The following is a 55,269-nucleotide window of genomic DNA, read 5'->3' as shown; positions in this document are numbered from 1 at the left end:
GAATCGTCGCTGGCGAAGCGTCCTTATGATCTTCGCCACGCGGCCGTGTCCACATGGCTCAGCTCAGGCGTGGAACCTCAGCTCGTTGCCAAGCGCGCCGGCCACAGTGTCGGTGTCCTCTTCCGGGTGTACGCCAAGTTCCTCAGCGACGGAGACGAGGCCGCGAACGCCAAGATCTCTGCCCGCTTGGGACGGCACGGCTGACAGGCAGGAACCCCGTCCACGCCCCGTCCACACACTTCGAGACGGGGCGTTCGAATGCGAGACAGAGCGAGACAGTACGGCCGTCGCGAGAGCGCATGACAAAGTGCCCCTGGCCTGCGGAAACCGCAGGCCAGGGGCACTTTGTTTTCGTGTGGCGGCGCCAGGATTCGAACCTGGGAAGGCTGAGCCGGCAGATTTACAGCGGGCTCAGTTCACCAACGTTGGTCTGCAACTTTCCGTAGTTCGCCCACTGTCGGGGGACACCTGGGGGATGTCGAGCACGGCGAGCTAGCGAGAACCGCTTCAGAAGTAGCGTCTGACAAGCGCTTAGAAGATGCGGGCAAGCCTTGGTGGGGCGGTCCAATCGTCTTCCGTTGGCCTCGCGACGGTTCGCTGAGTGCCGCTGCCGTCCAGCGTCGTTGCCGTCAGCGCTGCCGTCACTGCCGTCGGCGGCGCTGCCGTGTGACCACCGCATTAGGAGTTCGATCCGAGTCCGCTCCGGCTGCGGCTGTCGACTGGTGCGACGGCCGGACAGAGGTGCTGGTGTACGTCCCCGTCCGGAGTCGTTGATGTCAGCCGTAGATGTCAGGAGCCTTCAGACCATAGCTGCGCAGAGATCGGCTGCTAAGGGCCATACCGGCCGCCGGGGGCGGTGAGGCTGCTGTACTTCACTGCTGTACGCGCCTACTCGAGTTGACTGACAAGCACCCTCCGGGCGCCCTCCTGGAACAAGAAGCCAGTTTCGACGAATTCGTCCCAAGATTCATCGATTCGGTCTTGGTGGTCCTGCGTGAAGTCGGCAGCATCGCCCCCCTCACTGAGTGTTGCGCGAAGACGCAACAGTTTGTGGAAAACCCGCCCCGACAGTTCGATCATGCTCGCTGGTCCAAGTACGGCAACCTGGCTGGACACGTTGTTCAGTTCGTCGATTGCTTGACCAAGAGACGCCAGCTCGCTTCTCCAATGCGGACCAGGTGTTTTCCGTATCGCTGTGTCAGCGGCTCGCTCAACGGCTTGGTTGGCAGCGATGAACGCGCTGTACGCTGCTTGACGCTGCTCCCTGAGCCAATGGCCATGCTCTGCCAACGCCTGATCCTTGACTTGTTGACGTGTGGCCTCAGCTGTCTTCTCCGCTCCCACCTTGGCACCGCGAACAGCACCGACTGCCCCTGCCACTGCTCCGCCAAGCGCGCCGGCCATGCCTGCAAGACCGGCGATCAGAGCTGCTACCCCTTGGTCCATGCGGTAAAGGATCTAGCACCTGACCCGTACCGTGTGCACCGAAGTCGGCGACCTCACATCGGACGAGCAAGGAACGCCTTCTAGCCCTGGAGCTTGCCGGGGATTCACCCGGGCTGAGGTGAGATCCAAGGGACAGTGCGGGAGACCATGCTGACCAGCTCTGGTCTATGCCTCATCCCTCGAAGTTGGTTGCGAGCCCCATATACGCCGCCTCCAACTCCCCCTCGGTATCAAGCACAAGGCAACAGACGGGGCATGCGAACGCCTGTGCGTGTGCGGTGATGGGCTCCCACTCGTCGTGTTCCCCGCAGTAGACGCCGGCGTTGCATTCCTCGACAGCGCAGACGTCGTGCTCCAGGTACCCGTACATGTCTCCCCACGCCGGGCAGGCCGGGCAGGGTTCCCACCGCCACAGGTAGGTGCCGAATCCAGCAGCCTCGTACGGTCGCGGACGCCACACCACGTCACTCGACGGCTCCGACAGCGTGAACTCCAGCTCTGGCGAGAGAGCACCCCGGAAGGACCCCTCCACACTACGGGCCACCAGAGTCTTCACCGCCACGGCATCGGTCGGTGAGACCTCGCTGTCCCGGTCCTTGAGCAGGTAACCGTACGACTTGAGCAGGTCCGTGGCGGCGCGCTGAGCCCGCATGCTGGTGGTGTGCAAGGCCGCCGAGACGACGGCACGGTGCGCGACGCTCAAGGCGTGTCGTGCAGCCTTGTCGCTGTCGAGGGCGTCACCCCACAGGGGAATCCTGGCGATCGCGCGGGCCGCTGTGACCGCAGTGCTCTTGGCGGCGTCCATGGCGGCGCGTGCAGCCTCCTTGGCCTCGGCTTGTGCCAAGTCTTCGGCAGCTTGCTCTATGCCGATCTTCGGGATGGCCGGCATGGCTGCGACCTTGCTGAGATCATGGAAGGCGCGGGCGTAACCCCTCCAGAAGTCAGGAGCGGGCGTATCGAGTTCCTTGCGAACGGCCTCAGCTACCTGGAGGGCCGTTGACACTACATGCTCAGCGGTGGCCGGGTTGTGGTGGGCCAGGTGAGCGATGCCGTTGCGGGCTTCCATCACCGGCGTGAACGCATCGAGCGCGACGGGCATGCGGCCCTGCATCACGACCTCCGCATCCTTGAATGCCTCGGCCATGCCGATCGTTCGGGCTTGTTCCAGCGGCTTAACTCCCTTCTCTCCCGCGAAGCCAAGTGTGTGGAAGCGCAGCGCCCGGTCCCCATGAGCTGAGATCAACAGGGGGTCGTGGTGGCACAGAACCGCCTTCAGGCAGAATTCGGAGCCCATGCCAGCATGCAGGACTGCGAAGAGACGGTTGCCGCCGCGCCAGGAGTCGAGGGCGGATCGCATCATCTGCGCAGCCAGGTCTGTGAATCGCTCGGCGTTCAACTGTTGGCGGCCCCCTCCGATTTGGTGCCCATCATTACCTGTCCGCTGATGACTCGGAAGACACGGCTTGGTCCTCAAAACGCCTGGCAGAGCGACTGCCTGACGGAAAGAAACACCCCATCTTGCCTGAGGTCCACCCTTGGGTGGTAACCCGTTTGGTCGGGGGGCTGTGACCTGGGGGTTCGTCGTCGGCTACTGAAGATCGACTGTCACTGTCGGTTGTCGTCGAGTGGCCTCGGGGGCCGTCGGACGGCCCAGGGACGGCCCAGACAGTTTGGCTCACGAGAAGCCATCACTGGACGGCGAGGCGTGGGCAGTCACACGTGATCGCCTGACGTGATCTCTGGTGCCGCTCCAAAATGTGCCAAGCCGAGCGCACAGAGCTTGGAGCCCCTGACCTGCTGCTGAGCTGTCGGCGGTGGTCATCGTCGAGCGTGCTTCCACGGCCTGGAGGACGGCTCGTGGGGTGCTCTTGCGTCGGTTGCGCCTGGGATGTCAGTGGCTGCCCGTACGCTAAGGAGGAGTAGCTGGCTTACTCGTTCAGAGTGGCGAGAAAGCGCCAGCAGCATGCGCGTAAGGGGATAGGGAATGGCCAGCGACCTGAATCTCGATGAGCTGCTCGCCGATCTGAGCGCCAAGACGAAGGAAGAGATCTCCAGCACCCCTGAGGTAGTCACTCAGGATTCGGTAGATGTAGCTTCACTGCCGATTAAAGCTAGAAAATGGATCAAGCTGCCGAGCATCGTTGCGGTGATGGTCGACCTTAAGAGTTCGACGAAGCTTGGCACCGGAAAGTGGGCTGCGTCTACGGCCAGTATCTATGAGGCCTCGACCGGTGGAGTAGTGAAGACCCTAAACAACTTCGATGCGGACTTTATTCAGATTCAAGGTGATGGCGCCTTCGGGTTGTTCTGGGGGGACCGACGGTTCGAAAGAGCCTTGTGCGCTGGTATCACGGTAAAGACTTTTAGCGTCGACTTGGGCGATCAACTCGAAGCTCGGTGGCCAAACATGCCCACCACTGGATTTAAGGTGGGTGTCGCTTGCAGCCCCATCCTCGTAAAGCGAATTGGGACGCCTAGGAACCCCGCTCAGCAGGAACCTGTTTGGGCTGGGAAGGCGGTTAACTACGCAGCCAAGTGTGCACAGTCCGCAGACCGGCACGAAATGATTGTGACCGGATCCGTCTGGGATCGCGTCGAGAAGAACGATTACCTTTCTATTAGTTGCCCATGTAATGACGGTCCGAGTTCCGGGATTTGGGAGACTGTTGACGTCGATAGGCTTCCTGATGGTGACCCGGAAGCATCGGGACGCAAGCTCAAGGTTGGCTGGTGCAAGGCGCACGGCCAGGCTTATTGCGAAGCTGTGCTAGCAGGCCGCAAGAGGCGGCAGGATGTCGACGGCGTGCGCTCGGAACTGCAAAGGAGTCTGATGCGCGATGCCATTTTCTCCAAGGCTCAGACTGAGCGCGCGATGCGCGACGCGCGAAGAAGAGGATTGAAGTGAGACTGAGGAGAAACGGTGGCAGTGCGCGAGGGCAGCAACCGTTGACGTCACAGATCAACGATGAAGATGTCAGTCGATATGCGGCTTCACTGCTTGCTACTGCACGCGAAGAAATTGTTCGAGCTGACGGGAAAGCTTCCCTGCTGCTAGCTACGGCTGGAATCGCACTTGGTGCAATTGTCTCAGCCATTCTGTCTGGAGACTGGACGCCGTTCGAGCTGGCCAATTGTGTCGAGTGGATTTGGTGGGTGAGTGTAGCGCTGGCTGTTTCGGGTGTCGTACTGCTTGGTTGCGCCGTTCACCCCCGAGTCGGCCGGGGTCACGACGCGCCAGACTACCTGGTCGCTTATTTTGGAGACATCGCCGGTAAGTCCAGGAATACACTGGAGCAACGCATTCGAGAGACGTTGAGTGCACCCAAAGAAGCGCCACTCGACCAGCTGTATAGACTCTCCAACCTTGTCGCGAGTAAGTACCGGCTCATTCGGACCGCCCTATGGGCGCTAGCAAGTGCTATGTTGCTTTGCCCTTCGTCGCTGCTGCTGAACCTCGCGTTCTAGCGTTTGATGAGAACATAGGTCGGCGGAGCGGCTTTGGGCTGGAGCCGCTTTGGGGCGAGTGATCATGGCCCCGTAAGCTTCCGGCGAGTCGGGCAGTCTGTGGACCTGCCCGTTAAAGCACGACGTTGGGGCCATGATCTTAGAGGCTCGCCCCAAAGTGGCTGCCTAAAGCCGTGGAGCCGACCGCCCCAGCCACAGAGGGTGTCTCCCGCTTCTTGCCCGCAGCCGCCGAGCGCGCCGCCGGGCGCGGCCAGCCGGGGCGCAGACAGGAGGCAGGCCGCGCCGCAGAGGCGGCGCGCGCCCGCGCCGTGCGCGGGCCTTGATGAAACTAGAGAAAGTTGTGCCGCGCTGGCAGCACAGCGGTCCAAACGTCCTCGCTCAAGAGATCGCAGAGGGCCTGCTCCGACCAGTGACCGGCGGCGCCGGGGCATGCTGCTACGTATGAGCCCACCGCCTCTACGTCCCACGTGCCGGCGGTCAGTAGTCCCGAAGCCAAGAAGCGTACGTAGGCGGCGGAGGGCGGGACCCGTTCGACATCCTGCACGCCCCATGGGGCAGTGAAGGTTAGGACCGGCAACCCATCGACCTGACCAGCACACACGAGTGTTTCGTAGCGACCCTCACCTAGCACCGCACGGCGCTGTGTGAGCACGTCCACCAGATCAAGGTCCGCGCCGGGTTCCCTGTACATCTCTTGGGCGGCGATGTCAGAGAACTGATCTGTGGTCACCAGGTGGGCCCTGGCCAGCACTCGCCCACTCACCTGAGGATCGTAGAAGGCCCCCCACACACGGGTGACTCGGTCGCGAAGTACAGAGCGCCGGTCAGTTCAACAGGGATGGACCGGGCGGGCATTGTTGGGTTTCGGCACCCTGGGTATTCCCTCGCCGCGCCGGGTGGGCAACCGCCTAAGACGTAGGCAGCCAGCCGCTCCAGGTGCATGTTGGAGTCGTAGGACGTGTACCAGACCCGCTCCGGCTGCCGATTGTGCGGCAGCGTCGAGTCAATACTTCGCAGGGCCTTCACACTCGCTGATCGCGCTGGCTTGCCGATCACCATTGGCAAAAGGCCACGGTTGCGTCATCCCCGGACTTGTAGCGCGGCCACCGCCGCCCGGTCGGGTCAGTCGCTTCGATCTTGCGAACCGCCTCGATCAGCCCATGCGGACCTTCCTCACGTAGGACCCTAAAGACTCCGGCCCAGTCAGCCATGCGGTACTCGGTCACGAGCCGGGAGACGCCATCCGACATGACTGCAGCGGCCTGCCCCTCGCCGATCGGTGTCGCTCCCGTCAGTGCGTGATGTGCCGCCTCGGGGGTGCTGGCGGCCACCCAGTACCCCTCTGGTGTGTTCCGCACCTCCCTCTGAGCACGCACGAGACGTTGCAGGGCCTCCCGGTGCCCCGGGGTGTGCGTTTCATGGCTGGCGACCTCCGCTTGCAGCTCAGGAAGTACGTCGTCCACACGAAGGTCAGTGATCACCTCATAGTCTCCGGCGTGATCCAGAACGATCGGCGAGTCAGCCAACACGAGGTGATCAAGGTGGGTGGTTCCCTGCCGAAGGATCGCCACTGTCGCCGACGGCGTTCCTGGGTTACTCAGGTCGCACTCGGGATGGTGCGCGGCCACTCGTTCGATCGCTTCGGACAAGCCGTCCGAGAGTGACCGGTCAGGGTCCGCCAGCGCGGCCGTGAGGTAGCCGCCGAGGTGAGCGACGTACCACGGGACACCGTGGCTACAGCCCGTGGACAGCCCCGCCGTGCTGAGTCCATCGAGCACCACGGCGAGACTGGGGGTGCCGGCAACCCAGTCTTCGTTGAGGCTGGCTCCCCCGGGCTGTGTGTTCAGGCAGACGCGCATGATCAGCTTTCGTGTCGGTACAGCGGGGTGACCCTGCGACTCTCCAGAACTTCGAGGGTCTCGGGGTTGTAGCGGCAGGCGATCAGCGTTGAGAAGCGCTTCGTCCGCACCTCCCGGTAGAGCTCAGCCAAGTTGTTCTCCAGGTAGTGCACCACTCCGTTCGCTCCTATGGCGTGGATGCCGGCGATGTAGAGGAACGTGCCCCGGCCATCCAAGCGCGGCAGTCGCCCCAGGTAGCCGAAGTCGCCGGCCGTGCCGTCTTCATCCATAGGGGACCGGTAGGTCTGGCCCGCATTGCGGTCTACCAGGTGCCAGGCGTGGTCCTTCGCAAACTCAAGGTTGTAGTCCCCTTCCAGCACCTGGGCCACGATGGGCGACAGCCGGGGACCGCAGATCACCACGTGGTTCTCGCGGTTCAGGTTGACGATGCCGTTCGGCGGAATGACCTCGTACTGCGCTTCGAGCTTCATGCCGCCGAGCAGCTTGCGCAGGTGCTCGAAGTTGTCGAGGTCTTCCCGGACAACGACAGCGCTGGAGTTCTGGCCTGGCTCCTTGCCCGCCTCTGGCTTACCACCGAGGGACACGGTGACCAGGTCGGTCCCGAAGAACGCCCGCTCCGGGGGCGGACCCGCTGACGCCAGTTGCCCGACCCGCCCACGGCTCACGCCCAACTTCGCGGCGATCTCGGCTTGGGTCATGCCCGACGCCTGCGCTTCCTCGATCGCTTCGCGCCGGATGCGGGACAGCTCCGTCACTCGCCCCTGATAGGTCGCCATCAGGTCGATTGCGGCCTTGGCGCGGTCGACCGGGACCGCGATTCCAGAGATCCGCTTCATGTCGTCTTCCACTGTTCTCCCATCGTCGCCTAGGGGGGCTATCAGACTCTATCGCCAGAGGGGGTTGCATGCACGCGCCGGTTTGCCTACGGTACCTATCAGGTGAGGCGGTAACCCCCCTAAGCAGCACGGGGGCGCTTATTGCGGCTGCTTTGACCTGCAAGAACGCCCGGAGGAAAGCCCGCAAGGGTCAGTACGAAGGAAGCGACAGCAGCTTGAGAACTGAACAGCGTGCCTGGGAGGCCGTCCCTCCCCTGCCAGCAAGAGGACGGATGCGTGCGGGTTCGCTCCGTAACGCGACTGCACGACCAGCCTCCGCAGCGTTTCGCTGCGGCCGGTTGCCTCCGCTGCTCGTCTCGCACGAGCAGCGCTGAGGGGAGCCGGATGTTCCGACTTCAACGGCGCGCGGCCCCGGTGCTGGAACACCGGGGCCGCTGTTCGGGCCGTTCCTCTGTGAAGGGAACCACGACCCATGAAGCACATCGGTGCTGATCAGGCGGTTGTTACCGCCGGCGAGTTCGACCGTGAGCCGACGTTCGCGGAGCTGGACGTGATCGAGCAGGAGATGCCGCTGATCGAGGCCGACGTTGAGTTGCTCGACGTGCAGATCAGCCTGCTGGACCGGCCGGTCACGGCCTTCGACGCGCGTCGGCTGCGGCGGGCCCGGCGCAAGGTGCTCGCCGCCCGCCGCGACCTGACCAACAAGATTGTGGCGGAGGCGGCATGAGCACGTCCGCCTACGTCGACACCGGCTCGACGGGCGTCGAGACCCGGTCGACGCCCGTCAATGCCGAGCACGGGATCACGGTCATCGCGGCCGTGCTCACGGTGGTGCTCACGGCGGTGGCGTTCTGGCTGTCCTACGAGCACTTGCAGGAAGTCGCCGCCGAACACGGCATGGCCGACGCCGTCGCCCGCTCGTGGGCGTGGCCGGCCACCGTGGATCTGTTCATTGTGATCGGTGAGCTGCTGATCCTGCGTGCCTCGCTTGCCCACAGGGTCGACTGGTGGGCAATCGGCCTGGTCACCGCAGGTGACGGGGCCTCGATCGCGCTGAACGTGGCCGGGGTCGGCAAGGACGCCAATGCCCTGGACTACGTCGTCGCCGCCGTTCCGCCGGTGGCGGCGCTGCTGGCGTTCGGCGCGCTGATGCGGCAGGTGCACGCCTACCTCGCCCGCAAGGCGTTGACGGGCGTCACCAGCCCGCCGCCGGGCGTCAACGCACCCTCGACGCCCGTCAACGCCACCGCCGACCGGCCGCCTGTCGCCCCCACCGCGCCGCCCCTGCCGGGGCCGGAAGCGGCGGTGGAGCCGCCCGTTCCGCCGGTGGGCGTCGAGGGGGTGTCGACACCCGTCGATGCCGAGCCGGTTGCCGTCGAAGCGCGGTCGACGGCCGTCGATCTGTGCATGCCGGTGATCTACCCCAACCGGGTCGATCAGGTGGTACGCGCGCTGTACGGGACCGACTTCACCCAGCCGAACACCGCCCGCATGACCGTGGCCATGGCCGGGCTCGGTCTCGGGGCCTCGGAGTCAACGGCCCGCACGGCGCGCGGCCGGGTCAAGGCGCGTGAGCCGTACCTGGCCGACTTCCCCACCGCGATCGCCGGTTGAGCAGGGGGAGACGAACATGTCGTACGCGTACGGCAAGTGCTTCGACCCCACCGGGGCCCGCTACGGCGTGCCCACCTACCCCTGGCGCTACGCCCCGGACGGCTACGCCACCCGCCGGCAGCTCCGTGCCCGGGGCTTACGGCCCGGCGGGCAGCCGATCGCCGCTCAGCTCATGCGGGTCAACCGACGGTGCGGCACGGTCCGTGTCGCCTACCTCTACCGCGAGGACCTGGCCAAGCCGGTGAGGCCGATGACGTCCCGCAAGTGGGGCGCGCTGGCGCTGGCGATGCTCGCCCGCCGCACCTGCCCGCGCTGTCGCCTCGACGTCGGCTACTGCATCCCCACCTCGCACGGCATCTGCGGCCTGTGCCTGGCCGCCGAAGAACAGCGCACCGCCGCCTGAACCCCTCCGACTTCAACGGGAGTTTCGCTGTGTCCAGCCGTACCCGTACCCGCTCCGTGAAGACGGCGGCGGGTGTCCACACCGTCCGTATCCCCCGTCAGCGTGGCCGCCGCTCCGACCCGTTCGTGATCGTCGTCCCCGAACGCCCCTCCCTGACCCGCGAAGCCCTCGGCTTTGTGGGCCGTGGCCTGTGGCACTTCCGCCGCGCCCTCGCCCCCACCGGCCTGTCCGTGCTCGCGTTCCTGGTGGCCGGGCTGCTGCACGCGATCGCCTGGTGGTCCGCTCTCGTCATCGCCCCGGTGGCGGCCGTGCCGGTGGTGTGGCTGCTGGTCATGCAGCGCCGCCGCCCGGCCCGCAGCGCGGCACTGGGCTGGCGCATCGGCCTGGCCGTGCTCGCCACAGCCGCCGCCGTGTGGCTGGCGCTGGCCGCTGGCTTCGGGCCGCTGAACGGCACCCTCGCGCTGCTGTGGCTGCTCGTCCTCATCGCTGCACAGACGTCGTGGCTCATCGTTCGCCCGTCCCGCTGACCCGAAGGAGAGATCGTCTGATGGCGCAGAACACCAACGGCCAGCGTGCGCGCGGGCCCGTGAACGACCCCAAGACCGGCAAGTTCACCAACGCCGGCGCCGCCGCCGGCGGGTTCGTCGGCGCACTGGGCGGCTCGATCGTCCCGCCGATCAACGTCACCGTGAACAACAACAAGCAGGCCGCCAGCGCGAACGGACGCCGGCCGCACGCCGAAGCCCTGCTCCCCGCCCCGGACTTCAGCGCCCCGGCGCTGGTGCGGAACTACTGCAACACCCTGCGGGCGGCGGCCGTGACGCTGTCGATCGAGGTCGCCATGGGCGCCGAGATCCTCAAGGGCTGCCTGGCAGCGGTGCCGGACCCGGAGGGGCGGGCGTTCGGCTCCCGGATCCGGGCGGCGAAGGTCGCCCGGAAGATGAACCGGGCCGCCGATGACCTGCGCAGCGCGGCGAAGAACGCCGCCGCCTGCTATGCGACGTTCCAGCAGGAGTTCGAGGAAGAGATCAACCGCGTCCGTCACCGTGCCCGGCGTCCGCAGCAGCCGGTCATGAACTGGGACCAGCAGTAAGGAGGCCGATCCATGGCAAGGAACAGCAACGGCCGCCGCGTGCGGCACTCCGACTTCCTCGACAACGGCCTGGCCGCCGACTACACCGGGCCCGGTCTCCTCCCCGGCCAGTCCGCCGGCGGCGGGGTGGGTGGCTACCTCCTGTCTCGGGCGATGCCGCACCTGCCGCCGTGGCTGGCCGCCGCCAGCATCGGCATCGCCGGCGGCCTGGGCAGCCTGAAGTGGGAGGAAAGCGCGGCGGCCGGGGTCGGCCTGACCCTCGCCTCCGTCGCGCTCACCGGAGCCACATGGTGGATGGGCAAGTCCACCACCCAGCAGCGGCGCCTCCACTCGGCTATCACCGTGGCGTCCGCGTCCGCGTGGACCACGGCCGCGTGCCTGGCCGGGCCTACTTCGGGCCCGTTGCCCGACCTGTATCTGATGGGCGCACCGGCGCTGGCGCTGTCGTGGAACATCCGCATGGTCCTGCGCCGCAACGACGCCCCCGGCGGCGAGAGCGGTGACAAGGGCCTGCTGGAGAAGGTCGGGCTGGCCCGGGCGCAGATCGGCAACGCCAAGGTGGAGCCCAACCGGGTCACCGCCCCGCTCGCGGTGGAGGCCGGTGAGCAGACCAACGACGACGTGTCCAAGGCCCTGGCCCGGATCGCATCCGCCCTGGACCTGCCCACCTCCGCCGTGCGCTACCAGCCCGATGGCGACTCGAACCGGCGCGGCGAGCTGGTCATCGTGCCTGAGGACATGCTGGCCGAGGCCGCGTACTGGGAGGGCCCGTCGAACCTGGGCGGTTCGATCGCCGAGCCGCTGGTGATCGGCCGCTACGACGACGGCTCCCCGATGTACCTGTGGCTGCCCGGCGACCCCGACCAGGGCCGCAACGGCACCCACGTGCTCGTCGCCGGCGGCACCGGATCGGGCAAGGGCGAGACCGCCCTGAACCTGCAGACGGAGATCCTGTCTAGGCGGGATGTACTGCTGTGGCTGTCGGATCCGAAGATGTTCCAGGACTTCCGGCCGCTGCTGCCCGGCATCGACTGGGCCGCCGAGGGCGGCACCCCCACCGAGGTCATGGTGGAAGCGATCCAGGCCGTCATCCCGGCGCGCACGCGCTGGTTGGGACAGCACAACTACCGGCAGTGGGTCCCCGCGGCTGCCGAGGTGCAGAACGACGCCGCGCACTCGTGCCGTACGGACGGCCGCGCTTGCGGCTGCGCGGGCACGCCGTACCTGGTGGCGTGGATGGAAGAGGCCGCGAGCACGCTGCGCAACCTGGGGGACGACGCGTTCACCGGTATCGCGCAGGAGGCACGGTCCGCCGGCGTGTCCCTGATCGTGTCGCTTCAGCGGCCGTCGTATGACCAGATGTCCACCAGCACCCGGGCATCTCTGCCGTCTGTGATCGCGCTCGGCTGCGACCCGCGTGACGAGTCGTTCTCCCTGCCCGACACGGTGCTGGACGCGGGCGCCCACCCCGGCGCCTGGGGCAACCGCCGCCCCGGGTACTGCTACCTCGTCACACCCGGCATCGACGAGACCCGGTACGCCTCACCGGGGCGCACCTGGGGGTTCGGTCGCGATGCGGTCTCCCGTATGGAGGTCCTCGCCGACTGGGCGCAGCGCAACGGCGCCGAGGCCGACCCTGTCACCGCCGGCGCCGCCTCCAGCGTCGCCGGCAACGCCTACACCGGCCGCAGCGTCCCCGGCGGCAATCCCACCGCGCACGCCGCCATGGGTGAGGACGACATGGACGAAACCGGGTACGGGCCGCTGGTCGACCCCGAGGACGCGGACATCGACCCTGAAGCCGAGCTCCCCGAGCCCGAGCAGGGCGACGACGCCCCGATCTTCGACCAGGAGACCGGCCGCAAGCCGGAGCCGGAGGAGGCCCGCCGCCTGCTCGACGAGGCGCTGGAGGAGTTCGAGCGGGACGGGCGCATGGTCGTCGGCCCCAAGGACTTCACCGACTGGTGCGACAAGCACAATCTGGGCCGCTCATGGGTGTCCAAGCGACTGAAGGAAGCCGCCGAGGAGGGGCGCCTGGAGGCGACGAACACCACCGGCCGGTGGCGCATCGTCCCCACCCTCATGGCCGCCTGACACCCGTCACATGTGACGGGCCCGTCACACCCAAACCCCTAGGCAAACGCGGGTGTGACGCGCCGTCACAGCGGCCCGTCACACCCGCGTCACACCCACCCGTCACACCCACCCGAACGGGCCCGCGCCACCGCTGTGACGCGGGCCCGCCCCCATCCCGGAGGGAACCACCGTGGCCCACCCCGAACAGCCCACGGCCGTCGAAGTCCACCACCCCCAACCGATCCCGATGCACCTGCCGGCCGCACCGATCGTCCCCGTGCAGCCGCACACCGTCCCGGCCGTCGCGAGCATCGTCCTGCCCGACGGCCGCGTCGTCACCGGCTACGCCATCAACCCCGTCCAGCCCGAACCGGCCGCGACCAAGCCGCCGGTCTCCCACACGGCCGTGAACGTCGCCCTCGGCGGCATCGGGTTCCTCGCCGTCTGCGGCGGCCTGCTGCTGCTCACCTCGTTCATCACGGCTCTGACCGCGTTCGTGACCCAGCTCATCACGCTGGCCGCCGTCATCTTCGGCGGCTGGATCGCCGTGCAGGTGTTCAGCGCGAGCGGCCACCAGGGCGGGACCACGGTCAACATCCGCAAGGCCGTCATCAAACGGAACAAGTTCCACAGCTAGCTACGCCAAGGGCGGCCCCCGCATCTCGCCAAAGAACCGGGGCCGCCCTTGTCAGCCAGAACCCTTCAAGGAACTGGAGACAACCAGCATGACCGAACCCACCGACATCCGACGAGTGCCCGTCCACCGGCCCTTACCGTTGGGGGTGACCGCGTGAGCACCCTGACCGCCGATCTGGCCTGCCTGCCCCTGCTCGCCTCCGCCCTCACGGCGGCACATCGCGGCTGGCCTGTCATCCCGCTGCACCCCTACGCCAAGCGGCCGGCCGGGCACCCCGAGCGGGCCTGCCCCGGCACCGGGCGCTGCGCGAGGGGGCACCGCAAGCCCGAGCAGCGCGCCACCACCAACCCCGAGTTGATCCACGCCACGTGGGCGACGCGCCCGTACAACGTGGGGATCGCGACCGGCCCGGCCGGGCTCCTCGTGGTCGACCTGGACGTGTGCAAGCCCGAAGAGCCGAAAGGAGCGCCTGACGGCGCAACTTCCCTCAAGGCGCTCTGCGAGCGCACCGGACAGGCCCTCCCCACCACCCACCGGGTGCGGACCGCGCGCGGCGGGGAGCATCTGTACTTCACCGCCCCCGCCGGGGTGCGGCTGAAGAACAGCGCCAACCGCCTCGGGCCGCACATCGACACCCGAGCCTGGGGCGGCTACGTCGTCGCCCCCGGCAGCACCACCCCCGACGGCGCCTACGAGGTGACCGACGATGCGCCCGTGGCTCCCCTCCCCGGGTGGCTGGCCGCGTTGCTCACCGAGCAGGGCAAGCCCGCGACCGTGGAACTGGCGCCCGTGCGGGACGGCACCCGCGCCGCCCAGGTGGCGCTGGAACGCGAATGCGCGGTCATCGCCGGTGCGGTCGAGGGCGGGCCCAACGGCCGCAACAACACCCTGCACAAGAGCGCCTGCAAGGTTGCACGGTTCGTCGCATGGGGCCACCTCCCCCGCCACGTGGCAGAGCAGGCAATCCAGGCGGCGGGGGAGGCTACCGGCCTGCCGCCGACCGAGTGCCGCACCACCATCCGCAGCGCCATGGACTGGGTCATCGCCCACGCCACACCACGGCAGGCAGCCTCATGACCGCCCCCAACTCCCCCCACCTGGACTGCCCCACCGACCCCACCACCGGCCCGCACGCCGCCCCACAGCCTGTGGCCCGGACGGCCATGGGCGAGCCCAAAGGCGCCGCCCGCAAGGGCGTCCCAACTGCTTGTGGTCCTGACCCGCGCCGTGCGGACGGCCGGTGCCCCGTGGCGTGGCTGCACATCCGTGCGCCGCGCGGAGCCACCCCGACCGCTACCTCGCAGTGCGCGTGCGGCTGGGACCGCAGCGCCATCGGCCACCGCAAGGTGCACGCCCTGATCAAGGCCCACGAAGGGCACCGCGACACCTGCCCGCTCCGCACTCACCAGGAAGAAAGGGCCGCCGCATGACCGCGCCCGCGACCGCACCGTCCATCGACGGCGCGGCCCTGCTCGATGAGGTGGAAGCCTTCCACCGCCGCTTCAACGTCTTCCCCACCGAGGCCGCGTACGTCGCGGTCACGCTGTGGGACGCCCACGCCCACCTGCTCGACGCATTCGACTCCACCCCCCGCCTCGCCTTCCTCTCCCCCGAACCGGGGTCGGGGAAGTCGCGGGCACTGGAAGTCGTCGAGACCCTCGTACCGCGGGCCATGGCGGCCGTGGACGCCTCTGCCGCCGCCCTGTTCCGGTCGGTGTCCGGCGTGGACGGCGGCCGGCCAACGATCCTCTTCGACGAAATCGACACCATCTTCGGGCCCAAGGCCGGGGAGAACGAACAGCTCCGAGGGTTCATCAACGCAGGCCACACCCGTGGAAGGGAGATGTACCGGTGCGTCGGAGACGGCGCCAACCAACAGGTACAGGGCTTCCCTGCGTACTGCGTCGTCGCTGTCGCGGGCCTCGGCAACCTTCCTGACACGATCATGACCCGCTCAGTCGTCATCCGCATGCGTCGTCGGGCCCGCAACGAGAAGGTGGAGCAGTTCCGCACCCGCATCCACGTCCGGGAGGGCAACCAGCTCCGTGACCGGCTCGCCAAGTGGGCCGAGACGGTGCAGAAGCAGGTCACGGACGTGTTCCCGGAGATGCCCGACGGGGTCGCCGACCGGCCGGCGGACGTGTGGGAACCCCTGATCGCCATCGCGGACGCGGCCGGCGGCGACTGGCCCCGCCGCGCACGGGAAGCCTGCCTGACCCTGGTCAAGGCATCCCAGGCCAACGACAAAGGCAGCATCGGCATCCGCCTGCTCACCGACCTGCGCGACCACGTCATGATCGGCATCGATCGCCTTCCCACCGTCGCCATCCTCGACCGGCTCAACGCCCTCGACGACGCCCCCTGGGCCGACTTCAACGGCAAGCCGCTCGACTCCCGCCGCCTCTCCCGGATGCTCTCCGAGTACGTCACAGCCGCCGGCGACCCCGTCGCCTCCCGCAACATCAAGACCGGCGGAAGCGTCCTCAAGGGCTACTACGCCACCGATCTCCACGACGCGTGGCAGCGCTACTGCCCCCCTCCCCCGGAAAGTCCGCTACTCCCGCTACCCGGCACCGAAAACACGGACTGACCAGCAAAAACCCGGTAGCGGGTCGCGCCACCGCGACCCGCTACCCCTCGCTACGCCATCCGCTACCGCTACCCCTTCCCGCTACCCCCGACAGGGCTCTGACCTGTAAGGAAGCGGAGGTAGCGCAGGTAGCGGACTTTTGAGAAGGCCCCTGGACGCCTCACCCCGAGAAGGAGTCACCGCCTTGGCCCGCCCCAAGATGCTCAAGCTCCCGGAAGTCCTCGAAGAGATCGAGATGAGCCGCGCCGCCTTCTACCGCATGCGCGCCCGCGGACAGGCTCCGAAGCTCATCAAGCTCCCCAACGGACAGCTCCGTTGTCGCCGGGATGACCTCGATGCGTGGTGGTCGTCCATCGAAGACGCTGCCGCCTGACCGCCTCCCGCACGCGAGACACGAGGGGCCCGCTCCCGGCGGGCCCCTCTGGAGTTCATATGGCACTGACCTACGACGTTCGCCTCTACTCCATCGAGGTCCGCAAGGATCGCCCGAAGCCCTACCGCCTGCGCTGGCTGGTCGGGGAACGAAAGCACTCCAAGAGCTACACACTCAAAGTCCAGGCCGAGGGGCGCCGCTCGGAACTCATGTCCGCTGTGCGGCGTGGCGACCAGTTCGACGAGGAAACGGGCCTGCCCGTATCCGAGTTGCGCGCCAAGCAGGGCTCCATCACCTGGTACGAGCACAGCCGCGCGTACGTCGACCGCAAGTGGGCGCTCGCCCCGGCGAAATCGCGGAAGAACTACGCCGATGCGCTGGCGACAATCACGCCCGCGCTCGTGAAGACGAAGACTGGGATGCCCGACACCGCGCTTATGCGACGCGCGCTGTACGGGTGGGCATACAACCGGAACCGCTGGAACGAGACTCCGCCGGACGATGTGGCGCGCGCCCTCGCCTGGATCTCCAAGCACTCCATGCCGGTCTCCGCGCTGGAGGACCCGGCGACCGTGCGTTTGGCCCTGGACGCGCTGTCCCTACGGCTGGACGGGAAGGAGGCATCGCCACGCACCGCGAAGCGCAAGCGTGCCTGCTTGAGTGACGTCCTCGGACTCGCCGTGGAAGAGCAGTACTTCACCATGCCGGTGAACCCGATCACGGCCGTGAAGTGGACCGCCCCGAAGTCGGTCGAAGCGGTGGACCCTGAGAGCGTCGCCAACCCCCGCCAGGTCCGAGCGTTGCTGGCCGGGGTGCGTGAGCAGGGCCCGCGTGGGCTGCACCTGGAAGCGTTCTTCGGGTGCCTGTACTACGCGGCCATGCGCCCCGCCGAGGCCGCCGGACTGCAAGTGAGCCAGTGTCACCTCCCGGAAACAGGATGGGGGATGCTCACCCTGCGGCAAGGGGTTGTCCGGGCGGGACGGAGCTGGACCGACGACGGGTCGGCGCATGAGATGCGTCACCTCAAGGCCCGCGCCAAGAAGGACTCCCGCCCGGTGCCGATCCCGCCGCACTTCGTTCGCCTGCTGCGGCAGCACATCGCCACCCACGGCACGGCGCCCGATGGTCGGCTCTTTCGGACGAACCGCGATGGCCTGCTGCAGGAGACCGGCTATGGGGAGGTGTGGGCCAAGGCCCGGAAGGACGTGCTGAGCGAGACGGAAACGGCCTCGCTGCTGGCCCGCCGCCCCTACGACCTGCGACACGCCGGCGTCTCGTTCTGGCTCAGCTCCGGGGTAGACGCGATGGAGTGCGCCCGCCGCGCTGGCCACAGCATCGCGGTGCTGCACAAGGTGTACGCCAAGGTGCTTGACCAGACGCGGGAGCGTGCGAACTCCCGGATCGATGCAGCCCTGCGAGAGTGGAACGAGCCGGAGTGATCATGCTCTCCCCCGGGGGACACCTGGGGGACACGCACTGATCAACAGTGGGATACGGGCGGCACGAGGTGAGACACGTCCACGCCCCCGTCCACGACGAATCGAACAGGGAGGGCCAACGAAAAACCCCCTCCGACCAGGTGAATAACCTGATCAGAGGGGGTCTTCCCCAGTGTGGCGGCGCCAGGATTCGAACCTGGGAAGGCTGAGCCGGCAGATTTACAGTCTGCTCCCTTTGGCCGCTCGGGCACACCGCCGGGGGTTGCTGCCCTTCGAACCGCTTTTCGGCGGCGCTCCGTGGCAACGACGTAAACAATACCTGATGTGGAGGGGTGCTTCGCCACCCGATTGATCGGCGCCCGGAGGGCGGGGGGTGGCTAGGCTTGTCCGGATGCGGCCCGGGACCTGAACGGGACCGGCGGCCGCCCACGTACGCCGGTACGCACGATACGCACCCCGATACAAGGAGCCACAGGACATGGCCGACTCCAGTTTCGACATCGTCTCGAAGGTCGAGCGGCAGGAGGTCGACAACGCACTCAACCAGGCCGCCAAGGAGATCTCGCAGCGCTACGACTTCAAGGGCGTGGGCGCCTCGATCTCGTGGTCCGGTGAGCAGATCCTCATGGAGGCGAACTCCGAGGACCGGGTGAAGGCGATCCTCGACGTCTTCCAGTCCAAGCTGATCAAGCGCGGTATCTCGCTGAAGGCTCTGGACGCGGGCGAGCCCCAGCTCTCCGGCAAGGAGTACAAGATCTTCGCTTCGATCAAGGAGGGCATCTCCCAGGACAACGCGAAGAAGGTGGCGAAGACCATCCGCGACGAGGGCCCGAAGGGTGTGAAGGCGCAGGTGCAGGGCGAGGAGCTGCGGGTCAGCTCCAAGAACCGTGACGATCTGCAGGCCGTCATCGCCCTGCTCAAGGACAAGGACTACGACTTCGCCCTGCAGTTCGTGAACTACCGGTAGATCCGGTCGGGTCCTCGGGGCTCACGGTTTGCACAGGTACGAGGAAGGGTGGGCACCTGCCGGTGTCCACCCTTCTCGCTTGCCGGCTGCGGTCGGTGGGCGCGTTCAGTTGCGCGAGTTGCCGAACAGGAGGCGGTAGGCGACCAGGAGGACGAGCGATCCGCCGATCGCCGCGGCCCAGGTCGTGCCGTCGTAGAAGTCCTTGGTGATCGGGTGGTCCATCCAGCGGGCCGATATCCAGCCGCCGATGAACGCGCCCACGATGCCGATCAAGGTCGTGCCGATGAGGCCGCCCGGGTCGCGCCCCGGCAGCAGGAACTTCGCGATGGCTCCGGCCAACAGTCCCAGGATGATCCAGCTGATAATGGTCATGCCGTGAACCTGCCCTTTCACGCTGTGCCCGCACTGTCCCGGCCATGTGATCTTGCTCCCGGCAGGCCGTGCCCGTGCGTCGTACGTCGGGTGTATCGCGCGCGTCGTCCTTGCCGCGCGCTTTCACGCCGTCTTGGTGGGGTGGACGCCCTGACGGCACCTGCCGGTTGCACTGATCCGTAGGGTGCGGAGCATGCCAGCCTCCGATTCCGGACTGCGCCGTACCCTCGGCGTGAGAGACGCCGTCGTCATCGGACTCGGCTCGATGATCGGAGCCGGGATCTTCGCCGCCCTCGCGCCGGCGGCGCACGCGGCCGGGTCCGGGCTGCTCCTCGGGCTCGCCGTCGCCGCCGTGGTCGCCTATTGCAACGCCACGTCGTCGGCTCGCCTCGCCGCCCGGTATCCCGCCTCGGGCGGCACGTACGTCTACGGGCGTGAGCGGCTCGGGGAGTTCTGGGGGTATCTCGCGGGCTGGGCGTTCGTGGTCGGGAAGACGGCCTCCTGTGCGGCGATGGCGCTCACCGTTGGCACGTACGTCTGGCCGGGGCAGGCGCATGCGGTGGCGGTCGCGGCCGTGGTGGCGCTGACCGCGGTGAACTACGGCGGGATCCAGAAGTCCGCGTGGCTGACTCGGGTGATCGTGGCGGTGGTCCTGGCCGTCCTCGCTTCCGTCGTGGTCGGGTGCATGGTGTCCGGTGCGGCGGACGCCGGGCGGCTGGACGTCGGGGCCTCGGGCGGCGCGGGCGGAGTGCTTCAGGCGGCAGGCCTGCTGTTCTTCGCGTTCGCCGGCTACGCCCGTATCGCGACCCTCGGTGAGGAGGTACTCGACCCGGCGCGCACCATTCCGCGCGCGATTCCGCTGGCGTTGGGCATCACACTCGTGGTCTACGCGTGCGTGGCGGTGGCTGTCCTTTCGGTGCTCGGGTCGGACGGTCTCGTGGACGCGGCGGCGCCATTGGCCGACGCGGTGCGGGCGGCTGGGGCGCCCTGGCTCGTGCCGGTGGTGCGGGTCGGTGCGGCCGTGGCCGCGCTGGGCTCACTGCTGGCTTTGATCCTCGGGGTCTCGCGGACGACGCTGGCCATGGCCCGGGACCGGCATCTGCCGGGGGCGCTGGCGGCCGTGCATCCGCGGTTCCAGGTGCCGCACCGGGCGGAGCTGGCGGTGGGTGGGGTGGTCGCGGTCCTGGCCGCCACGGTGGACGTCCGGGGCGCGATCGGGTTCTCCTCCTTCGGTGTGCTGGCGTATTACGCCGTGGCCAACGCGTCGGCCTGGACGCTGGATTCGGCATCGGCTTCGGAATCGATGTCGGAATCGACTTCGGATTCAGCGACGTTCACGGCTCGGGTGGTGGCGGGAGTCGGGCTGGCCGGGTGCGTGATGCTGGCGTTCTCGCTGCCGGCGGTATCGGTGGTCGTGGGAGCGGGTGTGCTGGTGGTGGGCGCGGTTGTGTACGGAGTGCGGCGGTGGGCGGGGGCCGGGGCGGGGAGGGCGTAGGACCGCGGGGCGGTCGGCGCAGACACTCCGCCACTGGTGCTGGTCAGGCTCGCTGCCTGGCAACTGCTCGATCCCGGTCATGGGTTCATCATGCATACCGCCGCTGACAGCCGGGCGGGCCTGTGGACAACCCCCGGCCTGTGGAAACCGGCCCGCGTGGCCCCGCGATCAGCGTGCCGTGAACGGCTCGTCGGTCCGGACGATGTCGCGGCCGAGCGGGAGCAGCGAGACCGGGATGAGCTTGAAGTTGGCGATGCCGAGCGGGATGCCGATGATCGTGACGCACAGGGCGATGCCGGTGGCGATGTGGCCGAGGGTCAGCCACCAGCCCGCGAGCACCAGCCAGAGCGCGTTGCCCACGCAGGACGGCGCGCCCGCGTCATGGCGCTCGACCGTCGTGTACCCGAAGGGCCACAGGGCGTAGACGCCGATACGGAAGGCCGCGACGCCGAACGGGATCCCGATGATGGTGATACAGAGGAGCAGGCCCGCCAGCATGTAGGCGAGGAACAGCCAGAAGCCGCTCAGGACGAGCCATATGACATTGAGAATGGTCCTCATTGGTTCCCACCTGCCATCTTCTCTAGCCGGGCGATGCGTTCCGCCATAGGCGGGTGCGTGGAGAACATCTTCGAGAGGCCCTGGCCGGGGCGGAACGGGTTCGCGATCATCATGTGACTGGCGGTCTCGATGCGCGGCTCGGGGGGCAGCGGGAGCTGCTTCGTGCCGATTTCGAGCTTGCGCAGGGCGCTGGCCAGGGCGAGTGGGTCGCCGGTGAGCTGGGAGCCGGAGGCGTCCGCCTGGTACTCCCGGGAGCGGCTGATGGCCAGTTGGATGAGCGAGGCGGCGAGCGGGCCCAGGATCATGATCAGCAGCATGCCGAGCAGGCCGGGGCCGTCATCGTCGTCCGACCGCCCGATCGGAATCAGCCAGGCGAAGTTGACCAGGAACATGATCACGGAGGCGAGGGCACCGGCGACCGACGAGATGAGGATGTCGCGGTTGTAGACGTGGCTGAGCTCGTGGCCGATGACGCCGCGCAGCTCCCGCTCGTCCAGGAGGCGCAGGATTCCTTCGGTGCAGCACACGGCGGCGTTGCGCGGGTTGCGGCCCGTGGCGAAGGCGTTCGGCGCCTCCGTCGGGGAGATGTACAGACGCGGCATGGGCTGGCGGGCCTGGGTGGAGAGCTCGCGGACCATGCGGTAGAGCCCCGGGGCCTCGAACTCGCTCACCGGGCGGGCCCGCATCGCGCGCAGCGCCAGTTTGTCGCTGTTCCAGTAGGCGTACGCGTTGGTGGCCAGCGCTACCAGTACGGCGATGACGAGCCCCATGCGGCCGAAAAAGCTGCCGATGACGATGATGAGGGCGGACAGTCCTCCCAGGAGGACTGCGGTCCTGAGCCCGTTGTGCCGGCGGTGCACGGTACGCCCTCCAAGTGGTGCGGCAGGGGGACCCTTGCTCGGTGATCTGCGGTGCCACTGGTGCCGTGAGGTCACGTCCAGTGGACCCTCCCGTACTGGTCAACGCCAGGCGGGGGGCACTAGTTCCCTTGTGCGTGCGGCGGCGGGTATGGGCCGTCCGGGTGAACGGAGCCGGGAAGCGGCACGCGCGCGTGGGGAGGCGGGTGCCCCACGCGCGCGTGGCGAAAGCGGCTGTCGTTCAGAAGAGCGCTGTGTCGGTGAAGCGCAGGACGAGCTGCGGTGCCCCGGACAGGAGGATGCCGAGGACACCGGTCAGAGCGATAGCGGCGGTGAGAGGGGCGGGGACGCGGTGCTTCTGGGGCTCGCCCTCGGGGGCGCGGAAGAGCAGGGTCGTCCACTGGAGGTAGTAGAACAGCGCGATGACGACGTTGACGGCCATGATCACGGCCAGCCAGCCGAGGCCGGCGTCGACGGCCGCCGCGAAGACCGTGACCTTCGCGAAGAGGCCGATGACGCCCGGCGGCAGTCCGGCGAGGCAGAGCAGGAAGAACGCGAGGAGCAGGGCGGACAGGGGGTTCGACGCGTACAGGCCGCGGTAGTCGGCGACGCGGTTGCGGGGCCTCGTCCGGCCGACGAGCGCGGCCACGGCGAAGGCGCCGAGGTTCACCGCGCCGTACATCAGGGCGTAGGCGACGGTGGAGCCGACCGACTTCTCGGCGTCCCCGGAGTACGCGGCGGCGGCGATCGGTACGAGCAGGTAGCCGGCCTGGCCGACGGACGACCAGGCCAGCAGGCGGACCGCGCTGTACGCGCGCGTGGCCTGCTGGCGCAGGGCTCCCACGTTGCCCACGGTCATGGTGAGCGCGGCCAGGACCGCCAGGGCCGGGCCCCAGAGATGGGCGTACGACGGGAGGGCCACGATCGTGACGAGGATCAGGCCGCTGAAGCCGACCGCCTTGCCGATGACCGACAGGTAGGCGGCGATGGGCAGGGGCGCCCCCACGTAGGTGTCGGGCACCCAGAAGTGGAAGGGCACGGCGGCTGTCTTGAAGGCGAAGCCGACGAGGGTGAGGACGACGCCGGTCTGGGCGAGCGTGTGGAGCTGTCCGTCGACGTTCTGGATGCGGTCGGCGACCTGAGTGAGGTACAGGGTGCCCGTGGAGGCGTACAGGAAGCTGATGCCCATGAGGCTGACCGCTGTCGCGGTGACCGAGGACAGAAAGAACTTCAGGGCGGCTTCGGAGGACTTCCGGTCGCCGTACTTCAGGCCGACCAGCGCGAAGGCCGGCAGGGAGGCGACCTCCAGGGCGACGATCAGGGTCGCGAGGTCGCGGGAGGCCGGCAGGAGAGCGGCGCCGGCCGCGGAGGACAGCAGCAAGAACCAGTACTCCCCTTCGGGGAGCTCCTTGCGTCCGTCCTTCAGGGCGGTGACCGACAGGAGGGCGGTGAGGAGGGCCCCGCCGAGGACCAGGAACTGGATGACCAGGGTGAAGCGGTCGGCCGTGTAGCTGCAGACAGTGGCGTCGCCGGTCAGGCAGAAGGTGCTGCGGTCGCCGTCCAGGAGGGGCAGCAGCATGAGTGTGGCGGCGGCCAGGCCCGCCACCGACGTCCAGCCGAGCAGCGCCTTCCGGTGCTCGGCGACGAACAGGTCGGCGACCAGGACGACGAGTCCGACGACCGCCGCGAGGGTGGGCGGCGCGATCGCGAGCCAGTCGACGGACTGGACCAGCGACGCGGCCAGGGGCTGGGCCGGGGAGCTCATCGGTTGCCTCCTGCGAGGAGCTGCTGGACGGCCGGGTCGCTCAGGCCGAGGAGAGCCTTGGGCCACAGGCCCGCGACGACGGTGAGGGCGACGAGCGGGGTCCAGGCCGCGAACTCGTACGAACGCACGTCGGTCAGCTTCGGAGCGTCCTGGGGCAGGACGCCCATGCAGACGCGGCGGACCACGATCAGCAGGTACGCGGCCGTCAGCAGGGTGCCGAACGCGCCGATCGCCATGAAGGTGAGGAAGGCGGGTCGGCTGAGGCCCGCGGCGGGCTGGAACGCGCCGAACAGGGCCAGCATCTCGCCCCAGAAGCCGGCCAGGCCGGGCAGGCCGAGCGAGGCGACCGCGGCGAAGGCGAGCAGGCCGCCGAGGCGCGGGGCCTTGCCGTAGAGCGCGGCTCCGGTCTCCTCGGCGAGGGTGTCGAGGTCGGTGGTGCCGGTGCGGTCCTTCAGCGCGCCGACCAGGAAGAAGAGGAGGCCGGTGATGAGGCCGTGGGCGATGTTGGCGAAGAGGGCACCGTTCACACCGGTCGGAGTCATGGTGGCGATGCCGAGCAGGACGAAGCCCATGTGACCGACGGACGAGTAGGCGATGAGGCGCTTGAGATCGCCCTTCGCGCCCTGCTTGGCGAGGGCCAGGCAGGCCAGGGATCCGTAGATGATGCCGACGACGGCGAGCGCCGCGAGGTAGGGCGCGAAGGTGCGGAAGCCGTCGGGCGCGATGGGCAGCAGGATCCGGACGAATCCGTATGTACCCATCTTGAGCAGGACGCCGGCCAGCAGGACCGAGCCGACGGTCGGCGCGGCGGTGTGGGCGTCGGGCAGCCAGCTGTGCAGCGGCCACATCGGCGTCTTGACCGCGAGCCCGATACCGATCGACAAAACGGCGATGACCTGCACGGATGTGGTCAGCGACCGGCCGTTGTCAGTGGCGAGTGCCATCATGTCGAACGTGCCCGCCTCGAGCCCGATCAGGAGCAGGCCGAGCAGCATGACCACGGAGCCGAGCAGCGTGTAGAGGATGAACCGCCAGGCGGCCTGGCTCCGGCCCTCACCGCCCCAGCGGGCGATGAGGAAGTACATCGGGATGAGGACCATCTCGAAGGCGAGGAAGAACAGCAGCAGGTCGAGGACGGCGAAGGTCGCGAGGGTGCCGGACTCGAGGACGAGCAGCAGGGCGACGAAGGCCTTCGGGGCCGGACCCGCAGGCATCTTGAAGTACGAGTAGAGCGCGCAGAGGAAGGTCAGCAGCGCGGTCAGGACCAGAAGGGGGAGGGAGATGCCGTCGATGCCGAGGTGGATGCGTACGTCGAGTGCGGGGATCCAGCTGATGTCCGTGCTGGCCTGCATCTTCGACGGCTGGTCGTGGTCGAAGCCGAGCGCGAGGACGATCGCCGCGATGAGGACCGCGCCGGTGACGGTGACGCCGTGCCGGAGCACCGCCTGCTCGGGGGACTTCCCCTTCAGCCCAGGGGGAGCCGGCAGGAGAGCCGCGGCGGCGCCGAGGAGCGGGCCGACGACGATGAACGCCAGAAGGACCTGCATCACGGACTCGTTGATATCGATCACGCCTGCTCACGCTCCCGTGGCGACGAGGACGGCGGCGACCGCGAGGACGACGGTGCCGGCGAGCAGCGCGCTCACATAGGTCTGGACGTTGCCGGTCTGGGCGCGTCGTACGGCGGCGCCGAGCCAGCGGGGCAGCGCACCCGCACCGCGTACATAGGTCTCCACGACCTCGCGGTCGAGGAACCGGACGAGGCTCGCTCCGGCCTGGACCGGGCGGACGAAGAGCGCCGTGTACACGGCGTCCAGGTGGAAGCCGGCGGCCGCGTGCCGGTGCAGGGGGCCGAGCAGGAGCCGTCCCGGGTCGGCGGGGTCGGGCGCGTAGGCGATGTCGCCGTAGGCCGGCTCGTGGGTGGCGATGGCCTCGGCTTCGACCTGGGCGGCGTCGCCCTCGGGGTGGGCGGCGACCGCGCCGAGCGGGACACGGGCCGCGAGCGCGGTGGTGTGCCGCCAGGCGCCGTAGGTGACGATGCCGCCGACCAGGGCCACGCCCGTGCCGAGCACGGAGGTGGTGAGGGTCGGGCCGAGGTCCCGGCCGTCGAACCAGTCGGGCAGCAGGCGGAACGCGAATCCGCCGAGGGCCAGGGAGGGGACGGCCAGCACCCACAGCACGACGGTCATCGTCAGCGGCTCCTTGCCGTGGTCGGGGGCTTCGGTGCCCCGGCCCCGGAAGGCGAGCAGCCACAGGCGCATCGCGTAGGCGGCGGTGAGCACGGCCGTGAGCAGGCCGGCGACGAGGATGATCCAGCCAGCGGCGGCGGGGGCGTGCTCGGTGTGTCCGGTGACGACGTGCTCGGCGACACCGAGGACGGCCTCCTTGGAGAAGAAGCCGCTGAAGGGCGGGATCGCGGCGAGCGCGAGCAGCGCCACGGTCATCGTCCAGAAGGCATCGGGGACGCGGTCGCGCAGGTTCCGCATGCGGGACATGGCGGCGAGCGAGTTGGTGCCGGCGGCGTGGATGATCACGCCGGCGGCGAGGAACAGCAGCGCCTTGAAGGCGCCGTGGGACAGGAGGTGGAAGACGGCGGCTCCGCGGTCGCCGACGGCGAGGGCGCCGGTCATGTAGCCGAGCTGGCCGATCGTCGAATAGGCGAGGACGCGCTTGATGTCGTCCTGGGCGAGCGCTGCGAGCCCCGAGCCGGCCATCGTGACGGCGGCCATGACGGCGAGGACGACCATCGCGGCCTGGGAGGCCTCGAAGACCGGGAGGAGCCGGGCGATGAAGTAGACACCGGCGGCGACCATCGTCGCGGCGTGGATCAGCGCGGAGACGGGGGTCGGGCCCGCCATCGCGTCGGGGAGCCAGGTGTGCAGCGGGAACTGGGCCGACTTGCCCGCCACTCCCGCGAGGAGCAGCAGGGCGATCAGCGTCGGGTGGTCGAGTGAGCCGCTGGCGACGGCGCCGAGGACCTTCGTGATGCGGAAGGAGCCGGCGTCGGTGGCGAGGGCGAACAGGCCGATGAGGAAGGGGACGTCGCCGAGTTTGGTGACCAGGAAGGCCTTGAGGGAGGCGGCGCGGGCCTCCGGGGTCTCCCAGTAGTGGCCGACCAGGAAGTAGGAGCAGATGCCCATGACTTCCCAGCCGACCAGCAGCACGATCAGGTCGCCGGAGTAGACGACCAGGAACATCGCGGAGGTGAACAGGGAGACGAGGGCGGCGTACGAGGGGTAGCGCGGGTCTTCGCGCAGATAGCCCGTCGAGTAGATCTGCACGCAGGAGGCGACGAGGCCGACCACGATGGCGACGAGGGCGGCGAAGCCGTCGATGTGCAGGGCGAGTTCGATCGGGACCGAGCCGGTCGGGGTGAGTTCCGTGGCCGCGTTGACGGCCGTGTCACCACCCTGCCGTGCGGCGACCAGAGCGGCGATCGCCAGGGAGGCGAGGGTCGGCAGGACGGCGAGCGGGCGAACGAAGCCGGGTGCCGTGCGGCCCAGGAGTAGGCCGGCGGCGGCGCCGAGGAACGGAAGGAGAGGGACGAGGACGGCGAGGGTGGTCGTGGTCACGCGGTGGCCTCAGCCTTCTGGGCCTCGCCGGGCAGCTCGGCCGTGTGGGCGTCGCTGTCCTGGGCGTCGCTGTCGTGGCCGTCGGGGTCGTGGTCGTCAGGGCCGTGCCGTTCGGCGGTGTCGCGGAGCTTGTCGATGTCCGCGGTGCCGCGGTTGCGGTGGACGGCGAGGACGATCGCCAGGCCGATGCCGATCTCGGCGGCGGCGATGGCGATGGTGAACAGGGTCAGGGCCTGGCCGGAGTGCAGGGTCTCCTCGGCGGTCTTGCTGAGCCAGACGTCGAAGGCGACCAGGTTGAGGTTGACGGCGTTGAGCATCAGCTCGACGGACATCAGCACCAGGATCGCGTTGCGGCGGGCGAGGACACCGTAGAGGCCCGTGCAGAAGAGGAGGGCGGAGAGGACGGCGGGATAGGCGAGGTGCATCAGCGGGTGCCCTCCTTCTGGCTGCGGCCCTTTTCGCTCCGGTCCTTTTCGCTCCGGTCTCTTTCGCTGCGGTCCTTTTCGCTGCGGCCGGCCGGGTTGCCATCGGCTGGGGCGCTGTCGGGCGCGGTCGCCGCGTCGGTCTTCGCCTTGCGGGACAGGACGATCGCGCCGACCAGGGCGGCGAGGAGGAGGACGGAGAGGGCTTCGAAGGGGAGGACCCAGTTCTGGAAGAGGCTCGCGCCGGTGGCCTCGGTAGAACCGGCGGCGGGGCCGTTCAGGTCGATCCAGGTCGTGCGGAAGGCGTCGACGACGACCCAGACCAGGGCGGCGGCCGCGGCGAGGGCCACGGTGAGGGCCGCCCAGCGGTTGCCGGAGTCGGCGTCCGGGGAGCGGCCGATCGGGGCCCTGGTGAGCATCAGTCCGAACAGGAGGAGGACGACGACGGAACCGACGTAGATGAGGACCTGCACCCAGGCGATGAACTCGGCGGTGAGCAGGAGGTACTCGACGGCCAGGCCGCCGAGGGTCACCACCAGCCACAGGGCGGCGTGCACCAGTTGCCGGGTGGTGACGGTGACGATCGCGGCGCCGAAGGTGACCAGGCCGACGAGCAGGAAGGCGATCTCGACGCCGGTCGGGGAGAGGAAGCCGTGGCTCTCGGCGGCAAGGCTCACGACTCTCCCTCCTGCTGTTCTGCCTGGGCGGCCGCCAGTTTCTCGGCGGCCTTGCGGGCGGTGGCGACTTCCTTCGGCTCCTCCGCGGCGGGGTCGAGGGCCGGCGGGGCCGGGACGGTCCACATCCACTCGCGGAGCTTGTCGCGCTCGTGGGTGAGGTCGTGGATGTCGGTCTCGGCGTACTCGAACTCCGGAGACCAGAACAGGGCGTCGAAAGGACAGACCTCGATGCAGATACCGCAGTACATGCACAGGGAGAAGTCGATGGCGAAGCGGTCGAGGACATTGCGGCTGCGTTCGCGGCCGCCGGGAGTCGCCGCCGGGACCGTCTCCTTGTGGGAGTCGATGTAGATGCACCAGTCCGGGCACTCGCGGGCGCACAGCATGCAGACCGTGCAGTTCTCCTCGAACAGGCCGATCACACCGCGGGTGCGGGGCGGGAGGTCGGGCTGGGCGTCCGGGTACTGCGCGGTGACGGACTTCTTCGTCATCGTGCGGAGGGTGACGGCCAGGCCCTTGGCGAGGCCACTACCAGGAATGGGGGCCATGGTTACTGGATCACCACCTTGACGACGCCGGTGAGGGCGATCTGGGCGAGGGACAGGGGGACGAGGAGGGTCCAGGCGAGCTTCTGGAGCTGGTCCTCGCGCAGGCGCGGGTAGGTGACGCGCAGCCAGATCACGAGGAAGGCGAGGACTGCGGTCTTCAGCAGGGTCCAGACCCAGCCGAGGCCGTCGGCGCCCCAGGGGCCGTGCCAGCCGCCCAGGAAGAGGACGGTGGTCAGACCGCACAGGACGACGATTCCGGCGTACTCGGCGAGGAGGAAGAGGGCGAAGCGGAGGCCGGTGTACTCGGTGTACGCGCCGAAGATGATCTCCGAGTCGGCGACGGGCATGTCGAAGGGCGGGCGCTGGAGTTCGGCGAGGCCGGCCACGAAGAAGACGATCGCGCCGACGATCTGCCAGGGCAGCCACCACCACTCGAAGGCGTCGAGGATGCCGGGGAGGGAGACGGTTCCGGCCGCCATCGCCACGGATGCGGCGGTGAGCAGCATCGGGAGTTCGTAGGCGAGGAGCTGGGCGGCGGTGCGGAGGCCGCCGAGGAGGGAGAACTTGTTCGCGGACGCCCAGCCGGCCATGAGCGAGCCCAGGACGCCGACGCCCATGACGGCCAGGACGAAGAAGACGCCCGCGTCGATGACCTGGCCGACGGCTCCTTCGCCGGGGCCGATGGGGATGGCGAGCAGGACGAGGAGGTACGGCAGCAGGGCGACGGCGGGAGCCAGTTGGAAGATACGGCGGTCCGCGCCCGCGGGGACGACGTCCTCCTTCTGCGCGAACTTCACGCCGTCGGCGACCAGCTGGGCCCAGCCGTGGAAGCCGCCGGCGTACATGGGGCCGAGGCGGCCCTGCATGTGGGCCATGACCTTGTGTTCCGTCTGACCGATGATCAGGGGGAAGGTGAGGAAGACGACGAACACGATCAGGAGTCGCAGGGTGACGTCGAGCGCGTCGTTCACCGCGTGCCTCCTGTGGGGTCTTCGGGGTTGCCCGTGGGCTCCGTGGGCTCCGTGGGCTCCGTGGGCTCCGTGGTGTCTTGGGGGGTGCCCGTGTGCCCTGTGGGCTCCGTGGGCTGTGGCGGCTCGGGGGTCTGTGGCGGCTCGGGGGTCTCCGAGTCGTCCGAGGGCTCCGGAGTCGGCGACGGTCCGGGGTCGGGTTCGGGTGCCGGTTCGTCGAAGGCCGGGCGGGCGTGATGCCAGGGGGCGTCCGAGCTGCGCGGAGCAGTGCGGGCAGAACTGCCCGGCTGGCTGTCGCCTCGGTCGGACGCGGCGCGTTGGCTCGAGCTGCCCTCCGACGCGCTGCGCGCGCGGCGCGGTCCCGCCGACGGGGTCGGGGGTGCGGGCTCGGCGGCGGGAGACTCCGGCTGCCCCGGGGGCGGCGTCTCAGTGCCAGGCGCCGCTGCTTCGGAATCGGGCGTCGGGGACCCGGACTCGGGCGTCGGAGACTCCGGGCCGGTCGCCGGGGATTCCGATCCGCCGGGCGTCTGGCTCGCCGAGCCGTCCGCGGCGGTGCGGGTGCGACGAGGCGCGGCCGGGGACGAGGGGGCCGTATTCCCGTGCGTGGTCGTGCTCGCCGCCCCCTCGCGCGGGGCGGCCGGGGCCTGAGTGTCCGAGTCGCCCGCAGCGGCCTGGCTCGCCGACCCTTCCGCCGCCGTACGCGCCCGGCGCGGCCCGGCCGAAGCCGAACCTTCCGGAGCACCGGCAGCGGCCTGGCTCGCCGAACCTTCCCCCGCCGTGCGGTTGCGCCGGGGCCCCGTCGGAGCCGAAGCAGGCGACTCCCCGGCAGCGGCCTGGCTCGCCGAACCCTCCGCCGCCGTACGCGCCCGGCGCGGCCCAGCCGAAGCCGAACCTTCCGGAGCACCGACAGCGGCCTGGCTCGCCGAACCTTCCGCCGCCGTGCGCGCACGGCGCGGAGCAGTCGAGGCCGGAGTCTCCGGGGCGCCGGCAGCGGCCTGGCTCGCTGAGCCCTCCCCCGCCGAGCGTGCCCGCCGTACGGGGCGTTCGCCTGCGGCGCGGGGCGTCGTGCCTCGGGTCGGGCGGGACGGGGCCGGGGGAGTTGGCCCTTGAGGGGCCCCATTCGTTGGGGTCGGGGACGCCGGGAGGGAGCATCTGGCGGCGTTTGGGGCCGCCGTGTTCCGACTCGCCGGGTTCCTTCGCGCCGGGCCAGGCCTTGGCGACGCGGGCGGCCAGGACGAAGTCCTTGCGCAGGGGGTGGCCTTCGAAGCTGTCGGGCAGGAGCAGGTGGTCGAGTGCCGGGTGGCCTTCGAAGGCGATGCCGAACATCTCGTGCGTCTCGCGTTCGTGCCAGGCGGCGCCCGCGTAGACCCCGACCGCGGAGGGCAGGGCGGGGGTCTCGTGCGGGATCGTCGTTCGCAGGAGGAGGCGGCGGAGGGGGGACAGGGCCGCGATGTGGGCCGTGACACGGAAACCCGTGCCCGGTTCGTCGACCGCGCTCAGCCAGTCGAAGTAGGTGCAGCCGAGCCGGTCGCGGGCGGTCTCCAGGGCGGAGATCCAGGTCGCCGGGGGGACGTCGACCGTCAGGACCTCGTACGACTCCTCGGCCGTGGCGTCCGTACCGAAGAGTTCCTCGGCGCCGGTGGGCAGCCAGCCGACCGCGGTCATCGTCCCTCCCCCGACGCGGAGTCCGAGGCCGGGGCCGGCGGTCGCACCAGGCCGCTCTGCAGCGCCGCCGCCGACGGGCGTGCCGTGCCGTACCGCTCCTCCAGCGACTCGCGGGCGATCTTCTCCTGGAGCTTGAGGATGCCCTGGAGCAGCGCCTCGGGGCGGGGCGGGCAGCCGGGGACGTAGACGTCGACGGGGATGATCTGGTCCACGCCCTTGGTGACGGAGTACGAGTCCCAGTACGGGCCGCCGCAGTTGCTGCACGCGCCGAAGGAGATGACGTACTTGGGCTCCGGCATCTGCTCGTAGAGGCGCTTCACCGCCGGCGCCATCTTGTCCGTGACCGTGCCGGAGACGACCATGAGGTCGGCCTGGCGCGGGCCCGGGGCGAACGGGATGACGCCGAGCCGGATGAAGTCGTGGCGGGCCATCGACGCGGCGATGAACTCGATCGCGCAGCAGGCGAGGCCGAAGTTGAAGACCCAGAGCGAGTAGCGGCGGCCCCAGTTGAGGATCACCTTCATCGGCTCGGGTGCCAGGCGCGCGAGGGCGCCGAGCCGCTTCGGCTCGGGCAACAGAACGGGCTCGGGGCCGGCGGGGGTCACGTCGGGGGTCACGTCCATGCCAGGACGCCCTTCTTGTATGCGTAGAGCAGGCCCACGGCCAGGAAGCCGAGGAAGATGAACATCTCTACCAGGGTCGTCGCGCCGTAGCCGGGGGCGGCGAAGACGGTCGCCCAGGGGAACAGGAAGATCGAGTCGACGGCGAAGATCACGTAGAGGAAGGCGTAGACGTAGTAGCGGACCTGGGTGTGGGCCCAGCCCTCGCCGACGGGGTCGACGCCGCATTCGTACGTCAGGAGCTTCTCGGGCGTGGGGACCACGGGCCGCAGCAGGCGGCCGGCCCCGAAGGCGACGGCGACGAACAGCACGCCGACGACGGCGAGCAGTCCGACGACCGAATAGGACTGGAAGTAGTCCGCCGCGACGACGGTCGTGGTGACGACGGTCGGTTCCGGCACGTCCGTCCCTCGCTCCCTTGAAACTCGGACCTGGTCCCGCGACGGTCCCCCGGTTCACCCGGACGCCGCTGTTCGACGATCTGTACGCACGGGAGTCTAGGCCCTGATAAAGGCAGGGTAAGCAGCCCGTCACGCCCTGGCATGCGGGGGTGGGGTTTTCCTCAGTCGATCCTGGCGGTCCACCTCATGGCGCGGCTGCCCGCGGCCGGGCAGGCTGACGCGTATGACCGAACGCTTCCCGTCCCCCGGCTCGAAGGCGGCCGCGACGACGGCCGGGCAGGACGACCGCCCGCCGCCGCCCCGTTTCGCCTACGACCGGCACTCCTGGAAGGAGATCGCGCACCTCTTGGCGAACCTTCCTCTCTCCCTGCTCGGATTCACCTACGTCATGACGGTGCTGTTCACCAGCTCCTTGCTGACCGTCACGGTGATCGGGTTCCCGCTGCTCGCCGCCGGACTCATGGGCGCCCGGCAGTTGGGCAGGCTGGAGCGGGCGCGGGCCAGGGCGCTGCTCGGGGTGCGGGTGGACGAGCCGAGCCGGCTTCCGCTGCGCGGCTCGGGCGGCTTCCTCCCGTGGTTGTGGATGTCGGTGAAGGACCCGGTGGGCTGGCGTGCGGTGCTGTACGAGTTCATCCGGCTGCCGTGGGGCGTCCTCACCTTCACCATCACGCTGGCCTCGCTGTTCGTGCTGTGGCCGGTGCTGCCGTTCATCGCGCGGGGGCTGGCGGGCGTCGACCGGGCCATGGTGCGCGGGCTGCTGTCGCCCTCGGACGAGCTGGAGCGGCGCATCACCGAGCTGGAGTCGGACCGGGGGGTCGTGGTCGACGTGGCCGCGGCCGACCTGCGGCGCATCGAGCGGGATCTGCACGACGGGGCGCAGGCCCGGCTGGTGGCACTGGCCATGGGCCTCGGCCTGGCCAAGGAGAAGGTGCTGGAGGACCCCGACGCGGCGGCGGCGATGGTCGAGGAGGCCCACGGCGAGGTGAAGCTGGCGCTCCAGGAACTGCGGGATCTGGCCCGCGGTATCCATCCGGCGGTGCTGACCGACCGGGGCCTGGACGCGGCCCTGTCCTCGGTCGCCTCGCGCTGCACGGTCCCGGTGAAGGTGACGGCCGACCTGTCCGCGCGGCCGGCCGCGGCCATCGAGGGCATCGCCTACTTCACCGTCTCGGAGCTGCTGCAGAACGTCAGCAAGCACAGCCGGGCGAAGTCGGCGTCGGTGGACGTGTGGCGGACGGCCGACCGGCTCCTCATACAGGTGTGGGACGACGGACGCGGGGGCGCGAGTCTCGACGGCGGTACGGGGATGAAGGGGCTGGCCGACCGGCTGGGCGCCGTGGACGGCCTGTTCGTCCTGGAGTCGCCCGAGGGCGGCCCGACGACGGTCACGGCGGAGCTGCCGTGGCGCGACCGCACGGACGCCTCCGCCGCGGGCACCAGCAGCCGCTAGGCCGGGAAAGCACTGGTCCGGAGGTGGGGAAAACCCCCGTCCAAGACGCCGACGGACTCCATGGTCCGCCGACCTGCGGCGGAGCAGGGTGGAGGTATCGAGAGCACAGCCGCAGGACGAGGAGAAGGACGACGCCGATGGCCACGGAGTACGGACAGGGATACGGGCTCGACGGCGGGCCCGGGTACCCCGGGAGCACCGAACGACGGCGGCACCGGCTGCCCGTGGCGCTGCGGGCGCCGGTCGAGGGCCGCACCTGGCGCGAGCTCGGCCATGTGCTGCTCAGCCTGCCGATCAGCATCGTGCTGTTCGTCTACGCGGTGACGATGGTGTCGCTGGGGGCGGGACTGCTGGTGACGTTCCTCGGCGTGCCGGTGCTGGCGGCGGCGCTCGCCGGGTGCCGCGGCTTCGGGGCGATGGAGCGGTTCCGGGCGCGGGCGCTGCTGGACCTGGAGGTGGCCGAGCCGGAGCCGCTGCGGATGCGGAAGCCGGGGGCCATGGCGTGGATGGGCGCCGTCCTCAAGAGCGGCGCCTCGTGGCGGGCCCTGCTGTACGCGCTGCTGCAGCTGCCCTGGGCGGTGTTCTCGTTCGCCGTCGCCGTGAACGTGTGGGTGCTGGGCTGGGGGCTGCTGACGTATCCGCTGTGGTTCTGGGTGTTCCCGATGTACGCCGGGCAGGACGGGATCCAGCTGTACGGCGACGAGACGCACCGGGTCTACCTCGACAACCCCTTCGAGATCACGATGACCGCGCTGGTGGGGCTGCTGTTCACGATCGCCATGCCGTGGATCCTGCGGGCGCTGACCATGGTGGACCGGCTGCTGGTGCACGGGCTGCTCGGGCCGTCGCGGCTGGTCTCGCGGGTGGTGGAGCTGGAGTCGGACCGGGGGGTGGTGGTCGACACGGCCGCGGCCGACCTGCGGCGCATCGAGCGGGATCTGCACGACGGGGCGCAGGCCCGGCTGGTGGCGCTGGCCATGGATCTGGGGCTGGCGAAGGAGAAGCTCCAGGAGGACCCGGAGGCGGCCGCGCGGATGGTGGACGAGGCGCACGGCGAGGTGAAGACGGCCCTGCAGGAGCTGCGGGACCTGGCCCGGGGGATCCATCCCGCGGTACTGACCGACCGGGGTCTTGACGCGGCGCTGTCGGCGGTGGCCTCACGGTGCACGGTGCCGGTGCGGGTCGAGGTCGATCTGACGGAGCGGCCGGCGCCGGCGATCGAGGGGATCGCGTACTTCACGGTGTCGGAGCTGCTGCAGAACGTCAGCAAGCACGCGCGGGCGACCTGGGCGGGCGTGGAGGTCTGGCGGACCGAGAACCGGCTGATGCTGCAGGTCGTGGACAACGGTGCGGGCGGGGCCGACGTGTCCCAGGGCTCCGGTCTGGCGGGGCTGGCGGACCGGCTCGACGCGGTGGACGGGATCCTGGTCGTGGACTCGCCGGCGGGCGGGCCGACCCGGGTGACGGCGGAGTTGCCGTGGCGGGGCGCGTACGTGCGGTGACCTCCGGTCGGGGCGGTTGGTGAAGGGCGTTCCGGTGGGCATAGGCCGGGGGTCCAGCCGGGGCGGAGCCCCCTGGACCCCCGGCCTATGCCCACCCACCACCCGAATCTCTCGGACAAGAAGCCGGTCCTACCCCCCATCCACCCCCCGATCCTGAAATGCTGGACCCGTCGCACGGGTGGGCGCGGAGCCGTTGTGGGCTGCGGACGGGCGGCATCGGGCTGTGGGGGCCGGAACATCGTGGAGGACAGGGTGCGGGTGGTCATCGCCGAGGATTCAGTGCTGCTCAGGGAGGGCCTGACCCGGCTGCTGACCGACCGCGGGCACGAGGTCGTCGCCGGGGTGGGTGACGGCGAGGCACTGATCAAGACCATCACCGAGCTGGACGCGCAGGGCGAGCTGCCGGACGTCGTGGTGGCCGATGTGCGGATGCCGCCGACGCACACCGACGAGGGGGTACGGGCGGCGGTGCGGTTGCGCAAGGCCCACCCGGGGCTCGGTGTGCTGGTGCTGTCGCAGTACGTGGAGGAGCGCTACGCCACGGAGCTGCTCGCGGGGTCCAGCCGGGGCGTCGGCTATCTGCTGAAGGACCGGGTGGCCGAGGTGCGTGAGTTCGTGGACGCGGTGGTGCGGGTGGCCGAGGGCGGTACGGCCCTCGACCCCGAGGTGGTCGCGCAGCTGCTGGGGCGCAGCCGTAAGCAGGACGTGCTCGCCGGGCTCACGCCGCGGGAGCGTGAGGTGCTGGGACTGATGGCCGAGGGGCGGACCAACGGGGCGATCGCCCGGCAGCTGGTGGTCAGCGACGGAGCGGTCGAGAAGCACGTCAGCAACATCTTCCTGAAGCTGGGGCTGTCCCAGAGCGACGGGGACCACCGCAGGGTCCTGGCCGTGCTCACGTACCTCAATTCCTGATATGCGCGGCAGGGGTGCGTGATCACCCCAAAGGCGCGTCCAAGATGCGAATGACACAAAGAAGGCGACCCTTACGGTCGTAGGGTTGATCCTGGGAGGCCTGCGGGAAGGCCTGTCCGGGACAGCCGCCTCGAGGGAGGTCCAGTTCAGTGACCAGCCAGGTCAGTAGCCCAGCGGAGCAGGCCGACGGACCAGTCGTAGGAGAGCAGCGCAAAGCGGGGGGCGCCAAGGGCGTCCGCCGTCTCGACCGGGTGATCATCCGGTTCGCGGGGGACTCGGGTGACGGTATGCAGCTCACCGGTGACCGCTTCACCTCGGAGACCGCGTCGTTCGGCAACGACCTGTCGACGCTGCCGAACTTCCCGGCCGAGATCCGGGCGCCCGCAGGGACCCTGCCGGGGGTCTCGTCCTTCCAGTTGCACTTCGCCGACCACGACATCCTCACGCCAGGTGACGCGCCGAACGTGCTGGTGGCGATGAACCCGGCCGCGCTGAAGGCGAACATCGGGGACCTGCCGCGCGGTGCCGAGGTGATCGTCAACACGGACGAGTTCACCAAACGGGCGATGCAGAAGGTCGGCTACGGGACCAGTCCCCTGGAGGACGGCTCGCTGGACGGCTACCACCTGCACCCGGTGCCGCTGACCACGCTCACCGTGGAGGCGCTGAAGGAGTTCGACCTCAGCCGCAAGGAGGCCGAGCGCAGCAAGAACATGTTCGCGCTGGGCCTGCTGAGCTGGATGTATCACCGGCCCACCGAGGGCACGGAGAAGTTCCTGAAGTCGAAGTTCGCGAAGAGGCCAGACATCGCGGCGGCCAACATCGCGGCGTTCCGGGCGGGCTGGAACTTCGGCGAGACCACCGAGGACTTCGCCGTCTCCTACGAGGTGGCCCCGGCGGCCTCGGCGTTCCCGCCCGGTGTCTACCGCAACATCTCCGGCAACCTCGCCCTGTCGTACGGCCTGGTCGCCGCGAGCCGGCAGGCGGATCTGCCGCTGTACCTGGGGTCGTACCCGATCACCCCGGCGTCGGACATCCTGCACGAGCTGTCCAAACACAAGAACTTCGGCGTGCGGACGTTCCAGGCCGAGGACGAGATCGCCGGTATCGGGGCCGCGCTGGGCGCGGCCTTCGGTGGTTCGCTGGCCGTGACCACGACGAGCGGTCCCGGTGTGGCGCTGAAGTCGGAGACCATCGGCCTGGCGGTCTCGCTGGAGCTGCCGCTGCTGGTCGTGGACATCCAGCGCGGCGGGCCGTCGACCGGGCTGCCGACCAAGACCGAGCAGGCGGACCTGCTCCAGGCGATGTACGGGCGCAACGGCGAGGCCCCGGTCCCGGTGGTCGCGCCCCGTACGCCGGCGGACTGCTTCGACGCCGCGCTGGAGGCGGCGCGGATCGCGCTGACGTACCGCACACCGGTCTTCCTCCTCTCCGACGGTTATCTGGCCAACGGCTCCGAGCCCTGGCGGATCCCGGACCTGGACGATCTGCCCGATCTGCGGGTGCAGTTCGCGCAGGGCCCGAACCACACCCTGGAGGACGGCTCCGAGGTGTTCTGGCCCTACAAGCGCGACCCGCAGACGCTGGCCCGGCCGTGGGCGATCCCGGGCACGCCGGGTCTGGAGCACCGGATCGGCGGCATCGAGAAGGAGGACGGCACGGGCAACATCTCCTACTCGCCGGCCAACCACGACTTCATGGTCCGCACCCGGCAGGCCAAGATCGACGGCATCGACGTCCCGGACCTCGACGTGGACGACCCGCACGAGGCGCGGACCCTTGTCCTGGGCTGGGGTTCGACGTACGGGCCGATCACGGCGGCGGTGCGGCGGCTGCGCAGAGCCGGGGAGTCCGTCGCGCAGGCTCATCTGCGCCATCTCAACCCCTTCCCGAAGAACCTCGGCGCGGTCCTCGGGCGCTACGACAAGGTGGTGGTGCCCGAGATGAATCTCGGGCAGCTCGCCACGCTCATCCGGGCGAAGTACCTGGTCGACGCCCAGTCGTACAACCAGGTCAACGGCATGCCGTTCAAGGCGGAGCAGCTCGCCTCGGCTCTGAAGGAGGCCATCGATGGCTGAGACGTCCACGCACGGCACGGGCACCGTCGAAGCGCTTTCCCTCGTCCCCAAGGCCGAGGCGAAGCAGTCGATGAAGGACTTCAAGTCCGATCAGGAAGTGCGCTGGTGCCCCGGCTGCGGCGACTACGCCATCCTCGCGGCGGTGCAGGGCTTCATGCCCGAGCTGGGTCTGGCGAAGGAGAACATCGTCTTCGTCTCGGGTATCGGCTGCTCCTCCCGGTTCCCGTACTACATGAACACGTACGGGATGCACTCCATCCACGGCCGCGCCCCGGCCATCGCCACCGGTCTGGCGAGTTCGCGCCGCGATCTGTCGGTGTGGGTCGTCACCGGGGACGGCGACGCGCTGTCCATCGGCGGCAACCATCTGATCCACGCGCTGCGCCGCAACGTCAACCTGAAGATCCTGCTGTTCAACAACCGGATCTACGGTCTGACCAAGGGCCAGTACTCGCCGACCTCCGAGGTCGGGAAGATCACCAAGTCGACGCCGATGGGCTCGCTGGACGCGCCGTTCAACCCGGTGTCGCTGGCGATCGGCGCGGAGGCGTCGTTCGTGGCGCGGACGGTCGACTCCGACCGCAAGCATCTGACGGAGGTGCTGCGCCAGGCCGCCGCGCACCAGGGCACGGCCCTGATCGAGATCTACCAGAACTGCAACATCTTCAACGACAACGCGTTCGAGGCCCTCAAGGACAAGCAGCAGGCCGAGGAGGCCGTGATCCGGCTGGAGCACGGCAAGCCGATCCGCTTCGGCGCCGACCTGGCCAAGGGTGTCTTCCGGGACCCGCTGACCGGCGATCTGAAGGTGGCCGCGGTGACGCCGGAGAACGAGGACCAGGTGCTCGTCCACGACGCGCACTCCCCGTCCCCGACCACGGCGTTCGCACTGTCCCGCCTGGCCGACCCGGACACCCTGCACCACACGCCGATCGGTGTCCTCCGCTCGGTCGACCGGCCCGTCTACGACACGCAGATGACCGACCAGCTCGACCAGGCGATCGAGCAGCACGGCAAGGGCGACCTGGGCGCGCTGCTGGCGGGCGGGGACACCTGGACGGTCGTCGGCTGAGCCACTGGGTGAACACCGGGGCCCGGGACCGCCGTCCCTAGGAAGCGGCGGCCCGGGTCTCGTCGTATGTCAGGCGTGCCTTCTCCACCTCGTCCATGCGCCGGTGCGTCCACTGCGCGAGGGCCCGCACCTGCTCGGCGGCCTCGCGGCCCAGGCCGGTGAGGGAGTAGTCGACGCGGGGCGGGATCACCGGCTTGGCGTCGCGGTCGACCAGACCGTCGCGCTCCAGGGTCTGGAGCGTCTGCGTGAGCATCTTCTCGCTGACGCCCCGGCCGTTGTACCGGCTGATCGCTCGGCGCAGCTCGCTGAAGCGGTACGGGCGCTCCAGCAGCTCGATCAGGATGAGCACGCCCCAGCGGCTGGTGACGTGTTCCAGGACGAGCCGGTACGGGCACAGGGCCTCGCCATTACTTACTGCCATGCCAGTACCTTACTTCAAAGTGGGTACTTTCGAAGAGTTAGCGCCTCCCCTAGGGTTAGTGCCATCGCACCCCACAAGGAGAGTCATCACCATGAGCATCGTCGTCACCGGAGCCACCGGACAGCTCGGCCGTCACGTCGTGGAGCAGCTGCTGGAGAAGGTTCCCGCCGAGCAGATCACCGCGGTCGTCCGCAACGCCGAGAAGGGCGCCGACTTCGCCGCTCGCGGGGTGAAGATCGCGCTGGCCGACTACAACGCCCCGGCGTCCTTCGACGGCCTCTTCGCCGCCGGTGACAAGGTCCTGCTGATCTCGGGCAACGAGTTCGACAAGGGCCGCGTCGCCCAGCACAAGGTCGTCATCGACGCCGCCAAGGCGGCCGGGGTCGCCCTGCTCGCCTACACCAGCGCCCCGGGCAGCCTGACCGCCGCGCTCGCCGACGACCACCGCGGCACCGAGGAGAGCCTGCTGGGCTCCGGCGTCCCCTACGCGCTGCTGCGCAACGGCTGGTACCACGAGAACTACACCGAGAACCTCGCCCCCGTGCTGGAGCACAGCGCGGTCGTCGCCGCCGCCGGCGAGGGCAGGGTCTCCTCCGCCTCCCGCGCCGACTACGCCGCTGCCGCCGTCGCCGTGCTGACCGGTGAGGGGCACGAGAACCAGACGTACGAGCTGGGCGGCGACTCCGCGTGGAGCTTCACCGAGTACGCGGCCGAGCTGAGCCGGCAGACCGGCAAGGAGATCGGCTACAACGCGGTCACGCCCGAGACGCTCACCGGCATCCTGGCCGGCGCCGGCCTGCCCGAGCAGTTCGCCCAGATCCTGGCCGGTGTCGACGCCTCCATCGAGAAGGGCGAGCTGGTCGTCTCCACCGGCGACCTGTCCCGCCTGGCCGGCCGTCCGACCACCCCGTTCTCCGAAGCCATCGCCGCCGCGCTCAAGGGCTGAAGCCCCACCGGCAAGCCCCTGATCCCCTCCACCCCCGGCTGTCATGACCGTATGCCGATACGGGCATGACAGCCGGGGGTGCCCGGCGTTACCTTCGTGGTCGCGGTACACCACGTGCGAAGTGCGAAGGAGGGGGCCGTGACCGGCAAGCCGAGGGGCGAGGCGCGGACAGGACTGCTGAACGGGTTCGCGGCCTACGGGATGTGGGGGCTCGTCCCCCTGTTCTGGCCCCTCCTGAAGCCCGCGGGAGCGGTGGAGATCCTGGCCCACCGGATGGTGTGGTCGCTGGTCTTCGTGGGTGCCGCCCTGCTCGTACTGCGCCGCTGGGCCTGGGCCTCAGAGCTGCTGCGGCAGCCGCGCAAGCTGGCGCTGATCACGGTCGCCGCGGCGGTCATCACCGTCAACTGGGGCCTGTACATCTGGTCCGTGAACTCCGGGCACGTCGTCGAGGCCTCGCTCGGGTACTTCATCAACCCGCTGGTCACCATCGCGATCGGAGTGCTGCTGCTGAAGGAGCGGCTGCGGCCGGTGCAGTGGGCGGCGGTCGGGACCGGCTGCGCGGCGGTCGTCGTGCTGACCATCGGCTACGGCCGGCCCCCGTGGATCTCGCTCGCCCTCGCCTTCTCCTTCGCCACGTACGGACTGGTGAAGAAGAAGGTGGGCCTCGGCGGCATCGAGTCGCTGGCCGCCGAGACCGCGATCCAGTTCCTGCCCGCGCTCGGCTTCCTGGTGTGGCTGACCGCGCAGGGCGGTTCCACCTTCGCCACCGAGGGTGCGGGACACGCGGCCCTGCTCGCCTCGGCCGGCATCGTCACCGCGCTGCCCCTGGTCTGCTTCGGCGCGGCCGCCATCCGCGTGCCGCTGTCCACCATCGGCCTGCTGCAGTACTCGACGCCGGTCCTCCAGTTCCTGCTCGGCATCCTCTACTTCCACGAGGAGATGCCGCCGGAGCGCTGGGCCGGGTTCGCGCTGGTGTGGCTGGCGTTGACGCTGCTCACCTGGGACGCGCTGCGCACCGCTCGCCGGGCCGCTCGCACGCTCACCAACGAGATCAGCATGCCCAGCACCACCAAGGCGACCGGCACGACCAGCGCCGCCCGGAACGCCGAGAGCGTGGCCTCGGGGCCGGACCCGGTGGACGCCAGGCCGTAGACCGCGGTCACCGCCGAGATGCCGATCGCGGAGCCGAACTGCGTGGCGGTGGTCAGCAGCCCGCCGGCCAGCCCCTGCTCGGATTCGGCGACCCCGTCCGTGGCCGCGATCGTCAGCGGCCCGTAGGCCAGGGCGAAGGCGAGGCCCGCCAGGAACAGCGTCGGGAACATCGCGGCGTAGGACCAGTCCATGCCGACCGGCAGGAACAGCGCGTACGCGGCCACGGCCAGCACGAAACCGCCGACGATCACGCGGGCGTTGCCCCAGCGGGCGACCAGTCGCGGCGTGAGCGTCGGGGCGAGGACGGCGTCGATGCCCATGACGATCAGGGCCAGCGCCGTCTGGAGGGACGACCAGCCGCGCAGTTCCTGCAGGTAGAGCGTCACAATGAACTGGAAGCCGAAGAAGGCACCCAGGAAGAGCAGCGCCCCCAGGTCGGCGCGCACGACCGGGCCCTGACGCAGGATGCCGAGGCGCACGAGCGGGTCCGGGCAGCGGCGTTCGGCCGCGACGAAGGCACCGGCCAGGAGCAGCGCCGCCAGCCCCGAGGCCAGGGTGAGCGGCCAGTCGCGCAGGCCGTGTTCCAGGCGCACGACGGTGTAGGCGGCCAGCAGCATCGCGCCGGCGGCGGTGATCGCGCCGGGCAGGTCGAAGGTGCCCCGGCGGGTCCGAGGGGCGTCGCGCCCGGGGATCAGCCGTACGGCTGTGGCGAGCAGGGCCGCGGCCAGCAGCACGGGCGCGAAGAACACCCAGCGCCAGCCGAACTCGGTGAGCAGGCCCCCGATCACCAGGCCGAGGGAGAAGCCGGCCGCGCCCGTCCCGGCGAAGATCAGCAGGGCCTTGTTGCGCTCCGGGCCCTCCGCGTACGACGTGGTGATCAGGGAGAGCGCGGCCGGAGTCATGAAGGCGGCGGCGACGCCCGTCACGAAGCGCGCGACGACCAGCATCCAGCCCTCGGTCGCGAAGCCGCCGAGCCCCGAGAAGGCGAGGAAGACGGTCAGCCAGAGCAGGAACATCCGGCGCCTGCCGAGCAGGTCGGCGGCCCGGCCGCCCAGGAGGGTGAAGCCGGCGTATCCGAGCACGTAGGCGCTCATCACCCACGCCGCGGTGTCGGTGCCCAGCCCCAGGTCGGAGCGGATGGCCGGGATCGCCACCGCCATCATCGCGACGTCGATGCCTTCGAGGAAGATCGTTCCGCACAGAACGAGCAGCAGCGCCCAGGCACGGGTGCCCATCAGTCCACACTCCTCCGCCAGTAGTCGGTTACGCAACTGAGGGTCGGTTCCCTCTTGTAACCATGACCACCCTGCGGCAGCATCGAGAGACATGGAAGAAGGCACTTCGAAGTCACCGAGTAACTGCGAGAGCACCGTGGACTACGGCGACGCTGATCCCTTCCAGTGGGACACCCGGGAGGACTGCCAGGTCCGGCAGATCCTCGACCGGATCGCCGACAAGTGGTCGCTGCTGGTCATCGCGCTGCTGGAGAACCGACGGCTGCGCTTCACCGAGCTGCGCCGGGAGATCGACGGGGTCAGCCAGCGGATGCTGACGGTGACCCTGCGGTCGCTGGAGCGGGACGGACTGGTGAAGCGGACGGTGCACCCGGTGGTGCCGCCGCGGGTGGAGTACGAGCTGACCTCGCTCGGCAGGACGCTGCACACCACGATCCAGTCCCTGGTGACCTGGACGGAGGAACACCAGGACGAGATCGCCGCGGCCCGGACCGCGTACGACACCCGGCCCGTATAACTGGTACATGACACAGACACCGGCACGTCCCGCCCCCGTGCACTGGAAGGTCGTCATCGACGCGAACGACCCGCACGCGCAGGCCGACTTCTGGGCCGCCGCGCTCCACTACGAGGTCGAGGACAACAGCGTCCTCATCGGGAAGCTGCTCGGCGCCGGTGTCGTTCCGGAGGAGCTCGTCGTCGAGTCGCACGGCCGTCACGCCTTCCGGGACCTGATCGCCGTACGGCACCCCGAGGACCCGTTCGAGGAGGAGAGCGGGACCGGGCTGGGGCGGCGGCTGCTGTTCCAGCGGGTGCCGGAGACCAAGACGGTCAAGAACCGGCTGCATCTCGATCTGCACCCGGGCGAGGGGCGGCGTGAGGAAGAGGTCGCGCGGCTGGAAGGACTCGGGGCGAGGGTGCTGCGGCGGGTGGCGGAGCAGGGCGGCGAGTGGGCCCTGATGGCGGATCCGGAGGGGAACGAGTTCTGCGTCCAGTAGCCCGGACGCGGATCCGTGACACCCTGACCTGATCCGGGTCTTGACGGAGAGTCAGTATCAGCTTCACCATCCAGGCACCCCATTCACCGTGGGCGGCCTGCGGACACCCCACGGGCTGCCCGTAGGAACTCGGAGTCCCCACATGAAGCTCTCCGTTTCCGCGCGTGCCGTGGCAGCCGGCGGCCTAGCGAGTGTCATGCTCCTGACCAGCGGCGCCGTGGCCGATGCCGCGTCCGCTCCCCCGAGACCGGCCGCGGCGCCCGACCTGCCCCTGGCGGGCGTCAAGGCCCATCTGACCCAGCTGCAGTCCATAGCCACCGCCAACGGCGGCAACCGCGCGCACGGCAGGGCCGGTTACAAGGCCTCGCTCGACTACGTGAAGGCCAAGCTGGACGCCGCCGGATACACCACCGCGATCCAGCAGTTCACCGCGTCCGGCCGCACCGGCTACAACCTGATCGCCGACTGGCCGGGCGGCGACGCGAACCAGGTCGTGATGGCCGGCTCGCACCTCGACAGCGTCTCCTCCGGAGCCGGCATCAACGACAACGGCTCCGGCTCGGCCGCCGTCCTGGAGACCGCCCTGGCCGTGTCCCGGGCGCAGTACAAGCCCACCAAGCACCTGCGGTTCGCCTGGTGGGGCGCGGAGGAGCTGGGCCTGGTCGGCTCCCGCTACTACGTCAACCGGCTGGCCACCGGCGACCGTTCGAGAATCAGCGCCTACCTGAACTTCGACATGATCGGCTCCCCGAACCCCGGCTACTTCGTCTACGACGACGACCCGGCGATCGAGAAGACCTTCAAGGACTACTTCAGCGGCCTCGGCGTCCCGACCGAGATAGAGACCGAGGGCGACGGCCGCTCCGACCACGCGCCCTTCAAGAGCGCGGGCGTGCCGGTGGGCGGCCTGTTCACCGGGGCGAGCCGGACGATGACGGCGGCGCAGGCGGCCAAGTGGGGCGGTACGGCGGGGCGGGCCTTCGACCGCTGCTACCACTCCTCCTGCGACACCACCGCCAACATCAACGACACGGCCCTCGACCGCAACAGCGACGCGGTCGCGTACGCGGTGTGGGAGCTGTCGGAGTAGTCCCCGGTCAGCTCCCTACTGGTTGCGGGCGCGTTCCGTGAGGCGGCCCATGCGGGCCCGGGCCGACTCCAGTTGCTCGATCTCGTCGGCGGCCGGACCGTCCTCGGCGGCGAGCTCGGTCCACAGGCCGATCAGGTCGCGCCCCAGATCCAGGCCCACCGCCGGGTCGCGCACGGCCCGCCAGGCGGTGGCCGCGCTCTGCACATTGCCGTAGGCGGCCTCCGCGTCGCCCGAACGGCGGCGGGCACCGGCCAGGTCGAGCGACAGCCGGAAGGCGCGGAGCGGGTCGCCCGCCAAGTAGGCGATGTACGCGCTGAGTTCACCCAGCCGGAGCACCTCGGGGTGCTCCGGCCCCAGCGTCGCCGACGCTTGCGCGACGGTCTGCTCCGCGAGCCCGGCCGCCTCCTCGATCCTGCCCTCCTTCACGGCCTCGTTGATCCGCGTGATCGGCTCCGCGACGAGGTCGGGGGCCCCGGAGCCGTCCCGGGCGCCGACAGGTTCGTCACCGAACATGGCCTCCGCGACGGCGTCGAAACCGCGGGCGGGGGTGGGCTTGGCGTCGAGGTCGGCGAGCAGCTCCGCTTCGAGCACCGGGTCGGGCTTCCTGCTCCTCCGTGGCTCGGCGGGACCGGTTTCGGGGAGTGGGAGCGGCCTCGCGTCCATGGGCGGAGGCGGCCCGAACTCACCGGTCGGGGCCACGACGGTGCCGGGCGGTCGGCCAGGTGTGGCCGGGCCCGGGGGCGTGTCTTCGGGTGTGGGCGGCTCCTGTACGGCGCGCAGCCGGAACGTCGGGGCCGCGCCGAGATCGTCCGACTCCGGTACGGGGCGCAGGACGTGCGTGGAGCTGTCCCTGTGCGGGGGCTTCCGCGGGGGTTCCTGCTCCGCCGTGGGGGGCATCGGTCCGGGCGTGCCCTCGGCGGGAGTGGCCGGTGCGGGCGTGCCCCGTGCGGGAGTGCTCGGTGCGGCGTCGGCCGGGGGCGGTTCGGTAGCCGCACCGACCGGGGGCGGTTCAGCGGCGGCGGCCGGGGGCCACTCCGTCGCCGGGCCGGAAGCCGGGCCGGACAAGGGTGGCTCCGTCACCGCGCCCGCCCAGGGCGGATCCATGGCCGCGCCGAGTGGGGACGGTTCGGTAGCCGGGGGCGGCTCAGCGGCGGCGGCCGGGGGCCATTCCGTCGCCGGGCCGGACAAGGGTGGCTCCGTGGCCGCGCCGGCCTCGGGCCAGGTCACCGCTGTGCCGGCCGTCGGCGGTTCCGTGGCAGGACCCCCCGTCGAGGGCTGCGGCGGGCGTCCGGCGACGGCCTCCTCCGGCGGGGCCGTAGGGACCGGCTCGGCCGTGAAGTGGCTGGAGCCGTCCGGGTCCACCTGGAGGGGGACGACGTAGCCGATGCGCTCGTCGTGGATCGTGGCGAGCACGGCATGGCCGGTGGCCAGGGCGATGTGGTGGAGGCGGTTCAGGACGGCCTTGTGAATCTCCTCACCGGGGGCCGCGTAGACCGGGACGCCGCCGACGGACGCACCGTCGGACACGCCCGCCGGTCCGGCACCGGCAGCGGCACCCGGTCCGGCGCCGTGTCCTGTCCGAGGGACATGGACCTCGATCGGCGCCGCCGGGGTCGCCGCGTGTGCGGCCTGCTTCTGTTCCCGCTTCTCCTCGCGGCTGAGTCGAGACATCGTCCCCTCACTCGGCGTCGTACACCTACTGTCGAGTGTGTCCGCTCGCTCCCGTTTCTCACGTCACCGCGGTGTCACAGGCTCGTCCCAAGGACTGTAGGCCCCGGCGCGTGTTGTTCCGGCCGGCATGAAGATCGGCGGTACGAGGGAGGAGAGGTGCATGCAGACAGGCATGCGACAAGGCCCGGAGATCTGGATCCGCGGCCCGGTGACGCCCCCGAAGCCGGAACCACCGGAGCCGGCCCACGCCCATGCCGGGGCACGGCGGTTCTCCTGGGTCGGCACACACGGCGGCGCGGGCGTCTCCACGCTCGCCGCGGTCTACGGCGGTCATGACAGCGGCCGCGCCTGGCCCGGGCCGGGCGACCCGCCGTCCGTGCTGCTGGTCGCCCGGACGCACGCGGCCGGGCTGGACACGGTCGCCGGTGCGGTGGAGATCTTCCGGCGCGGCCAGGCTCCGCCCGGGCTCGACCTCGACGGCGTCGTCCTCGTGGCGGACGCCCCGGGCCGGCTGCCGCGCCCGCTCGCCCAGCGGATCAAGTCCCTGGAGGCGGTCATCGACGTGTACCGCGTGCCGTGGGTGCCGTCCTGGCGGCTCGGTGAACTGGGCCACCCGCCGCGCGAGACGGCGCCCCTGGCCAGACTGACGGGAGCGGCACGCTGACGGCCCTGCCCCTGTCCGCCGGGGAGATCGCGGCGGGCGTCCGGGCCCGGGAACTGCGTGCGGTGGACGTGGTCACGGCGGCGCTGGAGCGGATCGACCGGGCCGATCCGGAGCTGTGCGCGTTCGTCGAGGTGTGGCACGAGGAAGCGGTGCGACGGGCGGGCGAGGTGGACGCGCTGCTCGAACGGAGGGCCGGGGGTGCCCCCGCAGGAGCGGAGCTGACAACTCCGACGGCTCGGGGGATGTCCTCCGCAGGAGCACGGTGGCCGGGCCCGGCGGTGTCCCTCGCACGAGTGATGCCGACAGCCCCGGGGACACCCCTCGGGCGAGTGGTGCCGAAAGGTCGGGGGTCCCTCGCACGAGCGCAGTCGACCCGCACGGGGATGCCCCTCGCACGAGTGCAGCCGACAGGCCCGGGGGTGTCCCTCGCACGAGCGCAGTCGACCCGCCCGGGGATGCCCCTCGCACGAGTGCAGCCGACAGCTCCGGGCGCGCCCGTACGGGTAATGCCGACAGACCCGGTGGCATCCCCCACACCGGTGAGGCCGACAGCTTCATGGCGGCGAGGGGGGCACTGCCGCTCGCCGGTGTGCCCATCGCCGTGAAGGGGCGGCACGGGCTGCGGGCGGCTGGGCCGCTGCTCGCGGCCGGCGGGGTGGCCGTCGGGGCCACCTCCGTGCCCGGGCCGGGGACGCCCTGGCAGACGTGGGGGCTCGGTGCGCACGGCCGTACCGTCAATCCGTGGCGGGCCGACCGGACGCCGGGCGGTTCCTCGGCCGGGTCGGCGGTGGCGGTGGCGGCCGGGCTGGTGCCGCTGGCGACGGGGAGCGACGGGGCCGGGTCGGTGCGGATCCCGGCGGCGTGGTGCGGGGTCGTCGGGCTGAAGACCACGGTCGGGCGGCTCCCCTCCGCCGACCGCACGGGGCTTGCCGTGCCCGGCGTACTCGCCCGCTCGGCGTCGGACGCGGCGATCTGGTGGCAGGTGGTGTCGGGCGAGCCGGAGCCCGTCCTCCCGCCCCTGCCCGTCACCGCCGTCTGGTCCCCCGACCTCGGTTTCGCCGGGCCCGACCCCGAGCCCGTCGCGCTCGCCCGGGCCGCGGTGGAACGGCTCGTGGCGGCGGGTGTCGTACGGCTCGTACGACCACGGGTGCCGCTGCGGCTCACGGACCCGGGGCCGGCGTGGCTCGCCCTGCGCGCACCCGGCGCCGACCTCGCGGGGGCTCATCGCGACCGGGCGGAGAACGACCGGCGGCTGGCCGGGCTGTTCGACGACACCGAGCTGCTGCTGACGCCCGCGGCACCCACCGCGCCGCACGGCCACGAAGGGCCAGGAGACCGCTACTCCACCTCGCTCACCTGGGCGTTCAACCTCAGCGGGCATCCGGCACTGAGCCTCCCGGCGGGCTTCGGCGAGGACGGCTGCCCGGCCGGGCTGCACCTGGTGGCGCCGCACGGGCGGGAGGCGCTACTGCTGGCCGTGGCGCGGGAGGCGGAGGCGCGCATCGGGAGCTGACGAGCACCCTCGTCTGACGGGCGCCCCTGCCTGACGGCCACCCCTGGCGGATTTGAATGCGCGCGCATATGATGCATGCGCGTGTAATTGCCGTACGCCTTCCTTCTGGGGGACCTCCATGACCCGCCGCTTCCTTTTCGTTCTCGGCAGCGCCCGCGCCGAGGGCAACTCCGAGCTGCTGGCCCGCCGGGCCGCCGAGCAACTGGCCCCGGACGTCGAACAGCAGTGGATCGACCTCACCGAGCATCCACTGCCCGACTTCGAGGACCTGCGGCACGACAGCGACCATGTCCGTCCGACCGAGGGCGACCTCGCCCTGCTGCTCGACGCCACGCTCGCGGCGACGGACATCGTGATCGTCTCGCCCCTGTACTGGTACTCGGTCTCCGCGCAGACCAAGCGTTACCTGGACTACTGGTCGGGCTGGCTGCGCACACCCGGCCTCGACTTCAAGGCGACCCTGGCCGGACGCACCCTGTGGGGCGTCACCGCGCTCGCGCACCGGGAGGAGGTCGTCGCCGACCCGTTGATCGGGACGCTCCACAACTCGGCCGCGTACCTGGGGATGCGCTTCGGCGGGGTGCTGCTCGGCAACGGCAGCAAGCCTGGGGACGTGCTGAACGACACCGAGGCGCTGACCCGCGCGAAGACGTTCTTCACCCAGGAGGCCCCGCCCGCCCGGTTCCTCTACGAGAAGTGAGTGCTAGGCCGTGATGTCCTTCGTCGTGAAGCGGGCCCAGGCCGCCGATCCGAACACCGCCGCGTACAGGGCCTGGAGGCCGAGGTTCTTGGCCAGCTCGTCCCAGTAGACCGGCTCGCGCATGAGGTCGGCGAAGGACAGCCAGTAGTGCGAGAAGAAGTACGGCTGGAGGGCGTGCAGTTGCGGGATCTGGTCGAGGATCTGGACCGTGATCAGCAGGCCGACGGTGGTCGCCATCGCCGCGATGCCACTGCCCGTGAGCGTCGAGACGAACAGGCCCAGCGCCGCCACGCCGATCAGTGACGCGGCGACGGCGAGGGCGATCAGCATGGCTCGGCCCAGGCCCTCGGCGAAGCTGATCCGCGTACCGGAGATGGTCGTCAGGTCGCCCAGCGGGAACAGCAGCGCGCCGACCGTCAGCGCCGAGACGGCGACCACGAGGGTGGCCACCAGGCAGAAGATGACGACGGTCGCGTACTTGGTGAGCAGCAGGCGGCTTCGGCCCGCCGGGGCGACCAGCAGATAGCGGAGGGTGCCCGCGTTGGACTCGCCGGCGATCGCGTCCCCCGCGACGACCCCGATCGCCATCGGCAGGAAGAACGGAAGGGTGGCGGCCAGGGCGGTGAAGACGAGGAACAGGCCGTTGTTGGTGATCTGCGAGATGAAGGCCGGCCCTCCGCCCCCGCCGCCTCCGGGCGACGAACCGTCGCCCGTCTCCATCTTGACGGCGATGCCCACCAGCACGGGCACGCCCGCCAGTACGGCCAGCAGCGCGAGGGTGCGCCAGCGCCGGAAGGTCGTGGTGAGTTCGCTGCGCAGCAGCCCGAAGGTCCACAGCGGGCTCACCGGGCGTACGGCCCCCGCGGTGTCAGCCTGCGACATCGAACCCCTCCCCTGTCAGCGCCACGAACGCGTCCTCCAGCGAGGCCCGTTCCACCGTGAAGCCCCGTACTCGCACCCCGGCCGTCACCAGCGCGGCGTTCACGTCGGCGAGGTCGCGGTCCGGCGGTTCGCCGGTCACCCTGTCGTCGATGACGACGACGTCGCCGACGCCCTGCTCCTTCAGCACGCGGGCCGCCTCCGCCGGGTCCGGCGTGGTCACCACGAGCCGGCCACGTGCCCCGGCGGACAGCTCCGCCACCGGACCCTGCGTGATCAGACGGCCCTGGGCCATCACGGCCGCGTGCGTGCAGACCTGCTCGATCTCGTCGAGCAGGTGGGAGGAGAGGAAGACGGTCGTGCCGTCCGAGGCCAGCTCCCGTATCAGGGTGCGGATCTCGCGCATGCCCTGCGGGTCGAGGCCGTTGGTCGGCTCGTCGAGCACGAGCAGCCGGCGCGGCTGGAGCAGGGCGGCCGCCAGGCCCAGGCGCTGTTTCATGCCCAGTGAGTACGCCTTGGCCTTCTTGCTCCCGGCGGCCGTCAGACCCACCCGGTCCAGGGCGGCGCCGACCCGGGCCCGCCGGGTGCGCGGATCGGCGGCCGGGTCGGCCGAGTCGTACCGGATGAGGTTGTCGCGGCCGGAGAGGAAGCCGTAGAGGGCCGGGCCCTCGATGAGGGCGCCGACGTGCGGCAGTACGGCGCGGGTGGCCCGGGGCATGGGCCGGCCGAGGACCCGCGCCGTGCCGGAGGTTGCCTCGATGAGGCCCATCAGCATGCGGATGGTGGTGGTCTTGCCGGAGCCGTTGGGGCCGAGGAAGCCGAAGACGCTGCCCGCCGGGACGGTCAGGTCGAGACCGTCGACGGCGAGCTGTCCGCCGCGGTAGCGCTTGGTGAGCGCGCGGGTGGCGATGACCGGTTCCCCGGTCTCCGCATCCGCATCCGTGCCGCTCGGCTCCGGCGCCCGCTCGGGCTCCGTGGCGGACGGTTCGCCCATCGGCTTCCTCGTTCTCTCTGCGTCCCGTGGTGGCAGGGGACCTACTTGCCGGCGTCGGCCGCCTTCACCAGTGCGTCCTTGGTGACCAGGCCGACGTAGACCTTGCCGTCGTCCGTGATCAGGGCGTTGACCAGACGGGTCGAGAAGACCGTGCCCGAGCCGAACTTGCCGGTGACCTTGTCGCCGAGCGAGCTCATGAAGCCGCCGAGGTCGCCGCCGGCCTCGCCGGAGGGCACGCCCTCGCCGCCGGTGTCGAAGGTGGCTATGGAGTTCCAGCCCTCGCCGATGGTCTTCATGCCGTCGAGGCCCTTGCCGAGGTCCTCCTCGGACTTCGGGAGGGACTTCGGGGCGTGCCGAGGGGCCTCCCCCTTGTCGAAGCCCTTGCCGAAGCCCTTCTCGATGCCCTTCTCGGAGCCCTTCTCGTGCGCCTTCTCCTCCGTGACCTTGGCTCCCTTCGGCGGGGTGAAGTCGAAGGTCGACGCGGCCGGCTTGGCGAAGCTGACCTGGGTGAAGCCGGCGTCGACGACGGCGGAGCCACCGCTCGCCGGGGTCAGCGTGAACTTCAGCGGTGTGCCCGTCTTCGCGTCCACGGCCACGGTGATCGCACCGACCGTCGAACCGGACTGCTTCGGCTTGATGAGCAGCTTGTAGGCGTCCCGGCCGGCGACCTGGGCGGTGCCGTCCACGGTCACGGAGGTCGTGTCGTCGGCGGCCTTGAGGGCCTCCTCGGCGAAGTCCTTCGGCGTGGCCGGCGGCTGCTGGTCCTTGCCGTTCGCCTTGCCGCTCTCGGAGGCCGTGCCGTGGTGGACCTCGTTCGACTTGCTGTCGTAGGCCCAGACGTCCTTGCCGTTGTGGATGATGCTGTACTCGGCGGCGTTCTCCAGCAGCGACAGCTTCTGCTTGTCCGGGCCGTCGGCCGCGACGCGCAGGGTGTGCGTACCGGAGGCCAGTTCGGTGAGCTTGGCCGTCGGGTCAGCCGAGGAGCCGCCCTCGCCCTGGCTCGCGGCCCCGGACATCAGGCTGCTCTCGAGACCGCCGAGGTCCGGCAGCCCGAGGTCCGTGCTGATCTTCACGGTGCCGGACAGCTGCTGGACGTCCGACTTCGCGATCTTCTCGATGAGCTGCTGTGCGGTGATCTTCGGGAGGTCGGGGTCACCGGAGTCGGCGAGCGCGGGGACCAGCCCGATCGTCGCGGCCGCCACCCCCATCACCGTGACCGGTACGACGTACCGCGCGGCCTTGCGCCGTCCGGAACGCTGCTCGTCGACCTCCCCGGCGGTCGTGCTGTCGTCGGATCCATACGGTGCCATGTGTGCCCTACCTCCGTGGTCGGCGGCGGCTGTCCGTGTCGTCCACGCACTCGTCCCTGAGCCGCCATTCTCACCCGAACAGGTGAGGAGTGGTGTTTTTCCGTGGTGTCCATCTGACCAAATCGGCCAGGGAAATACGTCAGACCCCGGACTCAACTCCACGTACTGCTGGGGTATGACACGGAGGAGTGGCTCCTCCCCCGACCCGTAGGGGACGGGGGCCACTTCGGGCGCCGCTTCGGGGCTAGCCCGCCCGGTGCACCACCGCGTCGCACAGCTCCACGAGGGCCGTCTTCGCGGCGCACTCGGGCAGGGGGGCCAGCGCCGATCGGGCGTCCTGGGCGTAGCGGACGGTGTCCTTCCGGGCCTGTTCCAGCGCCGGGTGGGCGCGCAGCAGGCGCAGGGCCTCGGCGTGCCGTTCGTCGTCGGTGAGGTCGGAGTCCAGCAGCTCGCACAGGGCGATGTCGTCCGCGAGGCCGAGCCGTGCCGCCCGCTCACGCAGCCGCAGCACCGGCATGGTGGGGATGCCCTCGCGCAGATCGGTGCCGGGCGTCTTGCCGGACTCGTGGGAGTCGGAGGCGATGTCCAGGACGTCGTCCGCGAGCTGGAAGGCGACGCCGAGCCGCTCGCCGTACTGGGTGAGGACGTCCACGGTCGTCTCGTCGGCGCCGGACATCATGGCGCCGAACCGGCACGACACCGCCACCAGCGAACCGGTCTTGCCGCCCAGCACGTCCAGGTAGTGCTCGACGGGGTCGCGGCCGTCCTGCGGTCCGGCCGTCTCCAGGATCTGCCCGGTCACCAGCCGTTCGAACGCCTCGGCCTGCACCCGCACGGCCTCCGGGCCGAGGTCGGCCAGGGTGTGCGAGGCGCGGGCGAAGAGGAAGTCGCCGGTGAGGACCGCGACGGAGTTGTCCCAGCGGGCGTTCGCGCTCGCCACCCCGCGGCGCACGGTCGCCTCGTCCATCACGTCGTCGTGGTACAGCGTGGCGAGGTGGGTCAGCTCCACGACGACGGCCGACGGCACGATCCCGGGCGCGTACCGGTCACCGAACTGGGCGGAGAGCATCACGAGCAGCGGACGGAACCGCTTGCCACCGGCCCGTACCAGGTGCTGGGCGGCCTCCGTGATGAAGGGCACCTCGCTCTTGGTGGCCTCGAACAAGCCTTCCTCGACAGCCGCCAACCCGGCCTGGACATCGGCTTCCAGAGCCTGGTCCCGCACGCTCAGCCCGAATGGCCCGACGTCGGTCACGAGGGGTCTCCTGTCTGCTGTGTCTGCCGGTGATTACGCGGATTGTCGATAGGTCGCTGCCATCACTCGAGTCAGCGTATCCGGTCACGTTTCGATCACCGCCAGCGCCCATGGTTACAGGCCGGGTGGTATCTGATCACGACCGTTATGTTTTCGATCGGGCCATAAGACCAGACATTTGTCGACTTACCAGCTGATAGTGAGATATTCACGATTTGCCATGACGATTGAGCAAATTACCTTTGACGGCAATTGCCCCACGGGCTTGTGATCAGTGAGTTGAGTCACGTTAACCCCTTTACCGCCCCACCCCGACATTGACCCGTACCGCCTTCAGCCGAACGCCAGTTGAGTCTTGGCTCTCGCAAAGGATCAAGCGGACCAAACACCCCCGACCAAGGTCAACCGCGCGATATGTGACTCCGGCGCTTGTTCCCGACATGTGCTCTCGCATACGTTCCCGGCCAGTCCGGCGGACGCCGAATCCTGCCGCCGCCCGGACCCCCACACGAACCGACTCACTCACGCAGGGCAGGAGCGGGGGACCCAGGTAAGTCGCCGGTCCGCACAGCGGCACGGCTCGGGGTGAAGCCGCGCACGGCAGTACACCGCCGTACGCGGCCGGGCACCTCCCGGCCCGAACCCGACAGCTCACCTCGCAGGCGCCGGAGAGGAATTTCGCCATGGCCGGACGAGGCAAGCACCG

Annotated in this window: 52 protein-coding genes, 1 tRNA gene, 4 pseudogenes and 1 riboswitch (2 of these 58 only partly in view); of the genes and pseudogenes, 31 read left to right on the top strand and 26 right to left on the bottom strand. The window is 69.9% G+C overall.

All coding sequences use genetic code 11. The features are described 5' to 3' along the window. A pseudogene (locus ACQEV8_RS26395) lies at window positions 1-204 on the top strand (tyrosine-type recombinase/integrase) (its annotated part extends 495 nt beyond the left edge of the window); the annotation flags it as partial. A 684-nt stretch (window positions 205-888) separates the two neighbouring features. On the opposite strand, the gene ACQEV8_RS26390 reads toward ACQEV8_RS26395, so the two are convergent. Continuing rightward, the gene (locus ACQEV8_RS26390) at window positions 889-1,446 is read right to left on the bottom strand and encodes a hypothetical protein (protein WP_432964809.1); all 558 of its coding nucleotides are present in this window, start codon (window positions 1,444-1,446) and stop codon (window positions 889-891) included. Window positions 1,447-1,618: 172 nt separating this feature from the next. Further along, a complete protein-coding gene (locus tag ACQEV8_RS26385; protein ID WP_432964806.1) occupies window positions 1,619-2,842 on the bottom strand; it encodes a hypothetical protein in 1,224 nt (407 codons plus the stop codon). Between the two features lie 588 nt (window positions 2,843-3,430). On the opposite strand from ACQEV8_RS26385, the gene ACQEV8_RS26380 reads away from it, so the two are divergent. Continuing rightward, a complete protein-coding gene (locus tag ACQEV8_RS26380) occupies window positions 3,431-4,351 on the top strand; it encodes a hypothetical protein (RefSeq protein WP_432964803.1) in 921 nt (306 codons plus the stop codon). Beyond that, window positions 4,348-4,911: a Pycsar system effector family protein gene (locus ACQEV8_RS26375; RefSeq protein ID WP_432964800.1), complete on the top strand. Its 564-nt coding sequence runs from the start codon at window positions 4,348-4,350 to the stop codon at window positions 4,909-4,911. Before ACQEV8_RS26380 ends, ACQEV8_RS26375 begins: the two co-directional genes overlap by 4 nt. A 328-nt stretch (window positions 4,912-5,239) precedes the next feature. On the opposite strand, the pseudogene ACQEV8_RS26370 reads toward ACQEV8_RS26375, so the two are convergent. The 3 genes and pseudogenes from ACQEV8_RS26370 to ACQEV8_RS26360 form a co-directional block, all read right to left on the bottom strand. Next, window positions 5,240-5,937, bottom strand: a pseudogene (locus ACQEV8_RS26370) (histone deacetylase). A gap of 26 nt (window positions 5,938-5,963) precedes the next feature. Next, the gene (locus ACQEV8_RS26365; RefSeq protein ID WP_432964797.1) at window positions 5,964-6,770 is read right to left on the bottom strand and encodes a protein phosphatase 2C domain-containing protein; all 807 of its coding nucleotides are present in this window, start codon (window positions 6,768-6,770) and stop codon (window positions 5,964-5,966) included. Window positions 6,771-6,772: 2 nt separating this feature from the next. After that, window positions 6,773-7,618, bottom strand: coding sequence for a sigma factor-like helix-turn-helix DNA-binding protein (locus tag ACQEV8_RS26360; protein WP_432964794.1), 846 nt, complete (start codon window positions 7,616-7,618; stop codon window positions 6,773-6,775). Between the two features lie 460 nt (window positions 7,619-8,078). Between ACQEV8_RS26360 and ACQEV8_RS26355 the strand changes: the two genes are divergently transcribed. The 12 genes from ACQEV8_RS26355 (at window position 8,079) to ACQEV8_RS26300 (ending at window position 17,831) form a co-directional block, all read left to right on the top strand. After that, window positions 8,079-8,333: a DUF6284 family protein gene (locus ACQEV8_RS26355; protein WP_432964791.1), complete on the top strand. Its 255-nt coding sequence runs from the start codon at window positions 8,079-8,081 to the stop codon at window positions 8,331-8,333. Further along, window positions 8,330-9,220 (top strand): DUF2637 domain-containing protein, encoded by an 891-nt coding sequence (locus tag ACQEV8_RS26350; protein WP_432964788.1) that lies wholly within the window; start codon window positions 8,330-8,332, stop codon window positions 9,218-9,220. Before ACQEV8_RS26355 ends, ACQEV8_RS26350 begins: the two co-directional genes overlap by 4 nt. Before the next feature lie 16 nt (window positions 9,221-9,236). Then, window positions 9,237-9,623, top strand: coding sequence for an RRQRL motif-containing zinc-binding protein (locus ACQEV8_RS26345; protein ID WP_432964785.1), 387 nt, complete (start codon window positions 9,237-9,239; stop codon window positions 9,621-9,623). A gap of 29 nt (window positions 9,624-9,652) precedes the next feature. Beyond that, window positions 9,653-10,150, top strand: coding sequence for a hypothetical protein (locus ACQEV8_RS26340; protein WP_432964782.1), 498 nt, complete (start codon window positions 9,653-9,655; stop codon window positions 10,148-10,150). 20 nt (window positions 10,151-10,170) lie between these two features. After that, the gene (traA, locus tag ACQEV8_RS26335; RefSeq protein ID WP_432964779.1) at window positions 10,171-10,716 is read left to right on the top strand and encodes a plasmid transfer protein TraA; all 546 of its coding nucleotides are present in this window, start codon (window positions 10,171-10,173) and stop codon (window positions 10,714-10,716) included. A 12-nt stretch (window positions 10,717-10,728) separates the two neighbouring features. Continuing rightward, the gene (traB, locus tag ACQEV8_RS26330; RefSeq protein ID WP_432964776.1) at window positions 10,729-12,810 is read left to right on the top strand and encodes a plasmid transfer protein TraB; all 2,082 of its coding nucleotides are present in this window, start codon (window positions 10,729-10,731) and stop codon (window positions 12,808-12,810) included. Between the two features lie 229 nt (window positions 12,811-13,039). After that, entirely contained in the window at window positions 13,040-13,429 is a 390-nt protein-coding gene (locus tag ACQEV8_RS26325; protein WP_432973001.1) for a hypothetical protein, read from the top strand. A gap of 153 nt (window positions 13,430-13,582) precedes the next feature. Continuing rightward, window positions 13,583-14,506, top strand: a complete 924-nt coding sequence (locus tag ACQEV8_RS26320) for a bifunctional DNA primase/polymerase (protein WP_432964773.1) — start codon at window positions 13,583-13,585, stop codon at window positions 14,504-14,506. Continuing rightward, window positions 14,503-14,859, top strand: a complete 357-nt coding sequence (locus ACQEV8_RS26315; protein ID WP_432964770.1) for a hypothetical protein — start codon at window positions 14,503-14,505, stop codon at window positions 14,857-14,859. The genes ACQEV8_RS26320 and ACQEV8_RS26315 overlap by 4 nt, the downstream gene beginning before the upstream one ends. Beyond that, entirely contained in the window at window positions 14,856-16,019 is a 1,164-nt protein-coding gene (locus ACQEV8_RS26310) for a DUF3631 domain-containing protein (protein ID WP_432964767.1), read from the top strand. The genes ACQEV8_RS26315 and ACQEV8_RS26310 overlap by 4 nt, the downstream gene beginning before the upstream one ends. A 184-nt stretch (window positions 16,020-16,203) precedes the next feature. Continuing rightward, window positions 16,204-16,392 (top strand): helix-turn-helix transcriptional regulator, encoded by a 189-nt coding sequence (locus ACQEV8_RS26305; protein ID WP_432964764.1) that lies wholly within the window; start codon window positions 16,204-16,206, stop codon window positions 16,390-16,392. 59 nt (window positions 16,393-16,451) lie between these two features. Further along, window positions 16,452-17,831: a tyrosine-type recombinase/integrase gene (locus tag ACQEV8_RS26300; RefSeq protein ID WP_432964761.1), complete on the top strand. Its 1,380-nt coding sequence runs from the start codon at window positions 16,452-16,454 to the stop codon at window positions 17,829-17,831. Window positions 17,832-18,006: 175 nt separating this feature from the next. On the opposite strand, the gene ACQEV8_RS26295 is transcribed toward ACQEV8_RS26300, so the two are convergent. Then, window positions 18,007-18,088 (bottom strand) — tRNA-Tyr (locus ACQEV8_RS26295). A 221-nt stretch (window positions 18,089-18,309) separates the two neighbouring features. On the opposite strand from ACQEV8_RS26295, the gene ACQEV8_RS26290 reads away from it, so the two are divergent. Then, window positions 18,310-18,798 carry a YajQ family cyclic di-GMP-binding protein gene (locus tag ACQEV8_RS26290; protein WP_432964758.1) on the top strand — a complete coding sequence of 163 codons (489 nt, stop codon included), beginning with the start codon at window positions 18,310-18,312 and terminating at the stop codon, window positions 18,796-18,798. Window positions 18,799-18,903: 105 nt separating this feature from the next. Here ACQEV8_RS26290 and ACQEV8_RS26285 read toward each other — a convergent pair whose 3' ends face one another. Next, complete coding sequence (locus ACQEV8_RS26285; RefSeq protein WP_432964755.1) at window positions 18,904-19,170, bottom strand: GlsB/YeaQ/YmgE family stress response membrane protein; 267 nt, start codon at window positions 19,168-19,170, stop codon at window positions 18,904-18,906. 193 nt (window positions 19,171-19,363) lie between these two features. Between ACQEV8_RS26285 and ACQEV8_RS26280 the strand changes: the two genes are divergently transcribed. Continuing rightward, on the top strand, window positions 19,364-20,665 hold the full coding sequence (locus ACQEV8_RS26280; protein ID WP_432964752.1) for an APC family permease: 1,302 nt from the start codon (window positions 19,364-19,366) through the stop codon (window positions 20,663-20,665). A gap of 168 nt (window positions 20,666-20,833) precedes the next feature. On the opposite strand, the gene ACQEV8_RS26275 is transcribed toward ACQEV8_RS26280, so the two are convergent. The 12 genes and pseudogenes from ACQEV8_RS26275 to ACQEV8_RS26220 all read right to left on the bottom strand — a co-directional run bounded on the left by ACQEV8_RS26275 (window position 20,834) and on the right by ACQEV8_RS26220 (window position 32,721). Continuing rightward, entirely contained in the window at window positions 20,834-21,226 is a 393-nt protein-coding gene (locus ACQEV8_RS26275) for a YccF domain-containing protein (RefSeq protein WP_432964749.1), read from the bottom strand. Continuing rightward, entirely contained in the window at window positions 21,223-22,086 is an 864-nt protein-coding gene (htpX, locus tag ACQEV8_RS26270; RefSeq protein WP_432964742.1) for a zinc metalloprotease HtpX, read from the bottom strand. Before htpX ends, ACQEV8_RS26275 begins: the two co-directional genes overlap by 4 nt. A gap of 238 nt (window positions 22,087-22,324) precedes the next feature. Then, window positions 22,325-23,848, bottom strand: coding sequence for an NADH-quinone oxidoreductase subunit N (locus ACQEV8_RS26265; RefSeq protein ID WP_432964739.1), 1,524 nt, complete (start codon window positions 23,846-23,848; stop codon window positions 22,325-22,327). Continuing rightward, window positions 23,845-25,419: a complex I subunit 4 family protein gene (locus tag ACQEV8_RS26260; RefSeq protein WP_432964736.1), complete on the bottom strand. Its 1,575-nt coding sequence runs from the start codon at window positions 25,417-25,419 to the stop codon at window positions 23,845-23,847. The genes ACQEV8_RS26265 and ACQEV8_RS26260 overlap by 4 nt, the downstream gene beginning before the upstream one ends. 6 nt (window positions 25,420-25,425) lie before the next feature. Beyond that, the gene (locus ACQEV8_RS26255) at window positions 25,426-27,420 is read right to left on the bottom strand and encodes an NADH-quinone oxidoreductase subunit 5 family protein (RefSeq protein WP_432964733.1); all 1,995 of its coding nucleotides are present in this window, start codon (window positions 27,418-27,420) and stop codon (window positions 25,426-25,428) included. After that, window positions 27,417-27,845 (bottom strand): NADH-quinone oxidoreductase subunit NuoK, encoded by a 429-nt coding sequence (gene nuoK, locus ACQEV8_RS26250; protein ID WP_432964730.1) that lies wholly within the window; start codon window positions 27,843-27,845, stop codon window positions 27,417-27,419. The genes ACQEV8_RS26255 and nuoK overlap by 4 nt, the downstream gene beginning before the upstream one ends. Next, window positions 27,845-28,519, bottom strand: a complete 675-nt coding sequence (locus tag ACQEV8_RS26245) for an NADH-quinone oxidoreductase subunit J family protein (RefSeq protein WP_432964727.1) — start codon at window positions 28,517-28,519, stop codon at window positions 27,845-27,847. The genes nuoK and ACQEV8_RS26245 overlap by 1 nt, the downstream gene beginning before the upstream one ends. Then, window positions 28,516-29,067, bottom strand: a complete 552-nt coding sequence (locus ACQEV8_RS26240; protein WP_432964724.1) for a NuoI/complex I 23 kDa subunit family protein — start codon at window positions 29,065-29,067, stop codon at window positions 28,516-28,518. Before ACQEV8_RS26240 ends, ACQEV8_RS26245 begins: the two co-directional genes overlap by 4 nt. A gap of 2 nt (window positions 29,068-29,069) precedes the next feature. Next, window positions 29,070-30,038 (bottom strand): complex I subunit 1/NuoH family protein, encoded by a 969-nt coding sequence (locus ACQEV8_RS26235; protein WP_432964721.1) that lies wholly within the window; start codon window positions 30,036-30,038, stop codon window positions 29,070-29,072. Window positions 30,039-30,664: 626 nt separating this feature from the next. Next, window positions 30,665-31,700 (bottom strand): annotated as a pseudogene (locus ACQEV8_RS26230) (NADH-quinone oxidoreductase subunit C); the annotation flags it as partial. Next, window positions 31,697-32,323 carry an NADH-quinone oxidoreductase subunit B gene (locus tag ACQEV8_RS26225; RefSeq protein WP_432964718.1) on the bottom strand — a complete coding sequence of 209 codons (627 nt, stop codon included), beginning with the start codon at window positions 32,321-32,323 and terminating at the stop codon, window positions 31,697-31,699. The gene ACQEV8_RS26225 and the pseudogene ACQEV8_RS26230, both read right to left, overlap by 4 nt. Further along, a complete protein-coding gene (locus ACQEV8_RS26220) occupies window positions 32,314-32,721 on the bottom strand; it encodes an NADH-quinone oxidoreductase subunit A (protein ID WP_010041427.1) in 408 nt (135 codons plus the stop codon). Before ACQEV8_RS26220 ends, ACQEV8_RS26225 begins: the two co-directional genes overlap by 10 nt. Before the next feature lie 223 nt (window positions 32,722-32,944). Here ACQEV8_RS26220 and ACQEV8_RS26215 point away from each other — a divergent pair, with 223 nt between their 5' ends. From ACQEV8_RS26215 to ACQEV8_RS26195, 5 genes are all read left to right on the top strand, one after another. Then, the gene (locus ACQEV8_RS26215; protein WP_432964714.1) at window positions 32,945-34,171 is read left to right on the top strand and encodes a sensor histidine kinase; all 1,227 of its coding nucleotides are present in this window, start codon (window positions 32,945-32,947) and stop codon (window positions 34,169-34,171) included. Between the two features lie 137 nt (window positions 34,172-34,308). Then, on the top strand, window positions 34,309-35,673 hold the full coding sequence (locus ACQEV8_RS26210) for a sensor histidine kinase (RefSeq protein WP_432964711.1): 1,365 nt from the start codon (window positions 34,309-34,311) through the stop codon (window positions 35,671-35,673). Between the two features lie 252 nt (window positions 35,674-35,925). Continuing rightward, the gene (locus tag ACQEV8_RS26205) at window positions 35,926-36,585 is read left to right on the top strand and encodes a LuxR C-terminal-related transcriptional regulator (RefSeq protein ID WP_391103674.1); all 660 of its coding nucleotides are present in this window, start codon (window positions 35,926-35,928) and stop codon (window positions 36,583-36,585) included. 149 nt (window positions 36,586-36,734) lie between these two features. Beyond that, complete coding sequence (locus ACQEV8_RS26200) at window positions 36,735-38,663, top strand: 2-oxoacid:acceptor oxidoreductase subunit alpha (RefSeq protein WP_432964708.1); 1,929 nt, start codon at window positions 36,735-36,737, stop codon at window positions 38,661-38,663. After that, complete coding sequence (locus ACQEV8_RS26195; RefSeq protein WP_432964705.1) at window positions 38,656-39,735, top strand: 2-oxoacid:ferredoxin oxidoreductase subunit beta; 1,080 nt, start codon at window positions 38,656-38,658, stop codon at window positions 39,733-39,735. Before ACQEV8_RS26200 ends, ACQEV8_RS26195 begins: the two co-directional genes overlap by 8 nt. Window positions 39,736-39,772: 37 nt before the next feature. Here ACQEV8_RS26195 and ACQEV8_RS26190 read toward each other — a convergent pair whose 3' ends face one another. Then, on the bottom strand, window positions 39,773-40,156 hold the full coding sequence (locus ACQEV8_RS26190; protein ID WP_432964702.1) for a winged helix-turn-helix transcriptional regulator: 384 nt from the start codon (window positions 40,154-40,156) through the stop codon (window positions 39,773-39,775). Between the two features lie 91 nt (window positions 40,157-40,247). On the opposite strand from ACQEV8_RS26190, the gene ACQEV8_RS26185 reads away from it, so the two are divergent. Then, window positions 40,248-41,102, top strand: coding sequence for an SDR family oxidoreductase (locus tag ACQEV8_RS26185; RefSeq protein ID WP_432964699.1), 855 nt, complete (start codon window positions 40,248-40,250; stop codon window positions 41,100-41,102). Window positions 41,103-41,240: 138 nt separating this feature from the next. After that, a complete protein-coding gene (gene rarD / locus ACQEV8_RS26180; protein ID WP_432964696.1) occupies window positions 41,241-42,254 on the top strand; it encodes an EamA family transporter RarD in 1,014 nt (337 codons plus the stop codon). An 80-nt stretch (window positions 42,255-42,334) separates the two neighbouring features. Here the strand turns inward: rarD and ACQEV8_RS26175 are convergent. Continuing rightward, window positions 42,335-43,414, bottom strand: a pseudogene (locus ACQEV8_RS26175) (MFS transporter); the annotation flags it as partial. A 166-nt stretch (window positions 43,415-43,580) separates the two neighbouring features. Between ACQEV8_RS26175 and ACQEV8_RS26170 the strand changes: the two are divergent. The 3 genes from ACQEV8_RS26170 to ACQEV8_RS26160 all read left to right on the top strand — a co-directional run bounded on the left by ACQEV8_RS26170 (window position 43,581) and on the right by ACQEV8_RS26160 (window position 45,577). After that, window positions 43,581-44,006, top strand: a complete 426-nt coding sequence (locus ACQEV8_RS26170) for a winged helix-turn-helix transcriptional regulator (protein WP_382489256.1) — start codon at window positions 43,581-43,583, stop codon at window positions 44,004-44,006. A 7-nt stretch (window positions 44,007-44,013) separates the two neighbouring features. Beyond that, on the top strand, window positions 44,014-44,487 hold the full coding sequence (locus ACQEV8_RS26165) for a VOC family protein (protein WP_189728636.1): 474 nt from the start codon (window positions 44,014-44,016) through the stop codon (window positions 44,485-44,487). A 142-nt stretch (window positions 44,488-44,629) separates the two neighbouring features. Continuing rightward, window positions 44,630-45,577 (top strand): M28 family metallopeptidase, encoded by a 948-nt coding sequence (locus ACQEV8_RS26160; protein WP_432964691.1) that lies wholly within the window; start codon window positions 44,630-44,632, stop codon window positions 45,575-45,577. Window positions 45,578-45,592: 15 nt separating this feature from the next. On the opposite strand, the gene ACQEV8_RS26155 is transcribed toward ACQEV8_RS26160, so the two are convergent. Beyond that, window positions 45,593-47,248: a tetratricopeptide repeat protein gene (locus ACQEV8_RS26155; protein ID WP_432964688.1), complete on the bottom strand. Its 1,656-nt coding sequence runs from the start codon at window positions 47,246-47,248 to the stop codon at window positions 45,593-45,595. 160 nt (window positions 47,249-47,408) lie between these two features. Here ACQEV8_RS26155 and ACQEV8_RS26150 point away from each other — a divergent pair, with 160 nt between their 5' ends. The 3 genes from ACQEV8_RS26150 to ACQEV8_RS26140 all read left to right on the top strand — a co-directional run bounded on the left by ACQEV8_RS26150 (window position 47,409) and on the right by ACQEV8_RS26140 (window position 50,125). After that, window positions 47,409-47,912, top strand: a complete 504-nt coding sequence (locus ACQEV8_RS26150; RefSeq protein ID WP_432964685.1) for a DUF6668 family protein — start codon at window positions 47,409-47,411, stop codon at window positions 47,910-47,912. Between the two features lie 526 nt (window positions 47,913-48,438). Next, window positions 48,439-49,425, top strand: a complete 987-nt coding sequence (locus ACQEV8_RS26145) for an amidase family protein (protein WP_432972998.1) — start codon at window positions 48,439-48,441, stop codon at window positions 49,423-49,425. A 118-nt stretch (window positions 49,426-49,543) separates the two neighbouring features. Then, window positions 49,544-50,125, top strand: a complete 582-nt coding sequence (locus ACQEV8_RS26140; protein WP_432964682.1) for a flavodoxin family protein — start codon at window positions 49,544-49,546, stop codon at window positions 50,123-50,125. Between the two features lie 3 nt (window positions 50,126-50,128). Here the strand turns inward: ACQEV8_RS26140 and ACQEV8_RS26135 are convergent, their stop codons facing one another. The 4 genes from ACQEV8_RS26135 to ACQEV8_RS26120 all read right to left on the bottom strand — a co-directional run bounded on the left by ACQEV8_RS26135 (window position 50,129) and on the right by ACQEV8_RS26120 (window position 54,563). Then, the gene (locus tag ACQEV8_RS26135; RefSeq protein ID WP_432964679.1) at window positions 50,129-51,007 is read right to left on the bottom strand and encodes an ABC transporter permease; all 879 of its coding nucleotides are present in this window, start codon (window positions 51,005-51,007) and stop codon (window positions 50,129-50,131) included. Beyond that, a complete protein-coding gene (locus ACQEV8_RS26130; RefSeq protein ID WP_432964676.1) occupies window positions 50,994-51,998 on the bottom strand; it encodes an ATP-binding cassette domain-containing protein in 1,005 nt (334 codons plus the stop codon). Before ACQEV8_RS26130 ends, ACQEV8_RS26135 begins: the two co-directional genes overlap by 14 nt. 41 nt (window positions 51,999-52,039) lie before the next feature. Continuing rightward, window positions 52,040-53,308, bottom strand: coding sequence for a LolA family protein (locus ACQEV8_RS26125; protein WP_432964673.1), 1,269 nt, complete (start codon window positions 53,306-53,308; stop codon window positions 52,040-52,042). 244 nt (window positions 53,309-53,552) lie between these two features. Next, a complete protein-coding gene (locus ACQEV8_RS26120) occupies window positions 53,553-54,563 on the bottom strand; it encodes a polyprenyl synthetase family protein (protein ID WP_432964670.1) in 1,011 nt (336 codons plus the stop codon). A 509-nt stretch (window positions 54,564-55,072) separates the two neighbouring features. Next, window positions 55,073-55,243: riboswitch (cyclic di-AMP (ydaO/yuaA leader) on the top strand. Between the two features lie 3 nt (window positions 55,244-55,246). On the opposite strand from ACQEV8_RS26120, the gene ACQEV8_RS26115 reads away from it, so the two are divergent. Then, window positions 55,247-55,269, top strand: partial view of a transglycosylase SLT domain-containing protein gene (locus tag ACQEV8_RS26115; protein ID WP_432964667.1) — the 5' end (the start) only. Its footprint extends 712 nt past the window's final position; the window shows 23 of its 735 coding nt (coding positions 1-23); it begins with the start codon at window positions 55,247-55,249; its stop codon lies off the right edge, out of view.

The organism is Streptomyces sp. CA-179760 (genome assembly GCF_050937045.1).
GTDB lineage: Bacteria > Actinomycetota > Actinomycetes > Streptomycetales > Streptomycetaceae > Streptomyces.
This window is presented reverse-complemented; position numbering and strand designations above follow the sequence as displayed.

Bases quoted from the DNA above. Each gene is read 5' to 3' on its own strand.
- ACQEV8_RS26300 (WP_432964761.1), top strand. From the start codon at position 16,452: ATGGCACTGACCTACGACGTTCGCCTCTACTCCATCGAGGTCCGCAAG.
- ACQEV8_RS26160 (WP_432964691.1), top strand. From the start codon at position 44,630: ATGAAGCTCTCCGTTTCCGCGCGTGCCGTGGCAGCCGGCGGCCTAGCG.
- ACQEV8_RS26280 (WP_432964752.1), top strand. From the start codon at position 19,364: ATGCCAGCCTCCGATTCCGGACTGCGCCGTACCCTCGGCGTGAGAGAC.
- ACQEV8_RS26365 (WP_432964797.1), bottom strand. From the start codon at position 6,770: ATGCGCGTCTGCCTGAACACACAGCCCGGGGGAGCCAGCCTCAACGAA.
- ACQEV8_RS26285 (WP_432964755.1), bottom strand. From the start codon at position 19,170: ATGACCATTATCAGCTGGATCATCCTGGGACTGTTGGCCGGAGCCATC.
- ACQEV8_RS26165 (WP_189728636.1), top strand. From the start codon at position 44,014: ATGACACAGACACCGGCACGTCCCGCCCCCGTGCACTGGAAGGTCGTC.
- ACQEV8_RS26185 (WP_432964699.1), top strand. From the start codon at position 40,248: ATGAGCATCGTCGTCACCGGAGCCACCGGACAGCTCGGCCGTCACGTC.
- ACQEV8_RS26190 (WP_432964702.1), bottom strand. From the start codon at position 40,156: ATGGCAGTAAGTAATGGCGAGGCCCTGTGCCCGTACCGGCTCGTCCTG.
- ACQEV8_RS26350 (WP_432964788.1), top strand. From the start codon at position 8,330: ATGAGCACGTCCGCCTACGTCGACACCGGCTCGACGGGCGTCGAGACC.
- ACQEV8_RS26125 (WP_432964673.1), bottom strand. From the start codon at position 53,308: ATGGCACCGTATGGATCCGACGACAGCACGACCGCCGGGGAGGTCGAC.
- traB (WP_432964776.1), top strand. From the start codon at position 10,729: ATGGCAAGGAACAGCAACGGCCGCCGCGTGCGGCACTCCGACTTCCTC.
- ACQEV8_RS26140 (WP_432964682.1), top strand. From the start codon at position 49,544: ATGACCCGCCGCTTCCTTTTCGTTCTCGGCAGCGCCCGCGCCGAGGGC.
- ACQEV8_RS26390 (WP_432964809.1), bottom strand. From the start codon at position 1,446: ATGGACCAAGGGGTAGCAGCTCTGATCGCCGGTCTTGCAGGCATGGCC.
- ACQEV8_RS26315 (WP_432964770.1), top strand. From the start codon at position 14,503: ATGACCGCCCCCAACTCCCCCCACCTGGACTGCCCCACCGACCCCACC.
- ACQEV8_RS26150 (WP_432964685.1), top strand. From the start codon at position 47,409: ATGCAGACAGGCATGCGACAAGGCCCGGAGATCTGGATCCGCGGCCCG.
- ACQEV8_RS26380 (WP_432964803.1), top strand. From the start codon at position 3,431: ATGGCCAGCGACCTGAATCTCGATGAGCTGCTCGCCGATCTGAGCGCC.
- ACQEV8_RS26135 (WP_432964679.1), bottom strand. From the start codon at position 51,007: ATGTCGCAGGCTGACACCGCGGGGGCCGTACGCCCGGTGAGCCCGCTG.
- ACQEV8_RS26325 (WP_432973001.1), top strand. From the start codon at position 13,040: ATGCACCTGCCGGCCGCACCGATCGTCCCCGTGCAGCCGCACACCGTC.
- ACQEV8_RS26225 (WP_432964718.1), bottom strand. From the start codon at position 32,323: ATGGACGTGACCCCCGACGTGACCCCCGCCGGCCCCGAGCCCGTTCTG.
- ACQEV8_RS26290 (WP_432964758.1), top strand. From the start codon at position 18,310: ATGGCCGACTCCAGTTTCGACATCGTCTCGAAGGTCGAGCGGCAGGAG.
- ACQEV8_RS26355 (WP_432964791.1), top strand. From the start codon at position 8,079: ATGAAGCACATCGGTGCTGATCAGGCGGTTGTTACCGCCGGCGAGTTC.
- ACQEV8_RS26345 (WP_432964785.1), top strand. From the start codon at position 9,237: ATGTCGTACGCGTACGGCAAGTGCTTCGACCCCACCGGGGCCCGCTAC.
- ACQEV8_RS26195 (WP_432964705.1), top strand. From the start codon at position 38,656: ATGGCTGAGACGTCCACGCACGGCACGGGCACCGTCGAAGCGCTTTCC.
- ACQEV8_RS26155 (WP_432964688.1), bottom strand. From the start codon at position 47,248: ATGTCTCGACTCAGCCGCGAGGAGAAGCGGGAACAGAAGCAGGCCGCA.
- traA (WP_432964779.1), top strand. From the start codon at position 10,171: ATGGCGCAGAACACCAACGGCCAGCGTGCGCGCGGGCCCGTGAACGAC.
- ACQEV8_RS26210 (WP_432964711.1), top strand. From the start codon at position 34,309: ATGGCCACGGAGTACGGACAGGGATACGGGCTCGACGGCGGGCCCGGG.
- ACQEV8_RS26240 (WP_432964724.1), bottom strand. From the start codon at position 29,067: ATGGCCCCCATTCCTGGTAGTGGCCTCGCCAAGGGCCTGGCCGTCACC.
- ACQEV8_RS26310 (WP_432964767.1), top strand. From the start codon at position 14,856: ATGACCGCGCCCGCGACCGCACCGTCCATCGACGGCGCGGCCCTGCTC.
- nuoK (WP_432964730.1), bottom strand. From the start codon at position 27,845: ATGCACCTCGCCTATCCCGCCGTCCTCTCCGCCCTCCTCTTCTGCACG.
- ACQEV8_RS26130 (WP_432964676.1), bottom strand. From the start codon at position 51,998: ATGGGCGAACCGTCCGCCACGGAGCCCGAGCGGGCGCCGGAGCCGAGC.
- ACQEV8_RS26275 (WP_432964749.1), bottom strand. From the start codon at position 21,226: ATGAGGACCATTCTCAATGTCATATGGCTCGTCCTGAGCGGCTTCTGG.
- ACQEV8_RS26170 (WP_382489256.1), top strand. From the start codon at position 43,581: ATGGAAGAAGGCACTTCGAAGTCACCGAGTAACTGCGAGAGCACCGTG.
- ACQEV8_RS26215 (WP_432964714.1), top strand. From the start codon at position 32,945: ATGACCGAACGCTTCCCGTCCCCCGGCTCGAAGGCGGCCGCGACGACG.
- ACQEV8_RS26265 (WP_432964739.1), bottom strand. From the start codon at position 23,848: ATGAGCTCCCCGGCCCAGCCCCTGGCCGCGTCGCTGGTCCAGTCCGTC.